General features: G+C 65.9%; 51 protein-coding genes and 1 tRNA gene (2 of these 52 running past the window's edge). 19 read left to right on the top strand and 33 right to left on the bottom strand.

The features are described 5' to 3' along the window. Together DCM79_RS26755 and DCM79_RS26750 are read left to right on the top strand one after the other, a co-directional pair. Positions 1–4,753, top strand: the 3' portion of a protein-coding gene (locus tag DCM79_RS26755; protein WP_257177089.1) for a HAMP domain-containing protein. 1,544 nt of this gene lie to the left of the window's left edge; 4,753 of the gene's 6,297 nt are visible here — the last part of the coding sequence; its start codon lies beyond the left edge, outside the window; the stop codon is at positions 4,751–4,753. A 13-nt stretch (positions 4,754–4,766) separates the two neighbouring features. Beyond that, a complete protein-coding gene (locus DCM79_RS26750) occupies positions 4,767–6,257 on the top strand; it encodes an HWE histidine kinase domain-containing protein (RefSeq protein ID WP_257177088.1) in 1,491 nt (496 codons plus the stop codon). A gap of 85 nt (positions 6,258–6,342) precedes the next feature. On the opposite strand, the gene DCM79_RS26745 is transcribed toward DCM79_RS26750, so the two are convergent. Beyond that, positions 6,343–6,564: a hypothetical protein gene (locus DCM79_RS26745; RefSeq protein WP_257177087.1), complete on the bottom strand. Its 222-nt coding sequence runs from the start codon at positions 6,562–6,564 to the stop codon at positions 6,343–6,345. Positions 6,565–6,705: 141 nt separating this feature from the next. Here DCM79_RS26745 and DCM79_RS26740 point away from each other — a divergent pair, with 141 nt between their 5' ends. After that, complete coding sequence (locus tag DCM79_RS26740) at positions 6,706–6,963, top strand: hypothetical protein (protein ID WP_257177086.1); 258 nt, start codon at positions 6,706–6,708, stop codon at positions 6,961–6,963. A gap of 31 nt (positions 6,964–6,994) precedes the next feature. Here the strand turns inward: DCM79_RS26740 and DCM79_RS26735 are convergent, their stop codons facing one another. Beyond that, complete coding sequence (locus DCM79_RS26735; protein ID WP_257177085.1) at positions 6,995–7,216, bottom strand: hypothetical protein; 222 nt, start codon at positions 7,214–7,216, stop codon at positions 6,995–6,997. 115 nt (positions 7,217–7,331) lie between these two features. Here DCM79_RS26735 and DCM79_RS26730 point away from each other — a divergent pair, with 115 nt between their 5' ends. Next, positions 7,332–7,526 (top strand): DUF3072 domain-containing protein, encoded by a 195-nt coding sequence (locus DCM79_RS26730; protein ID WP_028134967.1) that lies wholly within the window; start codon positions 7,332–7,334, stop codon positions 7,524–7,526. 95 nt (positions 7,527–7,621) lie between these two features. Beyond that, positions 7,622–7,924 (top strand): DUF6496 domain-containing protein, encoded by a 303-nt coding sequence (locus tag DCM79_RS26725; RefSeq protein ID WP_257177084.1) that lies wholly within the window; start codon positions 7,622–7,624, stop codon positions 7,922–7,924. Between the two features lie 12 nt (positions 7,925–7,936). On the opposite strand, the gene DCM79_RS26720 is transcribed toward DCM79_RS26725, so the two are convergent. Together DCM79_RS26720 and DCM79_RS26715 are read right to left on the bottom strand one after the other, a co-directional pair. Next, on the bottom strand, positions 7,937–8,299 hold the full coding sequence (locus DCM79_RS26720; protein ID WP_257177083.1) for a hypothetical protein: 363 nt from the start codon (positions 8,297–8,299) through the stop codon (positions 7,937–7,939). A gap of 263 nt (positions 8,300–8,562) precedes the next feature. Further along, on the bottom strand, positions 8,563–10,110 hold the full coding sequence (locus DCM79_RS26715) for a Do family serine endopeptidase (protein ID WP_257177082.1): 1,548 nt from the start codon (positions 10,108–10,110) through the stop codon (positions 8,563–8,565). Between the two features lie 200 nt (positions 10,111–10,310). Between DCM79_RS26715 and DCM79_RS26710 the strand changes: the two genes are divergently transcribed. Continuing rightward, positions 10,311–11,147: a universal stress protein gene (locus DCM79_RS26710; RefSeq protein WP_257177081.1), complete on the top strand. Its 837-nt coding sequence runs from the start codon at positions 10,311–10,313 to the stop codon at positions 11,145–11,147. Positions 11,148–11,162: 15 nt separating this feature from the next. Here DCM79_RS26710 and DCM79_RS26705 read toward each other — a convergent pair whose 3' ends face one another. The 11 genes from DCM79_RS26705 to DCM79_RS26655 all read right to left on the bottom strand — a co-directional run bounded on the left by DCM79_RS26705 (position 11,163) and on the right by DCM79_RS26655 (position 23,622). After that, entirely contained in the window at positions 11,163–11,375 is a 213-nt protein-coding gene (locus tag DCM79_RS26705; protein ID WP_257177080.1) for a hypothetical protein, read from the bottom strand. A 271-nt stretch (positions 11,376–11,646) separates the two neighbouring features. Further along, positions 11,647–13,524, bottom strand: coding sequence for a bifunctional diguanylate cyclase/phosphodiesterase (locus tag DCM79_RS26700; protein WP_257177079.1), 1,878 nt, complete (start codon positions 13,522–13,524; stop codon positions 11,647–11,649). Beyond that, a complete protein-coding gene (locus DCM79_RS26695) occupies positions 13,521–14,594 on the bottom strand; it encodes an FIST signal transduction protein (protein WP_257177078.1) in 1,074 nt (357 codons plus the stop codon). Before DCM79_RS26695 ends, DCM79_RS26700 begins: the two co-directional genes overlap by 4 nt. Before the next feature lie 276 nt (positions 14,595–14,870). Next, the gene (gene rpe / locus DCM79_RS26690; protein WP_257177077.1) at positions 14,871–15,608 is read right to left on the bottom strand and encodes a ribulose-phosphate 3-epimerase; all 738 of its coding nucleotides are present in this window, start codon (positions 15,606–15,608) and stop codon (positions 14,871–14,873) included. After that, positions 15,605–16,537, bottom strand: a complete 933-nt coding sequence (gene cbbX / locus DCM79_RS26685; RefSeq protein WP_257177076.1) for a CbbX protein — start codon at positions 16,535–16,537, stop codon at positions 15,605–15,607. Before cbbX ends, rpe begins: the two co-directional genes overlap by 4 nt. Positions 16,538–16,634: 97 nt before the next feature. Continuing rightward, positions 16,635–17,042: a ribulose bisphosphate carboxylase small subunit gene (locus tag DCM79_RS26680; RefSeq protein ID WP_257177075.1), complete on the bottom strand. Its 408-nt coding sequence runs from the start codon at positions 17,040–17,042 to the stop codon at positions 16,635–16,637. An 11-nt stretch (positions 17,043–17,053) separates the two neighbouring features. Beyond that, positions 17,054–18,514, bottom strand: coding sequence for a form I ribulose bisphosphate carboxylase large subunit (locus tag DCM79_RS26675; RefSeq protein ID WP_257177074.1), 1,461 nt, complete (start codon positions 18,512–18,514; stop codon positions 17,054–17,056). Positions 18,515–18,551: 37 nt separating this feature from the next. Further along, positions 18,552–19,637, bottom strand: coding sequence for a class II fructose-bisphosphate aldolase (gene fba / locus DCM79_RS26670; RefSeq protein ID WP_257177073.1), 1,086 nt, complete (start codon positions 19,635–19,637; stop codon positions 18,552–18,554). A gap of 12 nt (positions 19,638–19,649) precedes the next feature. After that, a complete protein-coding gene (tkt, locus tag DCM79_RS26665; RefSeq protein ID WP_257177072.1) occupies positions 19,650–21,668 on the bottom strand; it encodes a transketolase in 2,019 nt (672 codons plus the stop codon). A 28-nt stretch (positions 21,669–21,696) separates the two neighbouring features. Next, a complete protein-coding gene (locus tag DCM79_RS26660; RefSeq protein WP_135167820.1) occupies positions 21,697–22,572 on the bottom strand; it encodes a phosphoribulokinase in 876 nt (291 codons plus the stop codon). A gap of 12 nt (positions 22,573–22,584) precedes the next feature. Next, entirely contained in the window at positions 22,585–23,622 is a 1,038-nt protein-coding gene (locus tag DCM79_RS26655; protein ID WP_257177071.1) for a class 1 fructose-bisphosphatase, read from the bottom strand. A 119-nt stretch (positions 23,623–23,741) separates the two neighbouring features. Between DCM79_RS26655 and DCM79_RS26650 the strand changes: the two genes are divergently transcribed. After that, complete coding sequence (locus DCM79_RS26650) at positions 23,742–24,719, top strand: LysR family transcriptional regulator (protein ID WP_257177070.1); 978 nt, start codon at positions 23,742–23,744, stop codon at positions 24,717–24,719. 242 nt (positions 24,720–24,961) lie between these two features. On the opposite strand, the gene DCM79_RS26645 is transcribed toward DCM79_RS26650, so the two are convergent. The 3 genes from DCM79_RS26645 to DCM79_RS26635 form a co-directional block, all read right to left on the bottom strand. Further along, positions 24,962–25,159: a hypothetical protein gene (locus DCM79_RS26645; RefSeq protein ID WP_257177069.1), complete on the bottom strand. Its 198-nt coding sequence runs from the start codon at positions 25,157–25,159 to the stop codon at positions 24,962–24,964. 150 nt (positions 25,160–25,309) lie between these two features. After that, positions 25,310–25,729 (bottom strand): DUF4118 domain-containing protein, encoded by a 420-nt coding sequence (locus DCM79_RS26640; RefSeq protein WP_257177068.1) that lies wholly within the window; start codon positions 25,727–25,729, stop codon positions 25,310–25,312. 1,262 nt (positions 25,730–26,991) lie between these two features. Further along, a complete protein-coding gene (locus DCM79_RS26635) occupies positions 26,992–27,948 on the bottom strand; it encodes an N-carbamoyl-D-amino-acid hydrolase (protein WP_257177067.1) in 957 nt (318 codons plus the stop codon). A gap of 88 nt (positions 27,949–28,036) precedes the next feature. On the opposite strand from DCM79_RS26635, the gene DCM79_RS26630 reads away from it, so the two are divergent. Both DCM79_RS26630 and DCM79_RS26625 read left to right on the top strand, forming a co-directional pair. Beyond that, positions 28,037–28,450, top strand: a complete 414-nt coding sequence (locus tag DCM79_RS26630; protein WP_257177066.1) for a hypothetical protein — start codon at positions 28,037–28,039, stop codon at positions 28,448–28,450. A gap of 210 nt (positions 28,451–28,660) precedes the next feature. Beyond that, on the top strand, positions 28,661–28,987 hold the full coding sequence (locus DCM79_RS26625) for a hypothetical protein (RefSeq protein ID WP_257177065.1): 327 nt from the start codon (positions 28,661–28,663) through the stop codon (positions 28,985–28,987). Positions 28,988–29,078: 91 nt separating this feature from the next. On the opposite strand, the gene DCM79_RS26620 is transcribed toward DCM79_RS26625, so the two are convergent. Then, a complete protein-coding gene (locus tag DCM79_RS26620) occupies positions 29,079–29,582 on the bottom strand; it encodes a fasciclin domain-containing protein (protein ID WP_257177064.1) in 504 nt (167 codons plus the stop codon). Positions 29,583–29,766: 184 nt separating this feature from the next. Then, complete coding sequence (locus tag DCM79_RS26615; protein ID WP_257177063.1) at positions 29,767–30,618, bottom strand: LysR family transcriptional regulator; 852 nt, start codon at positions 30,616–30,618, stop codon at positions 29,767–29,769. Positions 30,619–30,721: 103 nt separating this feature from the next. On the opposite strand from DCM79_RS26615, the gene DCM79_RS26610 reads away from it, so the two are divergent. Together DCM79_RS26610 and DCM79_RS26605 are read left to right on the top strand one after the other, a co-directional pair. Next, positions 30,722–31,693, top strand: coding sequence for a sodium-dependent bicarbonate transport family permease (locus DCM79_RS26610; protein ID WP_257177062.1), 972 nt, complete (start codon positions 30,722–30,724; stop codon positions 31,691–31,693). A 7-nt stretch (positions 31,694–31,700) separates the two neighbouring features. Next, the gene (locus DCM79_RS26605) at positions 31,701–32,012 is read left to right on the top strand and encodes a P-II family nitrogen regulator (RefSeq protein ID WP_257177061.1); all 312 of its coding nucleotides are present in this window, start codon (positions 31,701–31,703) and stop codon (positions 32,010–32,012) included. A 200-nt stretch (positions 32,013–32,212) separates the two neighbouring features. Here the strand turns inward: DCM79_RS26605 and DCM79_RS26600 are convergent. Then, positions 32,213–32,289: transfer RNA gene (locus DCM79_RS26600), tRNA-Pro, on the bottom strand. Positions 32,290–32,357: 68 nt separating this feature from the next. Between DCM79_RS26600 and DCM79_RS26595 the strand changes: the two genes are divergently transcribed. The 6 genes from DCM79_RS26595 to DCM79_RS26570 all read left to right on the top strand — a co-directional run bounded on the left by DCM79_RS26595 (position 32,358) and on the right by DCM79_RS26570 (position 38,443). Then, the gene (locus tag DCM79_RS26595) at positions 32,358–33,347 is read left to right on the top strand and encodes an L-threonylcarbamoyladenylate synthase (RefSeq protein WP_257177060.1); all 990 of its coding nucleotides are present in this window, start codon (positions 32,358–32,360) and stop codon (positions 33,345–33,347) included. 100 nt (positions 33,348–33,447) lie between these two features. Further along, a complete protein-coding gene (locus DCM79_RS26590; protein WP_257177059.1) occupies positions 33,448–34,875 on the top strand; it encodes an FAD-binding oxidoreductase in 1,428 nt (475 codons plus the stop codon). Then, positions 34,872–35,315, top strand: a complete 444-nt coding sequence (locus tag DCM79_RS26585) for a GNAT family acetyltransferase (RefSeq protein ID WP_257177058.1) — start codon at positions 34,872–34,874, stop codon at positions 35,313–35,315. Before DCM79_RS26590 ends, DCM79_RS26585 begins: the two co-directional genes overlap by 4 nt. Before the next feature lie 9 nt (positions 35,316–35,324). Further along, complete coding sequence (locus DCM79_RS26580) at positions 35,325–35,906, top strand: NUDIX domain-containing protein (protein WP_257177057.1); 582 nt, start codon at positions 35,325–35,327, stop codon at positions 35,904–35,906. Positions 35,907–36,187: 281 nt separating this feature from the next. Further along, positions 36,188–37,117 carry a glycine/sarcosine/betaine reductase selenoprotein B family protein gene (locus DCM79_RS26575; protein WP_257177056.1) on the top strand — a complete coding sequence of 310 codons (930 nt, stop codon included), beginning with the start codon at positions 36,188–36,190 and terminating at the stop codon, positions 37,115–37,117. 132 nt (positions 37,118–37,249) lie between these two features. Next, positions 37,250–38,443 (top strand): CaiB/BaiF CoA-transferase family protein, encoded by a 1,194-nt coding sequence (locus DCM79_RS26570; RefSeq protein WP_257177055.1) that lies wholly within the window; start codon positions 37,250–37,252, stop codon positions 38,441–38,443. 360 nt (positions 38,444–38,803) lie between these two features. Here the strand turns inward: DCM79_RS26570 and DCM79_RS26565 are convergent, their stop codons facing one another. After that, positions 38,804–38,983: a hypothetical protein gene (locus DCM79_RS26565; protein WP_257177054.1), complete on the bottom strand. Its 180-nt coding sequence runs from the start codon at positions 38,981–38,983 to the stop codon at positions 38,804–38,806. A 187-nt stretch (positions 38,984–39,170) separates the two neighbouring features. On the opposite strand from DCM79_RS26565, the gene DCM79_RS26560 reads away from it, so the two are divergent. Together DCM79_RS26560 and DCM79_RS26555 are read left to right on the top strand one after the other, a co-directional pair. Then, the gene (locus DCM79_RS26560; RefSeq protein WP_257177053.1) at positions 39,171–41,000 is read left to right on the top strand and encodes an aminopeptidase P family protein; all 1,830 of its coding nucleotides are present in this window, start codon (positions 39,171–39,173) and stop codon (positions 40,998–41,000) included. Between the two features lie 293 nt (positions 41,001–41,293). Continuing rightward, positions 41,294–42,568: a multidrug effflux MFS transporter gene (locus tag DCM79_RS26555; RefSeq protein WP_257177052.1), complete on the top strand. Its 1,275-nt coding sequence runs from the start codon at positions 41,294–41,296 to the stop codon at positions 42,566–42,568. A 174-nt stretch (positions 42,569–42,742) separates the two neighbouring features. Here the strand turns inward: DCM79_RS26555 and ligA are convergent, their stop codons facing one another. The 11 genes from ligA to murG form a co-directional block, all read right to left on the bottom strand. Further along, positions 42,743–44,887 carry an NAD-dependent DNA ligase LigA gene (gene ligA / locus DCM79_RS26550; RefSeq protein WP_257177051.1) on the bottom strand — a complete coding sequence of 715 codons (2,145 nt, stop codon included), beginning with the start codon at positions 44,885–44,887 and terminating at the stop codon, positions 42,743–42,745. A gap of 160 nt (positions 44,888–45,047) precedes the next feature. Then, positions 45,048–46,733, bottom strand: coding sequence for a DNA repair protein RecN (recN, locus tag DCM79_RS26545; protein WP_257177050.1), 1,686 nt, complete (start codon positions 46,731–46,733; stop codon positions 45,048–45,050). A gap of 13 nt (positions 46,734–46,746) precedes the next feature. Then, positions 46,747–47,637, bottom strand: a complete 891-nt coding sequence (locus tag DCM79_RS26540) for an outer membrane protein assembly factor BamD (protein WP_257177049.1) — start codon at positions 47,635–47,637, stop codon at positions 46,747–46,749. Positions 47,638–47,884: 247 nt separating this feature from the next. After that, on the bottom strand, positions 47,885–48,847 hold the full coding sequence (gene lpxC, locus DCM79_RS26535; RefSeq protein ID WP_028138065.1) for a UDP-3-O-acyl-N-acetylglucosamine deacetylase: 963 nt from the start codon (positions 48,845–48,847) through the stop codon (positions 47,885–47,887). A 361-nt stretch (positions 48,848–49,208) separates the two neighbouring features. Further along, on the bottom strand, positions 49,209–51,011 hold the full coding sequence (ftsZ, locus tag DCM79_RS26530; RefSeq protein WP_028138066.1) for a cell division protein FtsZ: 1,803 nt from the start codon (positions 51,009–51,011) through the stop codon (positions 49,209–49,211). Between the two features lie 87 nt (positions 51,012–51,098). Continuing rightward, positions 51,099–52,421 (bottom strand): cell division protein FtsA, encoded by a 1,323-nt coding sequence (gene ftsA / locus DCM79_RS26525; protein WP_257177048.1) that lies wholly within the window; start codon positions 52,419–52,421, stop codon positions 51,099–51,101. Then, entirely contained in the window at positions 52,418–53,452 is a 1,035-nt protein-coding gene (locus DCM79_RS26520; RefSeq protein WP_257177047.1) for a cell division protein FtsQ/DivIB, read from the bottom strand. The genes ftsA and DCM79_RS26520 overlap by 4 nt, the downstream gene beginning before the upstream one ends. 350 nt (positions 53,453–53,802) lie before the next feature. Next, positions 53,803–54,789: a D-alanine--D-alanine ligase gene (locus DCM79_RS26515; protein ID WP_257180852.1), complete on the bottom strand. Its 987-nt coding sequence runs from the start codon at positions 54,787–54,789 to the stop codon at positions 53,803–53,805. A 131-nt stretch (positions 54,790–54,920) separates the two neighbouring features. Then, the gene (gene murB, locus DCM79_RS26510; RefSeq protein ID WP_257177046.1) at positions 54,921–55,841 is read right to left on the bottom strand and encodes a UDP-N-acetylmuramate dehydrogenase; all 921 of its coding nucleotides are present in this window, start codon (positions 55,839–55,841) and stop codon (positions 54,921–54,923) included. Between the two features lie 4 nt (positions 55,842–55,845). Further along, a complete protein-coding gene (murC, locus tag DCM79_RS26505) occupies positions 55,846–57,249 on the bottom strand; it encodes a UDP-N-acetylmuramate--L-alanine ligase (RefSeq protein ID WP_257177045.1) in 1,404 nt (467 codons plus the stop codon). A 148-nt stretch (positions 57,250–57,397) separates the two neighbouring features. Next, positions 57,398–57,491, bottom strand: partial view of an undecaprenyldiphospho-muramoylpentapeptide beta-N-acetylglucosaminyltransferase gene (gene murG / locus DCM79_RS26500; protein WP_373568116.1) — the end only. 1,007 nt of this gene lie beyond the right edge of the window; 94 of the gene's 1,101 nt are visible here — the last part of the coding sequence; the start codon falls outside the window, past its right edge; the stop codon is at positions 57,398–57,400.

The raw sequence follows: 57,491 nt of genomic DNA, 5'->3' as shown, positions 1-57,491 counted from the left end.
GGTGGACGTGCGCGGCGAGATCCTGGAGCTGAAGGACACCATCAACACCATGGTGGACCAGCTCAACGCCTTCGCAGGCGAAGTGACGCGCGTCGCCCGCGAGGTCGGCACCGAAGGCAAGCTCGGCGGTCAGGCGGTGGTGCGCGGCGTCGGCGGAACGTGGAAGGATCTCACCGACAGCGTCAACTCGATGGCCTCGAACCTGACCGGCCAGGTCCGCAACATCGCCGAGGTCGCGACCGCGGTCGCCAAGGGCGATTTGTCGAAGAAGATCACGGTGAACGTGTCGGGCGAAATCCTTCAGCTGAAGGAAACCCTGAACACGATGGTGGACCAGCTCAACGCCTTCGCCGGCGAAGTGACGCGCGTCGCCCGCGAGGTCGGCACCGACGGCAAGCTCGGCGGCCAGGCCGGCGTGCCTGGCGTCGCCGGCACCTGGAAGGACCTGACCGATTCCGTGAACTCGATGGCGGGCAATCTCACCGCCCAGGTCCGCAATATCGCCGAAGTCGCGACCGCGATCGCGGGCGGCGACCTGTCGCGCAAGATCACCGTGGACGTGCGCGGCGAGATCCTTCAGCTCAAGGACACGCTGAACACGATGGTCGACCAGCTCAACCGCTTCGCGGGCGAGGTGACGCGCGTGGCGCGCGAGGTCGGCACCGAAGGCCGCCTCGGCGGTCAGGCCAACGTGCCCGGCGTCGCCGGCACCTGGAAAGACCTCACCGACAGCGTCAACTCGATGGCGGGCAACCTCACCGCCCAGGTCCGCAACATCGCCGAGGTGACCACGGCCGTGGCGCGCGGCGACTTGTCGCGCAAGATCACCGTCGACGTGAAGGGCGAGATCCTCGAGCTGAAGAACACCATCAACACCATGGTGGACCAGCTCAACGGCTTTGCCGGCGAAGTGACGCGCGTGGCGCGCGAGGTCGGCACCGAAGGCAAGCTCGGCGGCCAGGCCGAGGTGCCCGGCGTCGCCGGCACCTGGAAGGACCTCACCGACAACGTCAACTTCATGGCCTCGAACCTCACCGCCCAGGTCCGCAACATCGCCGAGGTCGCGACCGCGATCGCCGGCGGCGACCTGTCGAAGAAGATCACGGTGGACGTGCGCGGCGAGATCCTGCTGCTCAAGGACACCTTGAACACGATGGTCGAGCAGCTCCGCTCTTTCGCGGCCGAAGTGACGCGCGTCGCGCGCGAGGTCGGCACCGAGGGCCGGCTCGGCGGCCAGGCCGTCGTCCCCGGCGTCGGCGGCACCTGGAAGGACCTCACCGACAACGTCAACCTGCTGGCCGCGAACCTCACCACCCAGGTCCGCAACATCGCCGAAGTGACCACGGCGGTGGCGCGCGGCGACCTCTCCCGCAAGATCACCGTCGACGTCAAGGGCGAAATCCTCGAGCTGAAGAACACCATCAACACCATGGTGGACCAGCTCAACGCCTTCGCCGGCGAAGTGACGCGCGTGGCGCGCGAGGTCGGCACCGAAGGCAAGCTCGGCGGCCAGGCCCAGGTGCCCGGCGTCGCCGGCACCTGGAAGGACCTCACCGACACCGTGAACTTCATGGCGGCCAACCTCACCGAGCAGGTGCGCGGCATCGTCAAGGTCGTCACGGCCGTCGCCAACGGCGATCTGAAGCAGAACCTCACCGTCAAATCGAAGGGCGAGGTCGCGGCCCTCGCCGACACCATCAACAACATGACCGAGACGCTCGCGACCTTCGCCGACCAGGTGACATCGGTGGCACGCGAGGTCGGCGTCGAAGGCCGGCTCGGCGGTCAGGCCAACGTGCCGGGCGCCGCCGGCACCTGGAAGGACCTCACCGGTAACGTCAACCTGCTCGCCGCCAACCTCACCTCGCAGGTGCGCGCGATCGCCGAGGTCGCGACCGCCGTCACCAAGGGCGACCTGACGCGGTCGATCCAGGTCGACGCCCGCGGCGAGGTGGCCGAGCTGAAAGACAACATCAACACGATGATCACGAACCTCCGTCTCACGACGGACGTGAACACCGAGCAGGACTGGCTGAAGACCAATCTGGCGAAATTCACCAACATGCTGCAGGGCCAGCGCGACCTCACCACCGTCGGCCGGCTGCTGCTCACCGAGCTGTCGCCGCTGGTGAACGCGCATACCGGCGTGATCTACCAGGTCGAGAGCGAGGACAATCCGCAGCTGTTGCTGCTGGCTTCCTACGCCAGCGACGGCATCTATCCGTATCCGCGCGTGCTGCAGTTCGGCGAAGGCCTGATCGGCCAGTGCGCGCTCGACAAGCGGCCGCGCGTCGTCGGCGAGATTCCATCCGACGTGGTGCCGATCAACTCGGCGCTGTTCCGCGTCGCGCCGAAGAACCTCGTCGTGCTGCCGGTGCTGTTCGAGGGCCAGGTCAAGGCCGTGATCGAGCTCGCCTCGCTCGTCTCCTTTACGACCTCGCAGATGACGTTCCTGGAGCAGCTCACCGACTCCATCGGCATCGTGCTCAATTCGATCGAAGCGACGATGCAGACCGAAGGCCTGCTCAAGCAGTCGCAGCAGCTCGCCGGCGAGCTGCAGACCCAGCAGCGCGAATTGCAGCAGACCAACGACCAGCTCGAGCAGAAGGCGCAGCAGCTTGCCGAGCGCAACGTCGAGGTCGAACGCAAGAACCAGGAGATCGAGCAGGCCCGCCGCGCGCTGGAGGAGAAGGCGACCGAGCTTGCGCTGACGTCGAAGTACAAGTCCGAATTCCTCGCCAATATGAGCCACGAGCTGCGCACGCCGCTGAACTCGATCCTCATTCTGGGCCAGCAGCTCACCGACAATCCGGACGGCAACCTCTCGGCCAAGCAGGTCGAATTCGCCCGCACCATCCACGGCGCCGGCACCGACCTGCTCAACCTCATCAGCGACATTCTGGATCTGTCCAAGATCGAATCCGGCACGGTGACGGTCGACGCCGAGGAAATCCTGACCGCGAACCTGCTCGAGACGGTCGGCCGTCCGTTCCGGCACGAGGCGGACAACCGCAACCTGTCGTTCAAGATCGACGTCGATCCGAACCTGCCGCGCAGCATCGTCACTGACTCCAAGCGTTTGCAACAGGTTCTGAAGAACCTGCTCTCCAACGCCTTCAAGTTCACCGCCGAGGGCGAAGTGCGCCTGAAGGTCGCCGGCGCGATCGGCGGCTGGGGCACGGATCACCCGGTGCTGAACTCCGCACCGGCCGTGATCGCGTTCGAAGTGTCCGATACCGGCATCGGCATTCCCGTGGAGAAGCAGAAGCTGATCTTCGAGGCGTTCCAGCAGGCCGACGCAGGCACCAGCCGCAAATACGGCGGCACCGGCCTCGGACTCGCGATCAGCCGCGAACTTGCGAGCCTGCTCGGTGGAGAAATCCATCTGCGCAGCTCGCCGGGCAAGGGCTCCTCGTTCACACTCTATCTGCCGCTCAAATATTCCGGCCCGACGCTGGCGCCGCGCACGGCACCTGCGCCACAGCAACACAGCCAGCCGCCGGCGCTACAGACGGCCGCACCCGACCAGCCGCGCGTCATCGAGCAGCTTCCCGACGACCGGCTCAACATCGAGCCCGGTGACACCATTCTCCTGATCGTCGAGGACGATCCGCACTACGCCCGCGTACTGGTCGATCTGGCCCGCGACAAGGGCTTCAAGGTGCTTGTCGCCGCCCGCGGCGCGGAGGCGCTCGAGCTCGCCAAGCAATACCAGCCGAGAGCCGTCTCGCTCGACGTGTTCCTGCCCGACATGCTCGGCTGGACCGTGCTGAGCCAGCTCAAGCACAATCCGCTGACCCGCCACATCCCCGTGCAGATCATCACGCTGGACGAGGACCGCCAGCATGCGCTGGCGCGTGGCGCGTTCTCCTTCGTCAACAAGCCGACGACGACCGAAGGCGTTTCCGCGGCGCTGACGCAGATCAAGGAATATGCCCGTCCCAGGCGCAAGCGGCTGTTGATCGTCGAGGACAACGAGGCCGAGCAGCTCTCGATCCGCGAGCTGCTGCATCACGACGACATCGAGATCGTCACGACGGACACCGGCGCCGGTGCGCTCTCGACGCTGCGCAAGACGCCCTGCGACTGCGTGGTGCTCGACCTTCGCCTGCCCGACATGAGCGGCTTCGAGGTGCTGGACGAGATCCGCAACGACGAGACGCTGTCGAACGTTCCGGTCGTCGTCTTCACCGGCCGGGAGCTTTCGGCCGAGGAGGACGCGGAACTCCACACCATGGCGCGCAGCATCGTGGTCAAGGGCGTGGAATCGCCGGAACGGCTGCTCGACGAGACCGCACTGTTCCTGCACCGCGTCATCACCGAACTTCCGGTCGAGAAGCAGCGCATGCTGGAGAAACTGAACAGTTCCGACGAGGACCTGATCGGCAAGACCGCCCTGCTCGTCGACGACGACGCCCGCAACATCTTCGCGCTGTCGAGCGTGCTGGAACGGCGCGGCATGAAGGTGCTGACGGCCACGACCGGCAGCGAGGCTGTGACGCTGGTCGAATCCAATCCGGAAATCGCCATCGTGCTGATGGACATCATGATGCCGCAGATGGATGGCTATCAGACCATCGGCGTCATTCGCGAAAATCCGGCTTTCGCCCGCCTTCCGATCATCGCGCTGACCGCCAAGGCGATGAAGGGTGACCGCGAGAAGTGCCTGGAGGCCGGCGCGTCCGACTACCTCGCCAAACCCGTCAACACCGATCAATTGCTACTTGCGATCCGCATGTGGCTGCACCGCTGAGTTGGATGCGCGTATGGACCACGAAAAGGTCAATATCCTCCTCGTCGACGACCAGCCCGCCAAGCTGCTCGCCTATGAGGTGATCTTGAAGGATCTCGGCGAGAACCTCGTGATCGCCTCGTCGGGGCGCGAGGCGCTGGAAGTCCTGCTCAAGACCGAGATCGCGGTGATCCTCGTCGACGTCTGCATGCCCGAACTCGACGGCTTCGAGCTCGCCGCGATGATCCGCGAGCATCCACGCTTCCAGAAGACCGCGATGATCTTCATCTCCGCCATCCAGGTCAGCGACATCGACCGGTTGCGCGGCTACGAAATGGGCGCGGTCGACTACGTACCGGTCCCGGTCGTGCCGGAAGTCCTGCGCGCCAAGATCAAGGTGTTTGCCGAACTCTACCGCAAGACCCGCGAGCTCGAACGACTGAACCAGGAGCTCGAGGATCGCGTCCGCGCCCGCACGGCGGAACTGGAAAACTCCACGGCGAAGCTGCGCGAGAGCGAACAACGGCGCAGCATGGCGATCGCGGCCGGCAAGATGGGATCCTGGGATTGGGACTGGATCAGCGGCGATTGGATGTGGGACGAAGGCCAGTATCGCATCTTCGGCGTCAGCCCCGAGAGCTTCGAGGTCAACCCCGCCAACGTTCAAGCGCTGTTGCATCCCGACGACGTCGACCAGCTGCGCAAGGCGATCGCCGAGTTCAACAGGGGCACGCGGGCCTACGAGACCGAGTTCCGCATCATGCGGCCCGACGGAGAGGTGCGCTGGTGCGTCGGCACGGCGGCGGCAACGGTGGACGATAGCGGTCGCGTCGTCCGCGTCAGCGGCGTCACCGTTGATATCACCGAACGCAAGCGTGCCGAGGAACGGCAGAACCTGCTGGCGCGGGAAGTCGATCATCGCGCCAAGAACGCGCTGGCCCTGGCGCAGTCGATCGTGCGTCTGACCCGGGCCGACGAGGTCAAGGCCTATGTCAGCGCCGTCGAGGGCCGCATCAATGCGCTGGCGCGCGTGCACACCATCCTGTCGCTGTCGAGCTGGCAGGGCGCCGAGCTCTCCAGGCTGATCGACGAGGAGCTGGCGCCCTACTCGCTCGGCGGCCAGATCGTATTGGCAGGTCCGGAGGTCCAGTTGCTGCCGACCACGGCCCAGACGCTGGCGCTCGCTCTGCACGAGCTCTTCACCAACTCGGCCAAGTACGGCGCCCTCTCGACCAGATCGGGACGGCTCACAATCGGCTGGCAGGTCGAGGAGCAATTGCTGACGCTGAGCTGGGAGGAATCGGGCGGCCCACTCGTCATGCCTCCGAAATCGCGCGGCTTCGGCACGCGGAGCCTGCTGGCGAGCGTCGAGTCCCAGCTCGGTGGACAAGCGCGGTTCGATTGGCGCGCCGAGGGCCTGTTGTGCCGCCTGGAGGTGCCGCTGACCCGCAAGACGGGGGCGACGGCCCGATCCGGGAAGTTCGAAGACGCCGGCTCCGCCGAATTGCAGCGCGCATCCGGTTAGCGGAATGGCGACCGGTTCGCATCGAGTGGATACGTCAGGGCGATAAGCCAGTGCGTCCGTTCCGTTTCAGACGGAGCGGAAACCATCAGCCAAACGCGGCGCTCGTCATGCGTCGCGCCATTCGCGGGTCGCGTGCAACCCGCCCCTCGAGCCAGGCTTCCGTCTGGGCGAGATCGCGCAATGCCCTGGCATAGCGGCGCGCCGCGCTTCGCTCCGCCCCGCGCGGCAGCTTGCGGGCCTTGTGAAGGATGTCCGCGGCCGCGTTGCGATAGGCCAGCGAGCGATAGAGAAAGACCACCTTACCCATATCGATGTTCCCGTTTTGCTGGGCCTCATCCTCGCAAGACCAGCATGAACGTCGGATGAAGCGGTCGATGACAATTCCTTCATTCCTCAGGAACAGTGGTTTGCCGCCCGCGTTGGCATGCCAAATGGGGATGCAGTTCCCATGCGCACAAAAAAGTCGTCAGACCTGATTTCTGCGACCGGCCTCATCAAGCTGATGACGCATGCATTGATGGGCGCCGCTCTCGGCCTCGTCTTCAGTCTCGCGCTGATCCTGTGCAATCCGGCCGTCGCCAGCCTGCTCAACAACGGCGGAAGCCAGACCGTGATCGTCTTCGCCCTCACATTGGTGACGACCTTCGCGATCGGCGCGACACTCACCGGCGTCGTGTTCATCATCGCCGAGGACAAGCAATCTTGAGACCGGCGTGAGGCGTCGCCCCCCAACGATTTCAGCGCCGGGTGGCCGCGCGGTCGGGCTTGCCGATTGTCTTCACGAGACGCAGGCGCACCCGGTCGTGGACGTCGGGCAGCACATCGCCGCCGCCGGCCGCCTTCCATTCGGCGATCAGCAAGGTGATCTGTCGGCGCAGCTCCAGCTGCGCCAGCGCCTGTTCGGTGCAATCGCGATCCCCGTTGATGCGATCCCGCACGGACGCCTCGACATCGGCCATCTCCAGCCTCAAGGCGCTGATTTTACGTCGAATTTCATTAATTCTGTTGTCCATGGCTTGTTAGAACAAAATAAGAACATATAGTCAAGCCAGGATTTGAAGACGGAGACGCCGGATGCAGGTTCAAGGTAAATACGACGCCAGGATCTTTCTCGCCGAGCAGATGACCCGGGCGCAGGGGCTGAGGCTGAAACGGTTGAGCGAAGAGGCCTATCAACCCGCACAATATGCGCGCGATCTGTCCTTCACCGAGGCCGCGCGGCGCATCCAGGTGCTGGAAGCGGAGATCGAGCTGGCGAACTCCTTCTAGGCGTGCACCTGGCTAGGCGTACACTTGGCCTTGGCCTGCTGTTTCGGAACCATGGTGGGTCCGGATGGTTTTCCTGAGCCAATGGAGAATCATGCATGGCACGCAAGGCAAAGAAACGTCGCTACTCACCCAGCTCCGGCAGCGAGGTCGAAAGCGAGATGCGGCGCTACAAGAAGGGCACCGCCAAGAGCGGTCGCAAAGGCCGCGGCGGACGCGTGAAGAGCCGCAAGCAGGCGATCGCGATCGGCCTGTCGAAGGCGCGCAAGAAGGGCAAGAAGGTCCCGAAGAAAGCTGCCAAGAAGACGTCGTCCAAGAAGCGGACGACCAAGAAGACAGCCAAGAAAACGTCCAAGAAATCATCGAAGAAATCGTCGAAGCGCAAATCCAGCAAGCGTTGACGCTGTCCCGTCTCAGATCATGCTGCCCGGCATGAAGCAGCGGATCGAGACCCCGAACGCGGTCTTCACCGGCCATACCATGGTGCGGCCGGCGCGGTTCGGCTCGGTGATGACGGCTTCATCCGGCACGTCGATCCACTCGCCGTCGAGACGCACGCGATAACGCCCGTTGTGCGATTCCCAATCGGGATCAGCGACGGCAAATCCGTCGGCGTCCGAGCAGCATGGACCGAGGTGGCTGCGCAGGCTGTCGAACCACGGCTTCAGCGGCGAGTTCGCGTAGCGGCCGTCGTCACGACCGAGCGCTGCTCCATCCCAGACCACGAACGGCGCCGCAAGCAGCGCACCCCTCAGCGAGAGCTTCAATCGATCCATGTCGGCACCGATCAAATCCGAACACCGGCAGTTCCACAAAGCGGCCGGAGGTGCGAAGTTCCACGCTTGCAACCCGTTCGCGGCGTCATTGCCGCGGCGGGCAAGTTCGAAGTGTGATGGGCGAACACGGCTTTTTCGTATGAACCGCGTCACCATTCCTGCCGTTAACGAGAATGTTATCGATTGGCGTTGCAAGTCCTGACGGCGAACGGAGAAGGCGGCCCGAGGGCCGCCTTCTTGATGTCTGCCGATAGCTGTTCGCCTCAGGCAAGCGGCACCGCGACGAACCTCGTCGCCTCGGCGCTTCTGACCTGCAACAGCACGCTGCGCTTGCCGGACGATTTGGCCTCCGCCAGCTCGGAGCGGACGTCGCCGACATTGGCCACGGCCTTGCCGCCGACGTTGAGGATGACGTCACCGGTCTGGATGCCGCGCTGCGCCGCCGGCCCTTGCGGATCGACCTCGGTGACGACAACGCCCTTCTGACCGGCGCCCTGGACCTCGGCGGCGGGAGCAAGGCCAAGCCCGAGACGCGGCGTGCCGGCGCTCGGCTGCTCCCTACCCTGGTCGGCACCGCCATTTGCCTTGGCCTGCCGCTCGTTCGGCAACTCGCCGAGGGCGAGCGTCAACGTCTTGGTCGTGCCGTTGTGGAAGACGTCGAGCTTCACCGAGCTGCCCGGGGCCAGGGTGGCGATGGTGCGGGCGAGATCGCGGGAGTCCTTGATCGCGGTGCCGTTGACGGCGGTGATGACGTCACCAGCGGCGATGCCGGCCTTCGCCGCCGGGCTGCCGTCCTGCGGATTGTCGACGATGGCGCCGCGCGCCTCCTTCAGGCCGAGGCTGTCGGCGATGTCGGCGGTCACCGGCTGCACCTGCACGCCGAGCCAGCCGCGGGTCACCGCGCCCTTGTCCTTGAGCTGCGCGACGACGAGCTTTGCGGTCGAGGCCGGAATGTCGAAGCCGATGCCGACCGAGCCGCCGGAGGGCGAGAAGATCGCGGTGTTCACGCCGATCACGTTGCCGTTCATGTCGAAGGCCGGGCCCCCGGAATTGCCCTTGTTGATGGGCGCGTCGATCTGGATGAAGTCGTCATAGGGACCGTTGCCGATGTCGCGGCCGCTGGCCGAGACGATGCCGGCGGTCACGGTGCCGCCGAGACCGAAGGGATTGCCGACCGCGACCACCCAGTCGCCGATGCGCGGCTTCTGGTCGGAGAATGTGACGAACGGAAAGTCCCTTTTGCCGTCGACCTTGATCAGCGCGAGATCCGTCTTCGGGTCGGTGCCGACGACCTTCGCGGTGTAGCTGGTGCCGTCATCCATCGTCACCTGCACCGAGGCGGCGTGGTCGACGACGTGGTTGTTGGTCACGGCATAGCCGTCGGCGGAGATGAAGAAGCCGGAGCCTTCGCCGGTGATCATCTGATGGCGCTGGCGCGGCATGCCGTTCGGCTCGCCCGGGAAGCGGAAGCCGAACTGCCGCGAGAACTGGTCGAACGGCGTCTCCCCGTCGGAATCCATCCGGTTCTGTTGCAGCATGGCGCTCTTGTCGTTGTCCTGGTCGATCCTGACCCGCACCGAGATGACGGCCGGCTTGACCTTGCTGACGAGGTCGCCAAAGCCCGGCGGCGTCGCGGCGGTCTCGGCGGCCTGGGCCGGCGCGACGAAGGAGATCGGGCCGAACTTTGAGGCGCCGGGTGAAGCCGCCAGCACGGCCACGCCGAGCGCGGCCACGGTGCCGAGCAGCGCAAGCCGGCGCGGCCTCAAAATCTTGCGGGAAGTCGGGGTGTCGGAATTGGCGCGATCGTTCATGTCGGAATGTCCATGTTGGATGAGTGTCGCCTTGCGTCCAACATGGACATCGTCACCTTACGGCGTCCCGTCCATCCGATTAAATCTTGGCAAAGAACGAGCGATGGCCGCGGCAAGCCCGCGCATTTGATGCAGCTCAACGCGGGTCCGCGGGGCAGTGAAAGACTGCGGCCACCGGATGATGTCCATCGGAGGCGCCCATGTACAAAGACATTCTCGTCCACATTCCCACCGAACGCCCCATGCGTGCCGCGATCGATGGCTCGGTTTCGCTCGCGGCGCAGTTCAACGCCCATCTCGACGCGGTCGCGGTCGGCTATGTCGCGACAAGTGCGGCTTACGTGATGGAGGGCGGCGCCGCGGTGGCGGCCGTGTTCGAGCTGGAACGCGAGCGCGCCGTGGAGCGGGCCGAGGCCGCGCTCTCAGTCTTCGAGATCGAAGCGGGGAACGCCGGCGTCTCCTACGCCTGCCGCCCGCTCGGCGCGATCCCGGCGGACGCAGCCGGCGCGATCGGCGAGATGGCGCGGCTGCACGACCTCAGCGTCGTGCTACAGCCCGATCCGGCGCAAGGCTCGTTCGACAACGACGTGCCGAGCGAGATCCTGTTCCAGTCGGGCGGCCCGGTGCTGTTCCTGCCTTACACGTTCCATGGAGCGTTCAAGGCGGGGCGGATCGGCATCTGCTGGGACGGCAGCCGCGTCGCCGCCCGCGCCGTGCACGACGCAGCACCGTTCCTGGCGCGCGCCGATGAGATCGTGATCATCACCATCAACGAGCAGAACGCGGTCTCCGACGAAGCTTCGGCGAGCAACCTGGCAAGGCATCTCGGCCGCCGTGGACTGTCGACCCGCACGGTCGGCCTGTCGGCGACGCGCGCCGACATCCAGCCGACCATCCTGTCGCTGGCGGCCGACGAGGGGCTCGATCTCCTGGTGATGGGCGGCTACGGCCATTCCCGACTGCAGGAGCGCGTTCTGGGCGGCGTCACCCGCGCCATGCTGGAAGCCATGACGGTCCCGACGCTGATGTCGCACTGAGACGACAGGCCGCCGTCACGCCGCGACCGGGGTCTCCCACGTCGGGGGCGTTGGGGCGTGCTCGTCGCGTTGCACATTGCAGGCGTCGAAATGCGCCTTGAGCTCGACCTCGGCGAGATGTTCGAAATGCTCGGCCTGGCCGAGGAGTTGCCAGTTCTGAAGCGGCCGGTAGGCTGCCTGCTGACGACAGAGGGACGCCAGCGCCCGGTAGCGACGTACGTTCTCCATGAGACCCTCCCTCGCATTTGCAGAGCTTATTGCCCTCATTTGCGTCAGGCCGATGGCGGTTGTGCAAAAGATTTGCTGCGCGCACCGCACGCCCCGGCCTCGGCTCGCTGAGAGGAAATATATATCCGGGGCAAAGTTCCAAACCGTGCCGGCTGACGCCCGGAGCCGCACCGCGGACCTAACGGCCCAGAGCATGATCCGGAAAAGTGCGAGGCGGGTTTCCGAGGAAATCATCCTTAGATAGCGATCTGAAGCGCGATGACGTCGCGCTCTAGGCATAGTGCCGGCGCTCCACGGTCATTCCGACCAGGACGAGATAGCGTTCGATCAGGTCGGGTCGGCCGACCAGATAGCCCTGCATCTCCTCGCAGGCCTCGCGCGCCAGGAAGGCACGCTGCGCTTCCGTCTCCACCCCCTCTGCAATGACCGGCATGTTCAGGGCGTGCGCGAGGCTCAGGACCGCGCGGACGATCTCGGCCGATTGCGGCGAGGCGTCCAGATCGGAGATGAAACCGCGATCGATCTTGATCTTGTCGAACGGGAACGACTGGAGATAGGACAGCGAGGAATAGCCGGTGCCGAAATCGTCCATCGCGATGCGGATGCCGAGCGCCTTCAGCCGCCGCAGCAGGTGGAGCGCGCCGGTGAAATCGCCGATCAGCACCCCCTCGGTGATCTCGACTTCGAGCCGCGTCGGCGTCAGCCCCGTCTCCAGCAGGATCTGGTGAATCGAACGCTCGAGATCGCCGGCCTGAAACTGGACTGGCGACAGATTGACCGCGACCTGCAGCGGCCGCGGCCAGGACGCCGCCTCGCGGCACGCTTCGCGCAAGACCCATTCGCCGATCTCGACGATCAGCCCGTTCTCCTCGGCAAGCGGAATGAAGCGGTCCGGCGGCACGAAGCCGCGCGTCGGATGATTCCAGCGCAGCAGGGCCTCGAAGCCGATGACCTCGCCATCGATCCGCGCCTGCGGCTGGAAGTAGACCAGGAACTGGTTCTGCTCAAGCGCCTGCCGCAGATCGTGCTGCAACAGCCTGCGGTCGCGCAGCTCCTGATCCATCTCGGATTCGAAGAAGCGGACCCGCCCCCTGCCCTCGCGCTTGGCACGATGGAGGGCTGAATCGGCGTTGGCGAGCAGCGTGGCGGCATTGACGCCGTCGTCCGGATAAAACGCAATGCCGACGCTGAGACCGACGGGGAGGAGATAATCGTCGACCTCGAGCTCCTTGCCGATCGTCTCGACCAGCCGTTCGGCGAGTGCCTGAACGTCCTCTCGGCTGACGTGGTCGGGCATCAGGATCATGAACTCGTCGCCGCCGATACGGGCGACGAAGGCGCCGTCGGCTTCCGCGGCGAGCCGGTCCGCCGCCGCCCGCATCAGCATGTCGCCGACGGGATGGCCGAACACGTCGTTGACCTCCTTGAAGCGGTCGAGGTCGAGGCTGAGCACGGCAAAGCTGGTCGCCGCCTCCTGGGCCAGCTCCAGCCGCTCGCCGAGCGCGGCGTTGAAGGCGCTGCGGTTCGGCAGGTCGGTCAACGCGTCATGGTGCGCAAGATGGCTGATCCGCGCCTCGTTCGTGATCCTCTCGGTGACGTCTTCGATCACGCCGACCAGATATTGCGGCGCGCCTCCACCGTCCCTGATCAGCAGCTTGCGCGAATTGACGAGACGATCGCGGCCTTTGACGCCGACATCGAGCAGATGTCCCTCCAGGATCATCGGTGTGCCGCTATCGACGACGCGGCGATCCTGCTCGTTGACGACGCGGGCGACATTCTCCGGAAAGATCTCGGCCGGAGTCTTGCCCAGCATCTCCTCGCGCGGCATTCCGTAATATTCTTCGCCGGCGCGGTTGAGCAGAATGTAGCGGGAGTCCTTCGCATCCTTGGCGAATACCGCGATCGGGATGTTCTCGATGATGCTGTCGAGGAATTCGCGCGCCCGCAGCAGATCCTGTTCGGCGCGTTTATGCGTCTGCTCGAGTTCCTCGATCATCAGCTTGATCGCCCGGTCGGTGCGGCGGCGATCGCGGTCGCTTTCCTCATAGGCCGCGCTGACGAGTTCACCGAGCCTGGTCAGATCGACCTGTCCGGATTCGTCCGTCGCCTGGCGGATCTGTCTTGCGAGCAACCGATGCGTGGTCAAGCTGCCGCCTCCCCGATGACGGTGACCGTCATGGTCTGGTTATGCAGTTCGCAGCGTCCGGACGCGGCCGGCGGGGCGAACTCACCGTAGGAGTAGAATCCGATCCGGACGACGTCCTCGCCGAGCTCGGCGGCAACGGCATCCAGCTCGTCCTGCGTGCGCTGCCCCATCACCCTGCGGCGGCCGGTGCAGCTCACCAGAATGGCGAGCTTGTCGCCGTCGACCCCGTCCGACAATGCGCTGCGCGCCTGCCTGCCCGCCTCGCCCGCACCGGCGGCGAGACTGTCGAAATTGGCGCGCATCAATTGCGCGGTGCATCCTTCCGGTATGTCGGCGGCGAAAGTCAGGGTGCGGGCATCGCGGTCCACCGCGAACACCGAGCGCACGATTTGCCGGTTCGGCTCGGCCTCGTCGTGAATGCGCAAGGGGAATGCCAGACCCGAACCCGGCATCGCCTCGGCCTCCTCCTCGCCGAGATAGCGGGCGTAGAGGTCCAGCGACGGCTCGCCGTCGAGCTCCACGACCACCGATCCCAGCGCCTTCGTGACCTTGCGGCGGGGACCGAACACATCCCAGCCGCCGGCGCAACCATGCGCGAAGCGGAACGCGGCGCCGTAGAATGCGATTGCGGCGACGCGGTTCGTCGACGGCTCCGCGTCGGCTCCGACGATCGTCTGTTCAAATCGGGCTCCATCGCCGGCGTGCCCGCCGGTGACGGGCAAATCCGGCCCCAGGACTTCAGTGAGTCCGGCAAGCAGCTCGCCCCCGTTCACCGCCAGTCCGTCCGACAGGACGAACAAGCCCGCCAAATCCGCCGCCAGGACTTGGCGGGCAAGGCGCGCGCCGCAGGTCCGCGACGCATCGCGAGCTTCGACGACGTCCTGCACCAGCCGGACCTGCGTGTGCGCGAAGCGCAAGGCGACCGCGACCACTTCATCATCGCAGATGTCGTCGCTATGGATTTGTCCGCCGGTGCTGCAGCCGACGATATGGCTATCGGGATAGAGATCGCGCAGCTCGCGATAACGTTCGCCGTCCAGCAACTGCTCACGGCTGCCGAAATAAAGCACGAGCTGGGGCGGCTCGCGCAGGGCCTCCGCTCCGCGCCAGCCATGGGCAGCATTCCAGTGACGATATTGAATCTGCATCCCACGCCCTCTGCAGTCCTTGAACCACAGATTGTGAGGCGGCGCATTGTGCCGCCGTTAATCGCATGCGGACTTCGACACCGGTGGTTACTCCGGCATGAAAGTGTTGCAGACTCGTGCCAAATTCTCCGTAAGACTCCGGGAAGTTCCGAGACCGAGCCGTCGACGCCTCGACGCAATGGTGAGGTGGCCCGTAATCTACCGGGGGCGCACGCTTTCGCCGAGACGCGTCGGCTGCACGGCATGATCCCGCAGTTTCGGAACCCTTCCCGTCTCGGCGGCGATGCGAATGGCTTGGATATTTGCGGCATAGTCGGCAACGCTCTTGCCGCGAAACACCGCGGAACCCGCCACCAGCGTATCGGCGCCCGCCGCCGCCACGGCAGCGGCATTGTCGCGCGTGATACCGCCGTCGACCTCGAGCCGGATCGGCCGGTCGCCGATCATGGCCTTGATCCGCTCGATCTTCCCGAGCTGGGATTGCAGGAACGACTGGCCGCCAAATCCCGGATTGACCGTCATCACCAGCACGAGATCGACCCGATCGAGCACGTAGGCGATGGCGCTCTCGGGCGTCGCGGGACACAGGCTGACGCCGGCCTTCTTGCCAAGCGCACGGATCGCCTGGAGTGAGCGATCGAGATGCGGGCCGGCCTCGGCGTGCACCGTGATGACATCCGCTCCGGCCTTGGCGAACGCTTCGAGATATGGATCGACAGGCGCGATCATGAGATGCACGTCGAAGATCTTTTTCGTCGCCGGCCGGATCGCCTTGATGACATCGGCGCCAAAGCTGATGTTCGGCACGAAGTGTCCATCCATGACGTCGCAATGGATCCAGTCGGCCCCGGCCGTGTCGATTGCCGCGACCTCCTCGCCGAGACACGCGAAATCCGCAGCCAGGATTGAAGGAGCGATGACGATCTCTGCCGTCATGGCTTTGCACTCCGCGCTTCAGTGCCGCCGCTGAAGACGCGGCTCGCCAGGACATCCAGGGGATCGATGGTTTCGAGATCAGCGACATCGAGCATGCGGTCGAGATCGGACACCAGGCGATCGGCCTGGCGCAGCCGGATGCGGTCGACGGCGTTGCGGATCGAGCGGGCATTGGAGAAGAACGGCTGGGTCCGGCGCAGCGCGATGTATCTTTCGAACGCCTCGCGCGCCGCCGCCGAGAAGCGATAGCCCCGCTCCTTCAGCATCAGCTCGGCGATGACGAGCAGCTCGGCCTCGGCATAGTCGGGGAATTCGATGTGGTGGGCGATGCGGGAGCGGAAGCCGGGATTGGAGGCGAAGAAGCTCGTCATGCGCTCGCCATAGCCGGCGAGGATCACGACGAGGTCCTCGCGTTGGTTCTCCATCACCTGAAGCAGGATCTCGATGGCTTCCTGACCGTAGTCGCGCTCGTTGTCGGGCCGATGCAGGTAATAGGCTTCATCGATGAACAGCACGCCGCCCATCGCCTTCTTCAGGATCTCCTTGGTCTTTGGCGCGGTGTGGCCGATATATTGGCCGACGAGATCGTCGCGCGTCACGGAGATCACCTGCCCGCGCCGCACGAAGCCGAGACCGTGCAGGATCTTGGCCATGCGCAGCGCCACCGTGGTCTTGCCGGTGCCGGGATTGCCGGTGAACGACATGTGCAGCGTTGGTGGTGCGGACGCCAGCCCCGCACGCTGCCGGATCCGCTCGATCAGCAGCAGAGACGCGATCTGGCGCACGCGACTCTTGACGGGCTTCAATCCGATCAGCTCCCGATCGAGCTGTTGCAGCGTCTCGGTGATGCCGGCAGCTTCAGCCTCCTTGCGGAGATCGAAATGGGTCTCGCCGGGCTCGGTCGTGACTGCGTGGGGAACATCCAGCATGGCTGCCTCGAAGAAAGGAGCTTCGCCGCGGGGGAGCGGCGAAGCAGTGGTCCGCCAAGGATACGGAGCAGGGAGAGCTCCGCGCGGAGGAGAACGGTTATTGAGCGGCGTGGGCGGCCGGCTTGCGCACCGTGGTGTAACGGATCGCGCGGCCACCGACTTCCTGCCGCACCAGCTCGAACTCCGCCTCTTGCGGCGGCCGGTTGACGAGGAAGGAAATCCGCACCGATTCCCAGCCATGGCTGGAATCGAAGCCGCTGATGCGGATGTAGCGGTCGCCGTACACCCTGCGGCATTCGGCGAGCTCCATCATCACGCCGGCGGCGTCCTGAAGGTCGAACATCGGCAATCCCCACATCTCCCAATAGGTGTTGCGGGGATGCGGATCGTCGGTGAACTCGATGTTCACCGCCCAACCCTTGGTCAGGCAATATTGCACCTGCTTGGTGATCTGATCGTCGGTGAGATCGGGCAGGAACGAGAAGCAGCCTTGAGTGAGCTTCATGTCAGATCTCCTTAGACGGTTTCGAGCGCGGTCGGCACGAAGTCCGGCGTGTCGGTGGATTGATAATTGAAGGTCACGTCCTTCCAGACTTCGAGCGCCGCCTTTAGCGGCGTGCAGGTTTCGGCCGCCCTGGCCAGGATCTCCGGGCCCTCGTGGACGTAATCGCGGCCCTCGTTGCGCGCGAGGATCATCGCTTCCAGCGCCACGCGGTTGGCAATCGCGCCGGCCGCAATGCCCATGGGGTGGCCGATGGTGCCGCCGCCGAACTGCAGCACGACGTCCTCGCCCAGGAGGTCGAGCAACTGGTGCATCTGGCCGGCATGGATGCCGCCGGAAGCAACCGGCATCATCTTGTTCAGGCTCGCCCAGGACTGGTCGAAGAACAGGCCGTGCTCGAGCTTGGCCGGATTGAAGTCCTCGCGGCAGACGTCGTAATAGCCGCGCGTGGTGTTGGGGTCGCCTTCGAGCTTGCCGACCACCGTGCCGGCATGGATATGGTCGACCCCGGCAAGCCGCATCCACTTCGCGATGACGCGGAACGACACGCCGTGGCTCTTCTGCCGCGTATAAGTCGAATGGCCGGCGCGATGCAGATGCAGGATCATGTCGTTGCGCCGCGCCCATTTCGCCATCGACTGGATCGCGGTGTAACCGATCACGAGGTCGATCATGACGATGCACGACCCCAGCTCCTTGGCGAACTCGGCGCGCTCGTACATGTCCTCCATCGTGCCCGCGGTGATGTTCAGGTAGGTGCCTTTCACCTCGCCGGAGGCGGCCTGCGCGCGGTTCACGGCCTCCATGCAATAGAGGAAACGATCGCGCCAATGCATGAAGGGCTGCGAGTTGATGTTCTCGTCGTCCTTGGTGAAGTCGAGACCGCCCTTCAGCGCCTCATAGACCACCCGGCCATAATTGCGGCCCGAAAGTCCGAGCTTCGGCTTCACCGTCGCGCCGAGCAGCGGCCGGCCGAACTTGTCGAGGCGTTCGCGCTCGACCACGATGCCGGTCGCCGGCCCCTGGAACGTCTTCACATAGGCGACGGGAAAGCGCATGTCCTCCAGCCGCAATGCCTTGAGCGGCTTGAAGCCGAACACGTTGCCGATGATCGAGGCCGAGAGGTTCGCGATCGAACCCGGCTCGAACAAGTCGAGATCATAGGCGATATAGGCGAAGTACGAACCCGGCGTGCCCGGCACCGGATCGACGCGGTAGCATTTCGCGCGATATTTCTCGGCAGCCGTGAGGCGATCGGTCCAGACCACGGTCCAGGTCGCAGTCGAGGATTCACCGGCCACCGCAGCAGACGCCTCGATCGGATCGACACCTTCCTGCGGCGTCACGCGGAACAGCGCGATGACGTCGGTGTCCTTCGGCGTGTAGTCGGGCTCCCAATAGCCCATGCGCTTGTATTCCATCACACCTGAGCGATAGCGCTCTTTGCCGCGGACCGTGCCTGCATGTGCGTTCATGTCTCTCTCCTACTCTTTTCTCTGCTCTTCTGATTGATCAGGCCGCAACCGGCTCTCGGGCGTCGACGCGCGGATCGAGCTCGCCGGCGCGGTAGCGCCGCGCCATCTCGCTCAAGGGAACGACCTTGATCTTGCTGGCATGGCCCGCGGTGCCGAACTGCTCGAACCGCTCGCGGCAGAGCTCGCGCATCGCGTCCATCGCGGGCTTGAGGAATTTGCGTGGATCGAACTCATTGCGGCTCTCGGCCGCAACCTTGCGGAATATCGCGGTCATCGCCAGCCGGCAGTCGGTGTCGATATTGACTTTGCGCACGCCGCTCTTGATGCCGCGGACGATCTCCTCGACAGGCACGCCCCAGGTCTGCGGCATCTCGCCGCCGAACTGGTTGAACATGTCCTGCAGCGGCTGGGGGACCGAGGAGGAGCCGTGCATCACCAGATGCGTGTTCGGCAGCCGGCGGTGGATCTCCTCGACCACGCGCATCGCCAGGATGTCGCCGTCCGGCTTGCGGCTGAACTTGTAGGCGCCGTGCGAGGTGCCCATCGCGATGGCGAGCGCATCGACCTTGGTGGCCCGGACGAAGTCGACCGCCTGGTCGGGATCGGTCAACAGCTGATCGTGGCTGACCTTGCCCTCGACGCCGTGGCCGTCTTCCTGCTCGCCGCCGCCGTGCTCCAGCGAGCCGAGCACGCCGAGTTCGCCTTCGACGGAGGCGCCGACCCAGTGGGCGAGATCGACGACGCGCCGGGTGATCGCGACATTGTAGTCGTAGTCGGCCGCCGTCTTGGCATCGGCCTTGAGCGAGCCGTCCATCATGACGGAGGTGAAGCCGTGGGCGATCGCGGACGCGCAGGTTGCCTCGTCATTGCCGTGGTCCTGGTGCATGCAGAGCGGGATGTCCGGATAGGTCCGCTCCAGCGCATCGATCATGTGCGAGAGCATGAGATCGCCGGCATAGCTGCGCGCGCCGCGCGAGGCCTGGATGATCACGGGCGCGTCGACCTCGGCCGCCGCCTGCATGATCGCGATGCCCTGCTCCATATTGTTGATGTTGAATGCCGGCACCGCGTAGCCGTGGCTGGCCGCGTGATCGAGCAATTGGCGAAGGGTGATACGAGCCACGATTGATCCTCCTTATTGACGCTTGCGGGCGATCGCCCGGCGGGCCGCTTCCGCGATGCTTTGCGGCGTGATGCCGAACTCCCGGTACAGGACCGGTGCCGGCGCCGAGGCGCCAAAGCCGCGCATGCCGACGAATTCGCCCTCCGGGCCGATCCAGCGATGCCAGTCGCCGGCGACGGCTGCCTCGACACCGACGCGCGGCGCGGTGCCGAGCACGGTGGCGCGGTAATCGTCCGGCTGCTCCTCGAACAGGGCGAAGCAGGGCGCGGAGACCACGGCTGCACGGACGTGCTCGGTCGCAAGCAGGCGGGCGGCTTCCAGGGCGATCGACACTTCCGATCCGGTTGCAATCAGCGTCACGTCGCGGCCGCCGTCCGGCGAGACGACGAGATAGGCGCCGCGTGAGACGCGGTTCTTGCCGCGCGCATCGCTGCGGAAGGTCGGCAGCGCCTGCCGCGACAAGCACAGCACCGACGGACGGTTCTCGGAGCCGAGTGCGCAGTCCCAGGCCTCCAGGGTCTCCACCGCGTCGGCGGGACGGAACACCAGCAGGTTCGGGATCACCCGCAGCGCGGCAAGGTGTTCGACGGGCTGGTGCGTCGGGCCATCCTCGCCGAGGCCGATGGAATCGTGCGTCATCACGTGGATGGCGCGCAGCCGCATCAGCGCCGCAAGGCGGATCGCCGGCCGGCTGTAATCGGAGAACGCCAGGAAGGTACCGCCATAGGGGATGAAGCCGCCATGCAGCGCGAGGCCGTTCATCGCGGCGGCCATGCCGTGCTCGCGAATGCCGTAATGGACGTAGTCGCCGGCGTACGACCCGCGCTTGACGGGAGCCTGCGCCTTGGCATGCGTGAGGTTCGAATGGGTGAGGTCCGCGGAGCCGCCGACCAGGCCGGGGATGGTCCCGGCGATGCCGTCGAGCACCTGTTGCGAGGCCTGCCGCGTCGCGAGCTTCGGACGCTCGGATGCGAAGCGCTCGCGCAATTTCGCCGCAGCCAGCGCGTACTCGGCCGGCAAGGCGACCGCCTTGCCCTCGACGAACAGATCGCGCTGCTCCGGCGTCGCGCGATCGTAGCGATCGAGCCAGGCGAGCCGATCGACCTGCCCGCGCTGCCCGATCATCCGCCATGCCTTGAGCACAGGCATCGGCACCACGAAGGGTTGGTAGTCCCAACCGAGAGCCCGCCGCGCCGCCGCCGTCTGCTCGGTGCCGAGCGGCGCGCCATGCGCCTTCTCCGTGCCTTGCCTGTCAGGCGCGCCGTAGCCGATGATGGTTCGGCAGGCGATCAGCGACGGCCTTGCGGTCTCCCGCTCCTCGGCGATGGCCTGCGCGATCGCTTCCGGATCGTGCCCGTCGATGCTGCGCACCGACCAACCGGAGGCGGCGAAACGCGCGAGCTGATCGTCGGACGTGGCCAGCGAGGTCGGTCCGTCGATCGAGATGCCGTTGTCGTCGAACAGCACGATCAATCGGCCGAGCCCGAGATGGCCGGCGAGCGAGATCGCCTCCTGACTGAGGCCTTCCATCAGGCAGCCATCGCCGGCGACCACGTAGGTGAAGTGATCGACGAGCCCGTCGCCATGCCGCGCATTGGCCATCCGCTCGGCGAGCGCCATGCCGACCGCGGTCGCGATCCCCTGCCCGAGCGGCCCCGTCGTGGTCTCCACGCCCGGCGTATGGCCGTATTCCGGATGGCCCGGCGTCTTCGAACCCCATTGCCGGAACGCCTTGATGTCGTCGAGGCTGACGTCGCCGCCGGTCAGATGCAGCAATGCATAGAGCAGCATCGAGCCATGGCCGGCCGACAGCACGAAGCGATCGCGGTCCGGCCAGTTGGGATGCGCCGAGTCGAATTTCAGGAAGCGCGAGAACAGCACGGTTGCGACGTCGGCCATGCCCATCGGCAGGCCGGGATGACCCGACTGCGACGTCTCGATGGCATCGACCGCGAGGAAGCGGACGGCGTTGGCGAGATCATTGTGCGAGACCGCATTGAGGTCGGCTTCGGCATGAACCGAGATGTTCATCGGATCCTCCCATTATCGTTGGTTTAGGTCACTTCAGGTTCCGCTTGCGCTCGATGAGCTGCATGATCAGCGGCGTCAGGATCAGCTGCATCGCAAGGTCGAGCTTCGCGCCGGGGCAGACGATGGAATTGGCGCGCGACATCCAGCTCTGCGGCAGCATCGACAGCAGATAGGGGAAGTCGATGCCGCGCGGGTTCTTGAAGCGGATCACCACCATCGATTCGTCCGGCGTCGGGATCCAGCGCGCGACGAACGGATTGGAGGTGTCCACCGTCGGCACGCGCTGGAAGTTGATGTCGGTCTCGGTGAATTGCGGGCAGATGTAGTGGATGTAGTCGGGCATCCGCCGCAGGATGGTGTCGGTGACCGCCTCGGTGGAGTAGCCGCGCGCGCTGCGATCGCGGTGCAGCTTCTGGATCCATTCGAGATTGATGACGGGCACGACCCCGATCTTGAGGTCGGCATAGCGCGCGACATTAACCTTGTCGGTGACCACGGCGCCGTGCAGGCCCTCGTAGAACAACAGGTCGGAGTTCTCCGGCAGCTTCTCCCAATCGGTGAAGGTGCCGGGCGCCGCGCCGTGCAGCGCCGATTCCTCGGCGTCGTGGACGTAGTGCCGCGTCACCGCCGTGCCGGTCTCGCCGTAGTCGCGGAAGGCGCGCTCCAGCTCCTCGAACAGGTTGGTCTCGGGGCTGAAATGACTGAAATGCTTGTTGCCGCGATCGGCCTCCTTCGCCATCTGCGCGCGCATCTCGGCGCGGTCGTAGCGATGAAACGCGTCGCCTTCGATATAGGCGGCGTTGACCTTCTCGCGGAAGAATATCTGCTCGAACGTCTTCTTCACCGAGGTGGTGCCGGCGCCGGAGGAGCCGGTGATGGAGATAATCGGATGCTTCCTGGACATGGGGCGCCTCGCTCAGAGCCGGAAGAAACCGCGCCGCGCGAACAGCGGTGCGGAGACGCTGGCGACCAGCAGCGGATCGCAATGCAGCTCCTCGACGCGGCGCACCTCGTTGCTCGAGCCCATGATCAGCGGCACGCGCTGATGCAGGCTCTGCGCCGAGAGGTCGAGGATGCGCTCGCGTCCCGTCGTGGCGGAGCCGCCGGCCTGCTCGACGATCATGGCCATCGGGTGCGCCTCGTAAACCAGGCGCAGGCGACCGTCGCCGTAACCGGGACGCGCGTCGGACGGGTAGAGGAAGACGCCGCCGCGGGTGAGGATGCGATAGGCCTCGGCGACCAGCGAGCCGACCCAGCGCATGTTGAAATCGTGGTTGGCTTGCCCTTCGACGCCGGCGAGGCATTCGTCGATGAAGGCGCGCACCGGCGGATCCCAATGCCGGCGGTTCGAGGCGTTGATCGCGAACTCCTCGCCGGCCTCGGCGATCTGCGCGCCGGCGCGCGCGAGGCGGAAGCAGCCGGCCTTGCGGTCGAGCGTGAAGATGTCGACGCCCTCGCCGAGCGTCAGCACCAGGGAGGTCTGCGGACCGTAGGTGACGAAGCCCGCCGCGAGCTGCGCCGAGCCGCGCTGATGGAAGGCGAGCGAGAGATCATCGGGCGCCGGCAGGATCGAGAAGATCGTGCCGACGGTCATGTTGATGTCGATGTTGGAGGAGCCGTCGAGGGGATCGATCGCGATGCAGATGCGCCCCTGCCGGTCGCCGATCTGAGCCTCGCGCATCTCTTCCGAGGCGAGCGCTGCGATCGGAAGCCGGCCGAGACAGCGGCGCAGGATCGCATCCGCCTGGACGTCGAGATTGCGCTGGAGGTCGCCGTCGCTGTTGCGGCCGGTGGTCAGGCCCGAGGCGTCGGCGAGATCGCCGGACGCGATGAGGTCGGCGATCTCGATGGCCGCCGCCGCGATGGCATCGACCGCGGCTGCCACGGCCAACGCGTGCGGCGCGGTCTCGGAATACCGTTGAAGGTGATCGTCCAGCCTGATTTGCCCGGTCATCTGCGTCCATCCCCTGTGCCGGCGCCGCCTCCGATTGCCTCCCCGGTGGAGGTCGTGCGGTCAGTCTCGGCATCAGGAGATTGACAGGGGCGGCTTAATAAGGAAAATTTCTATTCATAATGAGCCTCAAAGAATTTTCTTATAATGGCCCCAGCCATGCGGCGGCTCAGCTCCGGCATCTGACGATCCGGCAGCTGCGCTCGCTTGCGGCGCTCTCGGCCAAGGGCAGCGTGACGGCGGCGTCCGGCCATCTCGGGCTGACCCAGCCAGCCGTGACCCAGCAGCTCCGGCAGCTTCAGGACCTCGCCGGCCTGCCGCTGGTGCAGCGGACCGGCGACGGCATGCTGCTGACGGAGGCGGGCAAGGAGGTGCTGACGCTGGCCGAGCGGGTCGAGGCCGCCATCACGGACTGCCAGGGCGCGCTCGACCTGCTGGCGGGGCGGACAGGCGGCACCGTGCATCTCGGCGCCGTCTCGACCGCGAAATATTTCGTGCCGCACGCGATCGCGGCGTTCTCCAAGCGCTATCCCAAGATCGAGATCAAGCTGACCATCGGCAATCGCAAGGAGATCCGCGAGGCCATGCACGGCTACGAGCTCGATTTCGCGGTGATGGGTCGGCCACCGGCCGACGTCTCGGTCGATGTCCGCCAGCTCGGGCGCAATCCGCACATCATCGTCGCGCGCAAGGGGCACTGGCTCGAGCGGGATTCCGGCCTCAGCCTGACCGATCTCGTGCACGAGACCTTCCTCACCCGCGAGCCCGGCTCGGGCACGCGGACGCTGATGGAGGGCATGTTCCAGAAGTCCGACCTCGAGCCGATCATCGGCATGGAGATGAGCAGCAACGAGACCATCAAGCAGGCGGTGATCGCCGGGCTCGGCATCGCCTTCATCTCGGCCCACACCGTGGCGCATGAGCTCGCCGAGGGCCGGCTGGTCGTGCTCGACGTCGCGGGCCTGCCGATCGTGCGGCAATGGTACGTGATCCGCCGCAGCGACAAGGTGCTGCTGCCGCCGGCGCAGGCGATGTTCGATTTTCTCGGCTCGGAAGGGTCGAACTACCTGCCGGACCTGCCCGAGCTCGGCGAGCGCTGAGCCGCCGGCGCTCAGCTCATCAGCTTCATGGCAACGGTGGCCGCCAGGATCGCGATGATCTGGAGCAGGCGCTGCGTCGTGAAGATGCGGTTGAAGGTGGTCATTGCTTGCCCCGGCCGGCGTGGAGGAGATTTCGAGCGGCCCGTTGCTAGCACAGGCGGGCGGCGACACAACACCGTAATGGCCACGAGGGCGATCGCGCCTGCGGCGGACCGGTGCATGGCCGCGCCGGCCGCTGGCGATCAGGCCGCGCGCGGCGCGGCGTGGTCCAGGCGCGCCGCGAAATAGGCTTCCAGCTCCGACAGCGCCCGCGCCTCCCACTCCCTGGCCTGCTCCAGCAGCGACCAGCTCTGGCCCGGGCGGAATGCCGCGGTCTGGCGATAGAGCGATGCGATGCCGCGATAGCGCCGCACGTTCTCCAGGATGGCGTGACCGTTCATGTCCGAAAGCTTCCTCGTCGTTCCCGGGGGAGAAATTGCGGCCAAATCTTTTTCGAAAAGTTAGCGGCGCACGGCAAGCGCGCGGATGGTTGCCGGAATGTTGCGCGCACGCAACGCCCAACGGGGTGCCGGGACGATGTCGAGAGCGATTTATTGCGGATTCGTTGCCGCGCTCTCGCCCGGGGGCTTCAGCCCGCTGCGGCTGACGATCTTCATCGTCTCGCGGCAGAGATCGGCAAGGCCGATCAGCAGCACGGCCAGCAGGCAGAACAGGTTGATGGAATCGGCATTCGCGCTGGATAGCGCGTTGAACTCGAAGGCGGGCGGAATGAACGCCCACCACACCAGCGGAATGGTGAACAAGGCAGCGAACCCCGCCGCCGGCGCGCCCGCGACGAGGCCGAGCACGAACAGGCTGGGCAGGAACGCTGCAAAATAGTATTGCGCGCCGAGCGCGACGCAGATGGCCTGAAGCACAGCCGACATCGCGATCACGATGCAGGCGAGCAGCAACGCCTGCCACGACCACGGCCGCACCCAGGGTACGCCAAGCAGCCCCGCGCGCCTCATCAGCCTCCCCCTGCCGCCCGTTAACCGGCTTGGTTGAAACGAAAATACCACAGCCGCAGGCAGACCGCGAGATGGAAATGACAGCGCGGCGGGACCGGTCAACGAGCCGCAAAGCACCGCTCTGGAGGCTTGCCGGCTGAGGTGCGTGTGCCGGACAAGCTGCAACGCGCAAGCGTTGCGGCGCAGAGCCGGGACCCAGGGCGACACGGTCCAATGCCGCGACATGGGCCCCGGCTCTGCAGCGCACCGTACCGGACGATGCTTCGCATCGCCGGGGACGCTGCGCTGCGTCCGGGGCACGAGCGCGGAGTGGCGCACATGCTCTCTCCCCGTCGTTGCGGAGTATGAGGCGAGAGCTGCTTCTCCAATCACCACTGTCATTCCCCGCGAAGGCGGGGAATCCAGTACGCCGCGGCTTCTCGGATTGATCTCTGGCGTCTCTGGAATACTGGATCGCCCGCTTTCGCGGGCGATGACATCGCGTGTGTGGCGACGGACATGCCTTCGCATTCTCGCGGCGCAATTCACCCGAGCTTTGCTTGCGTCTCCACCCTCAAATCCAAGAGGGCGCAGGGAAGGCCGGGTGCTGACAACGCACCCGCGGTCTGCTGCGCAAAATGCACACGCAGGAAGAACCGCACAGCAGCATACAGGTGGTGCCGATCACTCGGCCTTCCCTGCGCGGTGGTCGGACGGCTTATGCCGTGCTCTCCCGGGAGCCGAACTTTCCTTCTGGCCTCCCTCGCCCCGCGAATTGGATGATGCAGTCTGCCCGGTTGGGCTCGCTCGCACCTCCGCGGAAGCTTGACCGTAGCAACGACGGCCAGGACCACACGGTTTTGCCGTACGCACGGCCCGCCCTTTCGCCGCAGTATTCCCGGGCCTCGTCGACGAAGCCGGAAACTTACAGGCGAGACGAGACCTAGCAGCGCCGTTCGTCCGCACGCGGCCACGGACTCACAGGGACTACCCGCCCTGCCCGCACCTCTCGTGCCGACGCTGCCGCGTCCACCGCAAGCCCGGCTCGCGATCAAGACGACCTCGAGATCGCCCCTCCTGGATGAGCCGGGATGGGCGACACATACGTCAAAACCGAATTTCGGTAAAGTGGAATATTTTTGACGAGCGGGATTGACAGAGGGCGACACAGGCATGGTGCCGTAGCCCGGATGGAGCGCAAGCGTAATCCGGGACGATGCGAGATGCCGGGCGAGCGGCCCCGGATTACGCTTCGCTCCATCCGGGCTACAAGAGGGCGCGCGTCACTTCGCCTGCACCGGCGCGCCATCCGCCATGGTCGTGACGCCCTTGCGCTCGACGATCATCCCATAGGCGTGCGGCTGGCGGTGGATGTCGAAATTGAAGGTGGTGCGCTTGTAGGAATTGCAGAGATCGAGATCGCAGCGCGCCAGCGCCAGCTCGTCGCCCTTGGTCGTGCATCGCGCGATGATCTCGCCGGAGGGCGCGATGATGCAGCTGCCGCCGATATGGTCGACGCCCTCCTCGATGCCGGCCTTGGCGACGCCGACCACGAAGGTGCCGTTCTGATAGGCGCCGGCCTGCATCACCAGATGATTGTGGAACAGCGAGAGATCGTCATGCTCGGGCGCGGGCGGGTTGTGCACCGGCGTGTTGTAGCCGATCATCACCATCTCGACGCCCTGCAGGCCCATCACCCGATAGGTCTCGCTCCAGCGGCGGTCGTTGCAGATCGCCATGCCCATCACGCCGCCGAAGGCGCTGGCGACGCCGAAGCCGCGGCCCGGCTCGAAATAGCGCTTCTCCAGATGCTGAAATTTCCGCCACGGCTCGTGCTCGGCATGACCGGGCAGATGGACCTTGCGGTATTTCGAGACGATCGCGCCGCTCTTGTCGACGAGAATGGACGTGTTGTAGCGCCTGACGACGCCGGCCTCGACCGTCAGCTCGGCATAGCCGAGGGCGAAGCCGATGCCGAGTTCGCGGCCGAGATCGAACAGGCCTCGCGTCTCCGGGCCGGGCATCTCGCGCTCGAAGAATTGGTCGATCTCGGCCTGATCCTCGAAATACCAGCGCGGGAAGAACGTCGTCAGCGCGAGCTCGGGATAGACGATCAGGTCGCATCCGCACGCCTTCGCCTCGCGCATCAAGGCCATCAGCCGGGCTACGACTTCGGTCCTGCTCTCGGTCCGGGCAATCGGACCAAGCTGGCCGGCCGCAACAGTCACAAATCTCGCCACGCCTCATTCCTTCGTTGTCCGGAGTGCCCTTAAGCCCCGAGCCTATCGAGCGGCGCACCGCGCGGACAGGTCGGAGCGCCCGATTGTCGTGACGGGACACAATCAAATTCCATGCCCTGCGGGTATCATCGTGCGGGCCGCCCGATCATTCCCCAAAAATCCGGAACTTCGTTGCGGATATGCAACGGTTCCCCGCGATCTGAAGCCGGACAAAACAAACTCCCATTCCGGCCACGAACCGCTCTCACAAGGCCGTGAGACGATCAGGGGAACGACGATGCGTGCACAACGCGTTTGGAAAGTGAATGGGGATGCCAGCATCGGGCACCTCCAATCCAGACTGGATGATCTGAACAAGCGGCTGGGCCAGCTTGAAAGCCAGCATCCGGACAGCTGGAAGATCGAGGAGCTGAAGGCGAGCGCGCTCAGCCTGTCGCGCGAGATCGACGACATCCGCTGCGCCGAGGCGACGGCGGCCTTGAGCGAATTGCTGCGGAAGTAATCAGGCTTTCGCGATTCGCGCCCTTCAAGGGAACCTAGCTCCACCGCCGCCATTTCCATGAGAGCATGGAGCACGGTCAAGGCCAGGCACCTGACGTGAGCCCATCTCGCGCGAGGTGGCCGGCGCGGTGTCCATGCTGGTCCTGCGCGCGACGGCGGCGTTCGCCGCGCGCGCCACTTTTTTGAGGTTTAGCGCCGTGAGGGATTTCGCATGACGTCCGAGCCCGAGGAGCAGGTGCGGCTGCAAGGCTTTGGCGAGATGACGTTGCGCACGGCTGTCGCGACGCTGATGCAGCTCGCACCGCGCGAGCGCGCGGAGGCCGCGATCTTCCGCGTCCGCGACGGCGTGCGACTGGCGGAAAGCGAAGTCGCCGAGCTCGCATCGCACTGGGGCATCGAACCGGCGCCGAACGTGCGGTCGCCGCGGCTGGTCCCCGAGCAGCACTGGCCGGAGGTCGTGCGCGGCATGGTGCGCGAGGCCCCGCTGCCGGCGCTGACGGTGGCGTTTCTGCTGGGGGTGCTGGTGGCGCGGCGATAAGGCTCTCGCGCCGACCGCGACCGCTCCCCAAGACCACCATCAAGACCACCATTCCTGGCCGCCGCAGCGGCCAGGCCGGTGACGGTCAAGCTCAGTGATGCATCTTCTTTGCGCGCGCGGGCGGCATGAGCACCGTGTCGATGACGTGAATGACGCCGTTCGACGCTTCGATATCGGGCTGGATGACGTGCGCGTCATTGACGCGGACACCGAAACGTCCATCGACGCTGACGGGCTGGCCCTGAACGGTGGCGACTTGCAGCGATTTACCGGCGATGTCGGCGGCCTTCACGCGGCCCGGAACGACATGATACTTCAGGATGGCCGCCAGCTTGGCCTTGTTCTTCAACAGCGATTCGACCGTGCCGGGCGGCAGCTTGGCGAACGCCGCGTCACTGGGCGCGAACACGGTGAAGGGGCCCTTGCTCTTGAGCGTCTTCACGAGGCCGGCCGCTTTGACGGCCGTCACCAATGTGGTGAACGAACCGGCGGATACCGCGGTGTCCACGATGTCGGCGGCACGCGCCACGGATGGACCAAGCAGGCCAGCGACCAAGGCCGCTCCGGCCACGAACGAACGAATTGCGGGCGTCATCAAATTTTCCAGATGTGAGTGAGGCCGTGACGAAGCAATGAATGCGCGCGATGCCGCACATCCATCGTCCGATCAGTTGCGATCGACCCGTAGGAAACGAAACGTCGCGACGGCTGGATCACCGCTCCTTCTGAAATCCACGAACAGCGACGAGACGCCGCAGCAGAGTCTTACCACCATACATTCAGTTCAGAGTCTTGATCACGAAATCCTTGAGCCGCTGCGCCGGCAGCGGAAGACGGTCGCGTTCAAGGATCGCGATCTCCGTGTCCTTGAGATCAGGCATTGGCTTTCCGTCCACCACGTGGAGATCGGGCGGGACCATGTCCTTGGGAAGTACCGTCACACCGAGCCGCGCGCGGACGGCCGCAAGCGTCCCGGCCAGAGAGCCGCATGTATAGGCAACCCGCCACGATCGCTTGGCGCGATCAAGCGCTTCGGTTGCGCGTTTCCGATAGACACAGGGTTTTGGCGAGACCGCGAGCGGAAGCACGCCTTGCCTGAGATCGACGCCGCCGGTCACCCAGACCAGCGGCTCGCGCCACACCCTTGTGCCGGGGATTTCGATCGAGCGCTCGCGCTTGATCAGCGCGAGATCAAAAGCGCCTTTGCGGAAGCGCTCGATCAGGTTCATGGTCAGGTCGCAGGTCACTTCGAGATCGACCTGGGGATAGGCGTGGGCGAACCGGGCGAGCACGTCAGGCAGATGGCGGGTCGCGAAGTCCTCGGGCGCCCCCAACCGGACCAGTCCGCGCACCGCGGGCTCCTGAATGCGCGCCACCATTTCGTCGTTCAGGTCGAGCATGCGCCGGGCATAGTCAAAGAAGGTCTCGCCTTCCGGGGTCAATGCGACCGCTTGCGGTGATCGCTCGAGCAATTTGTGGCCGACCATTTGCTCGAGCCGGCGGATCTGCAGCGAGATCGTCGACTGTTGCAAGCCAAGCGTTTGCGCGGCGCGCGTGAAGTTGCCGAGCGAAACGATGGTGACGAACGACCTGATGAGGTCGATGTCGAGATTTTGGCGCGAGCGGGGCATCACCATTGCCTTTTGCAATGATGATCCTTGATACAATCAATTTTGGCAAACACCAACGAAAAGTTATGCAGCCCTCCATTCGCCCCAATCCGCAGGAGGTCCCTTGCTCGCGCTCGCCGTCCAGAATCTCGTCTCACCCTCGGTGCTGTTCTTCGGCATGGGCCTCGGCGCCTCGCTTGGCCGCTCCGATCTCTCCGTCCCGGAGGCCATTGCACGTTTCCTTTCGCTCTATCTCCTGATCTCGATCGGCTTCCGCGGCGGCGCCGAGGTTGCCCATCAGGGCCTGTCACTGACGCTCGCGCTAACAATCATGGCGGGCATCGTGTTGTCGGCCGGCTTGCCCTTCATCGCCTACGCCTTGCTGCGCTACGGTGCCGGCCTCGACCACATCAATGCTGCGTCCGTCGCCGGCCACTACGGCTCGATCTCCGCGGTGACGTTCGTTGCCGTGACGGGCGCGCTTGCCCAACTCGCGCTACCCTATGACGGCTACATGATTGCGGTTGCGGCCGCGATGGAGACGCCGGCCATCTTCTCGGCGCTGCTGATCGCGCGCAGCGGGCGAGGACGAACCAAAGGCGAGTCTTCACCGGACTTCCTGCGCGAGATTGCGCTCAACGGCTCGATCGTCGCCTTGCTCGGCGCTTTTGCGGTCGGCTGCATCACCGGCGAACGCGGCATGACCTCGCTCAAGCCCTTCCTGCTTGATGCATTTCCCGGCTTCCTCTGCGTCTTCCTGCTGGATATGGGCCTGATCGCCGGACGCGGCCTGCGGGAGGGCTGGAAATCGCTGTCTGCCGCGATCGCAGGCTTTGCCTGGGTGATGCCGCTGATCGGCGCCGCCTTCGCTGCCGCCTGCGCCTGGCTCATCGGATTGTCGCCAGGCAGCACCGCGATCCTGATGACGCTGGGTGCATCCGCCTCCTACATCGCCGTCCCCGCCGCGATGCGGTTGGCTCTGCCCGCGGCAAACCCTGCGATCGCTTTGACGCTTTCGCTCGGCCTGACCTTTCCATTCAACCTGATTGTCGGCATCCCGCTCTATATCGCCGCCGCCCAGATGATCGCACGGTGAGGACAGCATGCAGATGTTTGCCAAGAAGCGGATCGAAATCCTGATCGAACGAGCGCTGCTGAAGCGGCTGACCGAGGAACTCGAGCGCACGGGCGTGAGCGGATACTCCTTCGCTCCCCTCGCCGGCGGACGTGGCCAAGCCGGGCGGTGGGAAGCGGACGGCCAGATCGGGGACGCCGCCGGAATGTTCGCCCTATGGTGCATCGTGGACGCGGCTCGCCTGGACGAGCTGTTGCAAGCCGTCTTCGCCATCGTCGCCCGGCAGGTGGGCCTGGTCTCCGTCAGCGACGTGCAGGTGGTGCGGCCGGAACGGTTTTGACGGGCAGCAAACGGCCGATCAGGCGGCGTTTGGAGCGAAGATCCTGATCAAGGGCAGAGCCGATGGTCGGCCACCGGAACAAGCTGCCCTGCCCCGGCAAATCCGCCGTGGACCCGATCCCGAAATCGTTGCAGAAAGGCGTTCCGAGGCGCCGGCGGCCGGTCTGCCAAGCCTCTGGAAAACGTCGACTTTTGGAAGAATGGTCGGAGTGGCAGGATTCGAACCTGCGACCCCTGCGTCCCGAACGCAGTGCTCTACCGGGCTGAGCCACACTCCGACAAGAAGGCGGCTTATAGCGTCGGGTTTGACGCACCGCAAGCGGCCGAGATGAGGAATTTTGTCCCTGTGAAAACGGGCCTTGAAACGCTGATTTTACCGGCCGGTGCGGCCGGCGCGGAGGCGGCCGCCAGGACCTTGGCCGCCGGCGGGCTGGTCGCGTTTCCGACCGAGACGGTCTACGGGCTCGGGGCGGACGCCGCCAACGCAGGCGCGATCGCCCATCTCTACGCCGCCAAGGGGCGGCCGGCGTTCAATCCGCTGATCGCGCATGTCGCCGATATCCCGGCGGCGCGGCGGATCGGGCGGTTCGACGCGCGCGCGCTAGAGCTGGCGGAAGCGTTCTGGCCGGGGCCGCTGACGCTGGTGGTGCCGAAGGCCGAGGGCTGCCCGGTGGCGGATCTCGCCACTGCCGGGCTCGACACCGTCGCGATCCGCATTCCCGCCCATCCCGTCGCGCAGGCGATCCTGCGCGCCTTCGGCGGGGCCGTGGTGGCGCCGTCGGCCAACATCTCCGGCCACGTCTCGCCGACGCTGGCCGCCCATGTCGAGAGCGACCTTTCGGGGCGGATCGACCTGATCATCGACGGCGGGCCGGTTGCGGTCGGCGTGGAATCGACCATCGTCGGCTGCTTCGAGACGCCCATGCTGCTGCGGCCCGGCGGCCTATCGCGCGAGCGGATCGAGGCGGTGCTCGGAGAGACCCTAGCGCGGCCGCCTGCGGAGACGGGCAGCGACGACAGCCAGCCGCTGGCGCCTGGCATGTTGGCCTCGCATTACGCGCCGCGCGCGTCCGTGCGGCTCGATGCACGCGAGGTGGCACCGGGCGAAGCGCTGCTGGCGTTCGGCTCCGCACGCCTGCCTGGCGTCGATACCGCGTCGGCCGTCATGAATTTGTCGCCCAGCGGTGATCTCGATGAGGCCGCCGCCAATTTGTTCGGCTATCTTCGCGAGCTCGATGCGAAGGGCCCCCGGGCGATCGCGGTGATGACAATTCCCGAAGAGGACCTTGGCGAGGCGATCAACGACCGGCTGCGCCGGGCGGCGGTGGCGCGATAGCGCATGATCCGGACCCGAAGGGCCGCGTTAGCGCAAAGTGTGCAGCGGTTTTCCGATAAGATCATGCGCAAGGGATAAAAGTGGAAGAAGAGACACGAGAATGAACGTCAATACACCCGCCGTCCCGCCGCTTGCGCCCGAGCTGATCGAGCAATTCCGCAACATCGTCGGCGAGCGCCACGCCATTACCGATGCCAACGACATCCAGCCTTACGTCACCGAGGAGCGCAATCTGTTCCACGGCCGCTCGCCGCTGGTGCTGCGCCCGGGCTCGACGGCGGAGGTCTCGGCGATCTGCAAGCTCGCCTCCGCGCACAAAATCGCGCTGGTGCCGCAGGGCGGCAACACCGGGCTCGTCGGCGGCCAGACGCCGCACAACGGCGAGGTCGTGGTGTCGCTGCGGCGGCTGGACAAGATCCGCGAGGTCGACACCGCCTCCAACACCATGACGGTCGAGGCCGGCGTGGTGCTGCAAGTGGCGCAGCAGAAGGCATCCGACGTCGACCGGCTGTTTCCGCTGTCACTGGGCGCCGAAGGCAGCTGCACCATCGGCGGCAACCTCTCCACCAATGCCGGCGGCACCGCCGCGCTCGCCTATGGCGTCGCGCGCGAGATGGCGCTGGGGCTCGAGGTCGTGCTCGCCGACGGACGTGTGCTCAACACGCTGTCGAAGCTGAAGAAGGACAACACCGGCTACAACCTGCACAACCTCTTCATCGGCGCCGAAGGCACGCTCGGCATCATCACGGCGGCGACCCTGAAGCTGTTTCCGAAGCCGCGGGCGGTCGAGACCGCCTATGTCGGCCTGAAATCGCCGGACGCGGCCTTGAAGCTGCTGACGATCGCGCAAGGCGAAGCCGCCAATGCGCTGACGAGTTTCGAATTGCTCTCGGAGATGGCGGTGGACTTCTCGGTCCGTCACGGCATCGACGTGCGCGATCCGCTCGCAGAAAAGCATCCCTGGTACGTGCTGATGGAATTGTCGTCTCCCGGCGACGACGCCCGCACGCCGCTGGAGACGATCCTTGGCCGCGCCATGGAGGAGGAGATCGTCGACGACGCCGTGATCGCGTCGAGCCTCGCCCAGCGCAACAATTTCTGGAAGCTGCGCGAGGAGATGTCGGCGGCGCAGAAGCCGGAGGGCGGCTCGATCAAGCACGACATCTCCGTTCCCGTCGCGGCCGTGCCCGACTTCATCGCCGAGGCCGACGCCGCGGTGGTGAAGCTGATCCCAGGTGCGCGGCCGGTGCCGTTCGGCCATCTCGGCGACGGCAATCTGCACTACAATGTCAGCCAGCCGATCGGCGCCGACACGGCCGATTACCTCGCGCGCTGGCACGAGGTGAACGCGGTGGTGTTCGAGATCGTGCTGCGCATGGGCGGCTCGATCTCCGCCGAGCACGGCATCGGCGTGCTCAAGCGCGACGAGCTCCCCGACGTCAAGGACAAGACCGCGATCGAGCTGATGCGCGCGATCAAGGCGATGCTCGACCCGCACGGCATCATGAACCCGGGCAAGGTGCTGTGAGCGCGCTCGCGATCGACGCCATCACCGATGCCGATGTCGAGGAGGTCGTCGCGCTGTGGCGGCGCTGCGACCTGACGCGGCCCTGGAACGATCCCCATGCCGACATCGCGCTGGCGCGGCGGCGCGACAATTCCACCGTGCTGATCGGCCGCGACGATGGCGCAATCGCGGCGACAATCATGGTCGGCCATGACGGCCATCGCGGCTGGGTCTATTACGTCGCGGTCGACCCCGATAGCCAGAAGCGCGGCTTCGGCCGCCTCATCATGGCGGCGGCCGAGGACTGGCTGCGCGCGGCCGGCATTTCGAAGCTGCAGCTCCTGGTCCGGCGCGAGAATGACAGGGCTCATGCGTTCTATGGCTCGCTGGGCTTCGAGCTCTCGACCTCCGTGATGTTCCAGAAGTGGCTCGACGGCCGCGCCACGACCTCAATCACCTGAGATCCCGCCATGACCATTTCCGACCGCGTCCGCATCAAGGACGTCCGCGTGCTCTCGGACGGCTGGACCACGCTGAAGACCACCACGTTCGAGTACCGGCGCGCCAGTGGCGAATGGCAGACGCAGCATCGCGAGACCTATGAGCGCGACAACGCCGCCGCCGTGCTGCCGTACAATCGCGCGCGGCGGACGGTGATCCTGGTGAAGCAATTCCGCCTGCCCGCCTTCATCCGCGGCTACGACGACCTCCTGATCGAGGCGGCCGCCGGCGTGCTGGACAATGCCGAGCCCGAGGAGCGCATCCGCGCCGAGGCCGAGGAGGAAACCGGCTATCGGCTGCACCACGTCCACAAGGTGTTCGAGGCCTTCATGAGCCCGGGCGCCATCACCGAGAAGCTGCATTTCTTCGTCGCCGAGTACGAGCCCGAGATGCGGGTGAGCGACGGCGGCGGCCTCGAGCACGAGGGCGAGGACATCGAGGTGCTGGAGCTTTCCATCGACGAGGCGCTGGCGATGATCACCGATGGCCGCATCATCGACGCCAAGGCGATCATGCTGCTGCAATATGCGGCGCTGCATGTTTTCAGGTAGGTGTGCTTTCTTCCTTCTCCCCTTGTGGGAGAAGGTGGCGCGAAGCGCCGGATGAGGGGTCTGCCCCCGCGAATTCAAAAGTGCGCGGACTCGTGGAGAGATACCCCTCACCCGTCTCGCCGCCATGCGGCGAGCCACCCTCTCCCACAAGGGGAGAGGGATAGCAGCACCGACGCCGCACCATCTTCATCTGCAATCCTGTCCTGCATCCTCCCTCCCCCCGTTGAGCAACCGCAAAACTCCCTCTAGTCTGTCGCCAACAAGAACCAGGAGACGCGCCCATGTCCGCTCCGCGCGACGACGAATTCGGCTTTGCGCCCGATTATGATGCTCCCGTCCCCTACATGCAGCGCACGCGGGACTATTACGCGGCGATCGGCTACACCACTCCGTATCGCTGGGCGCATTACACCGCAGCGCCGTTCCAGCCGCTGAAGAAGCCGCTGGCGAAGTCGCGCGTGACCATCGTCACGACCGCCGCGCCCTACGATCCCGCCAAGGGCGACCAGGGACCGGGCGCGGCGTATAACGGAGCTGCGAAATTCTACCAGGTCTATGACGGCGACACCTCGAAACAGCACGATTTGCGCATCTCGCACATCGGCTACGACCGCAAGCACACCTCGGCGACCGACAACGGCACCTGGTTTCCGCTGCCGCAGCTGTTGAAGGCGAGTGCTGCGGGCCGCATCGGCGAGGTGAGCCAGCGCTTCTTCGGCGCGCCGACCAATCGCAGCCACCGCGTCACGCTCGACACCGACGCGCCGGAGATTTTGGCGCGCTGCCTTGCCGACGAGGTGGACGTCGCGGTGCTGGTGCCGAACTGCCCGGTCTGCCACCAGACCACGGCGCTGGTGGCGCGGCATCTCGAAGCAGCCGGCATTCCGACCGTGATCATGGGCTGCGCCAAGGACATCATCGAGCACGCGGCGGTGCCGCGCTTTTTGTTCTCGGATTTCCCGCTCGGCAATTCCGCCGGCAAGCCGCACGACGTGGCCTCGCAGGCGCAGACGCTGGAGCTTGCGCTCAAGCTGCTGGAGACCGCGAGCGGCCCGCAGACGACGATGCAGTCGCCGCTGCGCTGGAGCGAGGACGCCTCCTGGAAGCTCGACTACAACAACGTCGCCCAGCTTTCGCCGGAGGAGCTGGCGCGCCGCCGCGCCGAATTCGACAAGCAGAAGGAGATCGCGCGCGGCAACCGCGCCGCCTAAAGCGCGATGAGATTCGGTTGGATCGTCATCGCACTTTAGATTGTCTTTGCGCATGATCTTTCCGGAAAACCGCTTCGCACTTTTCCGGATCATGCCTGACGTCGTCCGATAACAATAAGATGGGAGAGCGACGTGACGCGACCGTTCGAGGGCGTGAAGATCCTGGATTTCACGCAAGTGCTGGCCGGCCCCTATGCCAGCTACCAGCTCGCGCTGCTCGGCGCCGACATCATCAAGGTCGAGCGGCGCGAGGGCGAGGACATGCGCCGCACGCCACTCTCCCGGGAATGGGCCGAGCGCGGGCTGGCGCCGGCGTTCCAGGCCGTCAACGGCAACAAGCGCAGCCTGACGCTCGATCTGCAGAAGCCGGAGGCGATCGCGATCGTGAAGAAGCTCGCCGCGAGCGTCGACGTCGTCATGGAGAATTTCCGCCCCGGCGTGATGGACAAGCTCGGCATCGGCTATGAAGCGCTGTCAGCCGTCAATCCCAAACTGATCTATTGCGCGGTGTCGGGCTTCGGCCAGACCGGCCCGGATCGGCTGCGGCCCGGCTATGACGGCAAGATGCAGGCGCTCTCGGGCATCATGGCGATATCAGGCCATCCCGAGACCGGGCCGACCCGCGCGGGCTTTGCGGTCTGCGACGTGCTGTCGGGCGCCACGGCTGCGTTTGGCGTCTCGAGCGCGCTGTACCAGCGCGACCGCACCGGCAAGGGGCAGCTGATCGACGTCTCCATGCTGGAGGCGACGCTGGCGTTCCTGTCGGGCCAGATCGCGGACTGGTCGGTCGCCGGCCATCGCCAGACACTCTCCGGCAACCAGGCGGTGAGCCGCAGGACCACGGCCAACCTGTTCAAGTGCGGCGACGGCCACATCCTGCTCGCCGTCAACAACGAGAAGCAGTATCGCGCGCTGATGGCTGCGCTCGGCCGCGAGGACACGCTGTCTGATCCGCGCTTCGCCGATTGGTTTGCGCGCAACGAGAACGAAGCGGCGCTGCGCGCCATCATCGAGACGGCGCTGGCGGCAAAGCCGGCGCGCGAATGGGAGAGCATTCTGGAGGACGCCGGCGCGCCCTGCGCCAGCATCTGGAAGGTCGAGGACGTGATCGACCATCCGCAAATCAAGGCGCGCGGCGCGATCCAGGAGCTGGACACGCCCTACGGCCGGCTGCGCTTTGCCGGCAGCGGCTTCAAGCTCGCCCACGGCGGCGGCCGGCTGGACCGGATGGCGCCGGAGCTCGGCGCGGATACGGACGCGGTGCTGGGCGAGCTCGGATTCGCTGCGGCGGAGATCGCGGCGTTGAGGGCGAAGGAGGTCGTTTAAGACTCCGCTCTCGTAAGGTGGGCAAAGCGAAGCGTGCCCACCATTCCGCCCCCGAAAAAAGCGAAGATGGTGGGCACGGCGCTTCGCGCCTTTGCCCACCCTGTACCCTTCTGGCGTTCGGAGGCCAGTCAGTTGGTGTAGGCTGGTCGGCCGGGCCGATCCGCCGGGAGCCGCCTTGCCCACCTGTGCCTTGAGCACCGACGTAGGACCCGCGCCCCAGCCGCTGTCCAGGATGCCATCGGCACCGGCGTAGCCGGCGCGAAGCGTCCTGGACTGCGGTGAGCACCGCGCTACCCTGGTTCACCAAGGCACGAAAGCTCTTGACCAAGGCTAGGAGGTCCTACGGCATCATCAAAGCCGCTACTCCGCCGGCTTTTCGTCTTGGCGAATTGCCCGCTCGACCTGCAAGGTGCGCTTGGCGCGACGCTCGGCGATGCGATCGATCATCTGGCTGATCACGCTGCGCGGCTTCTGCGGTGCCGCCGCAGTCGGGGCCCGGCGCGCCGGCGGGGAAATCTTCTCAAACGAGAATGCTGGCATCGTGTGTCCCCTCGCCGTTGAGATGAACCACCTGCTCGAATATCGCTGTCATCCGGACGAAGCGCGGCTGCCGCATCCTTTACTCCACTCAATTCAAGTGGAACCATTCAAGCACAGTCCATGCCAGATGCGACGCAAATTGCGTCCAGATTGCGGACTCGTCCCCATGATCCTAAAGTGATCCACCATGTTCGAAGCACACTTCCAGACATTCGAGGAGCCGGAGGCTGGCGTCGCATTGACGGCACGGCTGGCCGCGTTTCGCGAAGAACTCGCCCGTCGCAAGCTCGCCGGCTTCGTCGTTCCGCGCGCCGATCAGCAGCAGAACGAATATGTGCCGCCGTCGGAAGAACGGCTGGCCTGGCTGACCGGCTTCACGGGCTCGGCGGGATTCGCGGTGGTTCTGGCGCAGGAGGCCGCATTGTTCGTCGACGGCCGCTATACGCTTCAGGCCGCCAAGCAGGTCGATGCAAAGGCCTGGGTGGTGGAATCGCTGATCGACCCGCCGCCGGAGAGCTGGGTGTCGGCGCATCTGAAAGCCGGTGACCGCCTCGGATTCGATCCATGGCTGCACACTTTTGCGGCAGCCGAGCGCCTGTCCGCCGCCTGCGCCAAGGCCGGCGCCGAGCTGGTTGCCGTCGACAGCAATCCGATCGACGCGATCTGGCAGGACCGTCCGCAGCCGCCGCTCGCCCCCGTCGCGGTGCACGGGCTCCAGCATGCCGGCGTCACCGAAGCCGAGAAGCTGGCGCAGATCAGAGGCGAGATCGGCAAGCTCGGCGTCGACGCGCTGGTGCTGTCCGACAGCCACGCAGTCGCCTGGACCTTCAACATCCGCGGCGCCGACGTCGCCCATACGCCGCTGCCGCTGTCCTATGCGCTGGTGCCGAAAGACGGACGTCCCACCATTTTCATCGATCACCGCAAGCTCTCCAATCTGACGCGCGACCATCTCGAGCAGTCCGCCGATGTGCGCGAGCCCGACGCGATGGCGCCGACGCTGATGGCGCTGGCCAAGGGCGGCGGATCGATCGCACTGGACGGTGCCACCGCAGCCGACGCGCTCAGCCGGCTGATCGCGAGCGCCGGCGGCAAGCCGGTGCGCGGCAGCGATCCGATTGCACTGCTCAAGGCGGTCAAGAACGCGACCGAGATCAAGGGGACGCAGACCGCGCATCGGCGCGACGCGCTGGCGCTGGCGCGCTTCTTGGCGTGGATCGACCGCGAGGCACCAAGCGGCAAGCTGACCGAGATCGACGCGGTCGAGGCGTTGGAGACGTTTCGCCGCGACACCGGCGCGCTGAAGGACGTCTCGTTTCCGACCATCTCCGGCACCGGCCCCAACGGCGCCATCGTGCACTACCGTGTCACGCGCAAGAGCAACCGGCGCATCGCGCCCGGCGACCTCCTGCTGATCGATTCCGGCGCGCAGTACGAAGACGGCACCACCGACGTCACCCGGACCATGGCCGTGGGCGAGCCGACCGCCGAGATGCGCGACCGCTTCACGCGCGTGCTGCGCGGCCATATCGCGATCGCGCGCGCGGTCTTCCCCGACGGCACCACCGGCGCGCAGCTCGACACGCTGGCACGGCAATATCTCTGGGCCGCCGGCGTCGATTTCGAGCACGGCACCGGCCACGGCGTCGGCAGCTATCTCTCGGTGCACGAAGGGCCGGCGCGGATTTCGAAGCTCGGCACCACGCCGCTGAAGCGCGGCATGATCCTCTCCAACGAGCCCGGCTATTACAAGACCGACGGTTTCGGCATCCGCATCGAGAACCTCGAGCTGGTGGTCGAAGCCAGCATCGAGGGCGCCGAGAAGCCGATGAACGCGTTCGAGACGCTGACGCTCGCACCGATCGACCGCCGGCTGATCGATGCCGCGATGCTGAGCAAGGATGAGCTCGACTGGCTCAACGCCTACCACGCGCGCGTGCGATCCGAGGTCGGGCCGGCGCTCGACGAGGCGACCCGGGCCTGGCTCGATCGGGCGACGGCGGAGCTGAAGGCGTAGGGCCTCACTGCCGCAGCGCATGGCGCCACGCCCCCTGCGCAAAGCTCTTCCCCAACACAACTGCCATGCTCCGCGAAAGCGGGGCATCCAGTATTCCAGAGGCAGCAAACTTAGATTGAGACGCCGCGGCGTACTGGATTCCCCGCCTGCGCGGGGAATGACAGCAGAGGCTGACGCCAACATCGTGCTTCCATCATCACCCTCCCGAAATCCGTATAGCCGCATTCCGAAACGCCGATATCCGTCTTGCGCCGGCGCGCTACAGTCGATTCGAACGCAGAAGATGGACACGCATGCACGGCATCATCAGCAAGCCGCCGGAAGGGACGCGCAACCTCGCGACCTCGCGCGGGGTGCTGCTGCTGCTGGTCGTGATGACCGGGATCGCGCCGATCTCGCTCTACATCCTTGTTCCGGCGCTGCCGGTGCTGGCGACGAATTTCGACAGCGACATCTCGATCGCGCAGATGACGGTGTCGCTCTACATGGTCGGCATCGCGTTGTCGCAGCTGATCATGGGCCCGCTGTCCGACCGGTTCGGACGGCGCCCGGTGCTGCTCGGAGGGTTGGCGCTGATGGTGGCGGCCAGCATCGCCTGCATCTTCGCCGAAACCCTGCCGCAGCTGATCGCGGCCCGCTTCTTTCAAGCCCTGGGCGGCGCCGCCGGCATGGTGGTGAGCCGCGCCATCATCCGCGACATCTACGAGCGCGACCGCGTCGCCTCGATGATCAGCCTGGTGGTCGCGGCGCTGATGATCGGACAGATGGTTTCTCCGCTCACCGGCGGCCTGATCGAGACGGCGTTCGGCTGGCGCGCGATCTTCTACGCCATCACCATCGCTGCAATCATCGTCGCCGTCGGCATCGCGGTGGCGCTGCCGGAAACGCGTCGCAGCCGCACCGCCGGCGGCGGCTTCCGCGGCGACGTCGCCGTCCTGATCAAGAGCCGCGCCTTCGTCGGCTATGTGATGTGCCAGGTGCTGGCCTCGCAGATCATCTTCACCTTCGCGGGCGGCGGCCCGTACATCGTGGTGACGCAGATGGGCCGGACCAGCGCCGAATACGGCGCCTGGTTCGCGACAACGGGATTTGCATTTCTCGTCGGCAACCTGCTCTGCGTGCGCTTTGCGCCCAGGCATTCGCTGGAGAGGCTGATCTGGTTCGGGCTCGCGCTCCAGATCTGCGGAAGCCTGCTGAACCTGCTGTGGAGCTTCACGGGGTGGAACGAGGCCCCAAGCTGGCTGTTCGGCACGCAGATGATCGTCATGGTCGGCAATGCCTTCGTGATGGCGAATTCCGCTGCCGGCGCGATCAGCATCCGTCCCGAAGCCGCCGGTGCCGCCTCGGGCGCCATGGGCTTTCTGCAACAGGGCATCGGCGCGCTGATGTCGCAATTCGGCGCCTATCTCGGCGGCCATTCCTCGACCACGTTGCCGCTCACCTCCGCGGTTCTCGCGGTCTCGCTGCTCTGCGCCTGCATGATGATTTTCGTCGTTCCCCGCCGTGAGCTCGTGGTGAGCGAGAAGCTGATCGAGCAGGCGGAGGAGGAAGAGAGCGGGATGATGTGAGGGGGCGGCACGCGGGTGAGCAACGGCTGCTGCTTTGCTCTTGGTGTCATCCCCCGCGAAGGCGGGGGATCCAGTACACCGCGGCTTCTCCGCATCCTCGTCCTGTCTCTGGAATACTGGATTCCCCGCCTTCGCGGGGAATGACGGCGGAACGTGACGCGCTGGCGCGCCTCCTCACTCGATCAGCTTCAGCCACTCGTCCTCGGTCAGCACCTTGACGCCGTGCTTGTTGGCCTCCGCCAGCTTCGAGCCCGCACCGGGACCGGCGACGACCAGATCGGTCTTCTTCGACACCGAGCCCGAGACCTTCGCCCCCAAGCGCTCTGCCGTGGCCTTGGCCTCGTCGCGCGTCATCTTCTCCAGCGATCCGGTGAACACCACCGTCTTGCCGGCGACGGCCGAATTGCTCTTCGGCTTCTCGGCGTCGACGATCTCGACCTCCTTGGTCAGCCGCTCGACGATGCCGCGATTGTGGCTCTCGCCGAAATAATCGGCGATGCTCTTGATCACGGTGTCACCGATCTGGTCGAGCGCGTCCATGTCCGCGATCGCCTCCTCGTCGCCCTTGGCGACCTTGAGGCAGGCATCGTGGAAGGCATCCCAGGAGCCGTAGCCGCGCGCCAGCGCCAGCGCCGTGGTCTCGCCGACATGGCGCATGCCGAGCGCATAGACGAAGCGCTCCAACGCGATCCTGCGCCGGCTCTCGATGGCGCCGAACAGATTGCGCACCGAGGTCTCGCCATAGCCCTCGATCTCCTCGAGCTTGAGCTTGGAATTGCGCTTCTCCAGCGTGAAGATGTCGGTGGGCTCCTTGACCCATCCCTCGTCGAAGAAATACTGGAGCTGCTTCTCGCCGAGACCGTCGATGTCGAAGGCGCGGCGCGAGACGAACAGCTTGAGGTGCTCGATCTTCTGATAGGGGCAGGCGAACTCGCCAGTGCAGCGGGCGCGCGAGCCCTCCTCGCCCGCCGCCGTCTCCTCGCGCACCACGTCGGTGTGGAGCGGACATGGGCACTTCTTCGGGAAGTGGAATTCCCGGGCAGACTTCGGCCGCTTGTCGAGCACGACGTCGACCACCTGCGGGATGACGTCGCCGGCGCGCTGGATCACGACGGTGTCGCCGATCCTGATGTCGCGCCCCTCGCGCAGCACCTCGCCCTTGTTGCCGATGCCCTTGATGTAGTCCTCGTTGTGCAGCGTGACGTTCTGCACGATCACGCCGCCGACACCGACCGGCTCGAGCTTGCCGACCGGCGTGAACGAGCCGGTGCGTCCGACCTGGATCTCGATGTCGCGCAGCACCGTCATGGCGCGCTCGGCCGGGAATTTGTGCGCGATGCCCCAGCGCGGCGTGCGCGAAACGAAGCCGAGCCGCTCCTGCCAGTCGATGCGGTCGACCTTGTAGACGACGCCGTCGATGTCATAGTCGAGCCTTGCGCGCTGCTCCTCGATCGCATGATGGAAGGCGAGCAGTCCCTCGATGGAATGGCATAGCTTGGTGAGCGGGTTGGTCTTGAAGCCGCAGCGCTCGAACCAGCCGATCATGCCGCTCTGCGTTTCCTCCGGCATAGCGCTCATCTCGCCCCAGGCATAGGCGAAGAAGCCGAGGGGGCGCGAGGCGGTGATGGTCGGATCCTTCTGCCGGAGCGAGCCCGCGGCCGAGTTGCGCGGATTGGCGAAGATGATGCCGCCTTCGGCCTTCTGCCGTTCGTTGAGCGCGAGGAACGCCTTCTTGGTCATGTAGACCTCGCCGCGCACCTCGCAGATCTCCGGGACGTTGCGGCCTTTCAGCTTCTGCGGCACGTCTTCGAGCGTGCGGATGTTGGCGGTGACGTCCTCGCCCACCGCGCCATCGCCACGCGTCGCCGCAGTGACGAGCTCGCCGCCTTCGTAGCGTAGCGACATCGAGAGGCCGTCGATCTTCGGCTCGGCGGAGAAATCGACCTTGCCGTCGTCGAGCTTGAGGAAGCGAACGATGCGGCCGACGAAGTCGCGCACGTCCTCTTCGGCAAAGGCATTGTCGAGCGACAGCATCGGAACGGAATGCCGCACCTTCCTGAAGCGCCCCGACGGCGCGGCGCCGACCTTCTGCGAGGGCGAATCCGCGCTGACGAGCTCCGGGAAACGCTTCTCGATGGCGTTGAGGCGCTGGCGCAACGCATCGTATTCGGCATCGGTGACGGTGGGCGCGTCCTCTTGATAATAGCGCTCGTTGTGCCCCTCGATCTCGAGCGACAACCGCATATGCTCGACCTTGGCCTGGGCCTTGGTGAGATCGGCGACGTCGCGAAGCGGTTTCGATTTTGCTGCTCTGGCCATGGGTGCTTGGATACGACGGAGCGGGCGGGAGGGTAAAGTCGGAAGAGCTCTCGCGCCCCGGACGCAGCGCAGCGCTTCTTCAGCGGTGCGCTGCAGAGGCGGGGCCCACGGGGCGGCATTCTGGTCCCGGCTCGCGCTACGCGCGTCCGGGACACGAAGCCTAACTCGCCGCCTTCAGCAACCGCTCCGCAGCCGCCCTCGCCTCCGCTGTGATCTCGGCGCCGGCCAGCATGCGGGCGATTTCCTCGCGGCGGTGGTCGGCGGCGAGCGCATTGACGCGGGTGGCGACGCGCTTGCCCTTGTCGAGGGCGTCCTTGGAGATCAGCAGATGCTGGTCGGCGCGGGCGGCGACCTGCGGGGCATGGGTCACGGCCATCACCTGGACCTTGCCGGCAAGGCGCGCGAGGCGCCCGCCGATGGCGTCGGCGACCGCACCGCCGACGCCGGTGTCGATCTCGTCGAACACCAGCGTCGGCGCCGAACCGCGGTCCGACAGCACGACCTTGAGCGCGAGCAGGAAGCGCGACAGCTCGCCGCCCGAGGCGACCTTCATCAGCGGCCCCGGCTTGGTGCCCGGATTGGTCTGCACCCAGAACTCGACACGGTCGAAGCCTTGCGGCCCCGGCGCGGCCTCGTCGGTCTCGACCTGGGTCATGAACCTGGCGCGCTCGAGCTTGAGCGGCGCGAGCTCGGCGTTGACGGCCTTGTTGAGCTTCTCGGCCGATTTCTGCCGCGCCGCCGACAGCTTCTTGGCGGCGGCGGCATAGCGGCCATCCGCCTCGATCGCGGCTTGCTCCAGCTTCTTCAATTGCGAGGCGCCGGCGTCGATCAGCACGACGTCGGCGGCATATTTGGCGGCGAGCGCGGCGAGCCCGTCGACCGGCGTCGAATATTTGCGCGAGGCGGCGCGCAACGCGAACAGCCGTTCCTCGATACGCTCGAGCTCGGCCGGATCGAAATCGGTTGCGGCCAAGGCGGCTTGGAGATGCTGGTCGGCCTCCTCCAGCGCGTTGATGGCGGCGTCGATCGCCTTCACGGCCGGCTCGACCAGGGCCGGCGAATTGACGCCGCGGCGCTCCAGCCGGCGTACCGCGGCCGAGAGGGCGGCGACCGGCGAATGATTGCCGCCGACCGCCTCCTGCGCCTCGCGCAGGTCGGAAGCGATCTTCTCGCCCTGCATCATGGTGCTCCGGCGATGGGCAAGCGAGGTCTCCTCGCCGTCCTTGGGCGCGAGCTGTTTCAGCTCGGCGGAGGCGTGGCGCAGATAATCGGCCTCGCGCGCGGCGCGCTCCATGCCGGCGCGATGCTCCTCCAGCGCGGTGGTGGCGGTCCGGCGTGCGTCCCAGAGCGCTTCGACCGCGGCGACGTCCTTCTCCAGGCCGGCGAAGGCGTCGAGCAGGCGGCGATGGGTGGCGGCGTCCACCAGGGCGCGCTCGTCGTGCTGGCCGTGAATCTCGACCAGGGCGGCGCCGACCGCCTTCAGCGTCTGCACGCTGATCGACTGGTCGTTGATGAAGGCGCGGGTGCGGCCGTCGGCGAGCTGCACACGGCGCAGGATCATCTCGCAGGATTCTTCAACGCTGGTGTCGTCGAGGCCGTTCTCGGCGAGGATCTTCGCCGCAGGGTGATTCTTGGGGACGTCGAACACGGCGGTGACCTGCCCCTGCTCCGCGCCGTGGCGCACGAGGCCGGCGTCGCCGCGGCCGCCGAGCGCCAGCGCAAAGGCATCGAGCAGGATGGATTTGCCCGCACCGGTCTCGCCGGTCAAAACCGCAAGGCCCGTTGCGAATTCGATATCGAGCCGTTCGATCAGGACGATGTCGCGGATCGATAGACGCGCCAGCATGGAACCAAATTTCCTAGCCGAGGCCCATCTTCTTGAAGGTCTTGCTGATCCAGGACCCCTGATTCTCGCTCGGCTCGAGACCGCCGGATTTTACAAGATTATAGGCGTCCTTGTACCAGCGGCTGTCAGGAAAATTGTGGCCAAGCACGGCCGCCGCGGTCTGCGCCTCGCCGACGATGCCGATCGCCATATAGGCTTCGGTCAGCCGGTACAGCGCCTCCTCGACATGGCGGGTGGTCTGGTACTGGGTGACGACGGTCTTGTAACGGTTGATCGCCGCCGTGTAGTCGCGCTTCTGCGCATAGTAGCGGCCGACGTTCATTTCCTTGCCGGCGAGCTGATCGCGCGCACCTTCGATCTTGGCCTTGGCGGACGTCGCGTATTCCGAGTTCGGATATTTGCGCACCACCTCTTCCAGCGCCGCGATCGCCTTCTCGGTACGGGTCTGGTCGCGGCTGATGTCCGGGATCTGGTCGTAATGGGAGGCCGCGATCAGATATTGCGCATAGGCCGCATCCGGGCTGCCGGGATGCAGCGTGACGTAGCGGGTGGCCGCGCCGATGCAGCCGTCATAGTCGCCGCCCTGATAGGACGCATAAGCGGACATCAGCAGCGATTTGCGGGCCCAGTCGGAATAAGGATGCTGGCGGTCGACCTCTTCGAACTTCTTGTTCGCCGCCTTCATGTCCTTCTTCTCGTTCATGAGGTACAGGCCCTCATTGTAGATCTTGTCGGCGGGCTCCTCGACGAAGGTGTCATCCTTGGCGGTGAACTTGTCCCAGAGCGAGCCGGTGCCGCAGCCGGCCAGCGGCAGCGCGAGCAGGATGAAGGTGACGGCCTGAAGCAGCCCACGAGCTCGCAAGGAGATCGAGAAATATCCGCGCGTCATACGCTGTGCCGACATGAGTTTAAGCCCTGACGCCCTGTGATGCGGTGCCCGCCAGCCCATGACCCCGTCACGGGCGCGAAATGGTGCCGTGGTGCCTGTCATGCGACCACGCCGATGGATCCGAAAAGCGATCTTTAACCAACCGGATAGGCAGGCAATTCGCCCGGATTAAGGCGAACTTGCCGCAATGCTAGCCGATCATGGTTACCAGGAGTTTCCCGGGGGGGTGCGCCGCGGCCGGAGGCCCGCGGAACTGCTCTGTTCAGGACACGTCCGGCCCGTAGGCCGCCGCAACCCGGCCACCGACGATCCCGCGGCCGACTTCGCCCACGGGACGCGTGGTGCGGCGGATCGCCTCGCCCTCGACCACCCGCCAGGCGGTCCGGTCGGCCAGCAACGCAGTCAGGACGGCGTGGTTGAGCTTGTGGCCGCCACGCACCGAGCGGTAGGCACCCAACAGCGGCAGGCCGGCCAGCGAGAGATCGCCGATCACGTCCAGCACCTTGTGACGGGCGCATTCATCGGCGTAGCGCAGACCCTCGGTGTTGAGCAGCCGCTCGTCGTCGAACACGACGGTGTTGTCGAAGGAAGCGCCGAGGGCATAACCCGCGCTCCAGAGCCGCGCGACATCGGACATCAGACCAAAGGTCCGGGCCCGGCCGACTTCGCGGCGGAAACGTTCCGGGTTGAGGTCGAAAGTATAAGCCTGCTGGCCGATGACGGGATTGGTGAAGTCGATCTCGACCTCGACACAGAACCCGTTGGCGTAGGGCCTGATTTCGCCGAAGGAATCGCCGATCTTGACCGAGATCGGCTTCAAGACCTGAATGAAGCGGCGCTGCGCCGGCTGGGTCACGATGCCGGCCTGGTCGATCGCCGCAATGAAGGCCGCGGCGCTGCCGTCCATGATCGGCACTTCCGGACCATCGATTTCGATGGTGGCGTTGTCGACACCCATGCCCCGCAGTGCAGCAAGAACATGCTCGGCGGTGGACACCAGCGGACCGCTGCGATCGCCGAGGACGGTGGCGAAGTCGGTCGCGATCACCTGATCGGCCGTCGCCTGAACTTCGCGATCACTTCCCTCGAGGCCTGTCCGGATAAAAACAAAACCCGCGTCGACAGGCGCGGGCCCAAGCGTGAGAGTGACGGGAAGACCGGAATGAACGCCCACGCCTGCCACGGAGGCTTGCGCACCAAGCGTTGTTTGCCGGCTAAATTTCATCAGGAACCCGCCCCACTACGACCCATTGCGACTTATACGAGACCAACTTGCCCGGCCAGTGCCGGCGCCGCGAATCCGTATCCCCAAGTCACGGCAAACCATAATCACTGCCCTAAACAGCGCCAACTCACGGTTTTTTACCGATTGTTACCCCAAACCCGCCGTATTCGCGCCAAGGCTTAACCAAATTGCGCCGAGCTTTTGGGCCGCTGCCGGCAATTCTACCGAACACCCAAACGCGTAATTAATCATTTAAAATCAGCTGCTTGATTGCACAATCCGGACATGCACGGGAGCAAAGGAAAGGTCCCGGCAAGCTGGTTGCCGGGACCTGTTTTCGTCCGTCTTATTGTAACAATCCTCAGGTCGCCTGCCGCCGCAGGAAGGCCGGGATATCAAGATGGTCGTCGCCCTGTGGCGCCGGCGCAACAGGGGCGGGTCGACCATGCATGTCCAAGCCCTGCGGGGCCGGGCGGCGAGCGTACTCGGATACCGGTTCGTTCGATGCGATCTGCTGGGCCACGGTCTTCTGCGGCCGGCGCTCGGGCAGCGGCGGCATCGCGGGGCCGGTGGTGCGGGCCGCGACCGGCGCCTCGCTTTCCTCGTCGCGACGGCCGAGGCCGACATTGGCGAGGCGCTGCAGCAACGACAGGCGGCTCTTCTGCGGCGCCTCCTCCTCGACCTCACCGCGCGCCTGGCGAAGCTCGGCCTGGGCCGGCATCGGCAGCTCGTCGATGCGCGGCATCCTGGGCGTACGGACCGGGCGTTCGGCCTGAGGCGGGATGAAGGTTTCGGGCGTCATCGGCTCCTGCATCACGGCCGGAGCCTGCTCGGGCTCCGGAAACAGGGTTGGCTTCTGCGCGATCGGACGCACGGTGACGTCGCCGTAGGTCTGCATCGGCGCCGGGGCCTGCGGAACATCGGCAACGGCAGCCGCGATGGCGGCGAGCGCGGCGCGCTCGACGTTCGGACGAGGCGCCATCGGCGCGGCAGCAACCGGAGCCTGGCTTGCGGCCGGGATCTGCGCTTCCAGCTTCTGGGCGCGCTCGGCCATGCGCTGGTTGTCGGCGCGGAGCCGCGCGGTCAGGTCGGCGAGACGGCTCTCGGCGGCCGCGGCCGGAGCGGCGGGCGCCTGCTGCGCCTGCGGGGCCGGGTTTGCGACGGGGGCGGAAGTGGCCTGGCTGTTGCGGGCGATCGCGGCCTGCTCGATGCCGGTGGCGACGACCGAGACGCGGATCAGGCCGTCGAGCGCTTCGTCGAAGGTCGCGCCGACGATGATGTTGGCGTCCTGGTCGACTTCCTCGCGGATGCGGGTCGCGGCTTCGTCGACCTCGAACAGAGTGAGGTCCTTGCCGCCCGTGATCGAGATCAGGAGGCCCTTGGCGCCCTTCATCGAGCTATCGTCGATCAGCGGGTTGGCGATCGCCGCTTCCGCGGCGGTCAGCGCGCGCTTGTCGCCGGAGGCTTCGCCGGTGCCCATCATCGCCTTGCCCATTTCGCGCATGACGGCGCGGACGTCGGCGAAGTCGAGATTGATCAGGCCTTCCTTGACCATCAGGTCGGTGATGCAGGCGACGCCCGAATAAAGCACCTGGTCGGCCATCGCGAAGGCGTCGGCGAAGGTGGTCTTCTCGTTGGCGACCCGGAACAGGTTCTGGTTCGGAATGATCAGCAGCGTGTCCACGACCTTGTGCAGCTCGGCGATGCCGGCTTCGGCGGTGCGCATGCGGCGGCCGCCCTCGAAGTGGAACGGCTTGGTCACGACGCCGACGGTGAGGATGCCCATGTCGCGCGCGGTCTTGGCGATCACGGGAGCTGCACCGGTGCCGGTGCCGCCGCCCATGCCGGCGGTGACGAACACCATGTTGGCGCCCGAGAGATGGTCGCGCAGTTCGTCGATCACCTCTTCCGCCGCCGCGGCGCCGACGTTCGGCTGCGAGCCGGCGCCCAACCCTTGCGTGACCGCGGTGCCCATCTGCACGATGCGCTGCGCCTTCGACATCGTCAGCGCCTGCGCGTCGGTGTTGGCGACCACGAAGTCGACGCCCTGAAGGCCGGCCGTGATCATGTTGTTGACGGCGTTGCCACCGGCGCCGCCGACGCCGAACACGGTGATCCGGGGCTTCAGTTCGTGAATATCAGGAACATTGATGCTGATGGTCATGGTTGCCTCTCGATCACGCGCGCGTGGGTTCGCCCCGGCCGGCGGCCGCGGGTGTTGGTGAAAGTCGGGAATTGCGGAAATGAATCATCAGAAGCCCTCGCGTAGCCATCGTCCGACCTTTCCGAAATAACCGCCGGTCCCTGTCTTGACCTGGTGCCGCGTATGCCGCGGTTCGACATGTTCGAGGTGAACATATTGCGGGTAGACGAGGAGTCCGGCCGGCACCGCGAACGCGGCGTTCTTCGCCTCGTTGGGCAGCCGGCCGAAGCCGAGCGGACGTCCGACCCGCACGGGCCGGCCGAGAATCTGGGTACCGAGCTCGACCAGGCCGGTGAGCTGCGAGGCTCCGCCCGAGAGCACGACGCGGCCGTTGGGCTCTGAGGCGAAGGGCGAATCCTTCAGCTTGTCCCGAACCATTTCGAAGACTTCCTCGGCACGGTGCTTGACGATGTTGGCGATGGTGGCGCGGGAGACGATCTGCGGCAGATCCTGCTCGTCACCGGCTGTCGGCACAGACATCAGCTCACGCGAGTCCGATCCGCCGGTGATGACGGTGCCGTATAACGTCTTGATTCGCTCGGCGTCGGCAATGGTCGCGGAGAGTCCGCGCGCGAGATCCATCGTGATGTGTTGCCCGCCGACCGCAAAACCCGCCGCATGCACGAAACGGCCGCCTGAATAAACGGCAATCGTGGTGGTGCCGGCGCCCATCTCGACGACGGCAGCACCGAGATCGGCCTCGTCGTCGGTCAGCACCGACAGGCCGGCCACATAAGGGCTCGCCGCCATGGCTTCGACATTGATGTGGCAGCGTTCGACCGCCAGCATCAGGTTCCGCGCCACGGTGGCGTCGCAGGTGACGACGTTCATGTCGACGCCGAACTGATGGGCAACCATGCCGCGAGGGTCGCGGATGCCCTTGACGCCATCGAGCGTGTAGCCGACCGGCAGCGCGTGCAGCACGGTGCGGCCGTCGCCGGTGGCGTGACGCATGCCGGTGGAGGTGACGCGGCTGACGTCGGCCTGCGTCACCGCACCACCCCGGATGTCGGCGGCGGCTTCGACCAGCTGGCCGGACAGCCGGCCGCCGGAGACCGAGAGCAGCACGGACTCGACCCGCACCTTGGCCATCTTCTCCGCAAGCGCGACGGCCTGGCGCACCGCCTGCTCGCATTCGCCGAGATCGATCACCGCGCCGGCCTTCATGCCGCGCGACTGGATCTGGCTGTATCCGATCAATTCCACCGCATGGGTGCGGCCGCGCAGCGCTTCGCTCGGCGGCGACGGCTTCAGCCGCGCGATCATGCAAGCGATCTTGCTGGTGCCGATGTCGAGGCAGGCGACGAGGCCGCCCCGCTTGTGCGGCATCGGGCGCGTCTTCGGCGTCTGGGTGCGATCGAGACCGGTCATGCGGAATCCCCGGCCTTCTTTTTCTTCTTGTCCTTGAACAGATCCTCGCGCGCCTTGGCGGCGTCCTCGGACAGCTGCACCACCAGCCGATCGGGCAGGCGCATGTCGACGGCGACGATGTCGCGGGAGAACAGCCTATCCTCCTTGTCGAGCCTGGACAGCATCGCGAGCGCGTTGCCGACGTCCTGCTCGGGCAGACGGATGTCGAGGCCGTCCTTCAGCCTCAGATTCCAGCGCCGCTCGCCGACGTAGATCGCGGCTTTCGTCACCGCATTGACCTGCGGATAGCGCGCCAGCAGCGCCAGGAAATCGCGCGCCTGGGTCTCGGCGCCCTTGCCGACCACGAGCGGCAGCGTCAGGAAGCGGCGCGAGACGTAGGGCTCGAGCACGGCGCCGTCATCGGCAATGACCGAGAGCCGGCCGGCCTCCTGCCACAGCGCGAACGCCTTGCGCTCGGTGAGCTCGATCATGAGCTGACCCGGATAGAGCTTCAGCACGGTCGCATCCGCGATCCAGGGATTGGCCTTGAGCTTGTCGCGCACCGCGTCGGCGTCGAGAAACAGCAGCGAGGAGCGGCCGCTGACGCCGCCGATCGCCAGGATCTCGTCCTGGGTCAGCTGCTTACGGCCGTTGATCACGACGGAGGTGATGCGGAATCCGGCGGAATTGGCCAGCGCGTTGCGGGCGTCGCTGACCGCGGTGATGAAATCCTGGAGATGGCCGCCCTTGACGATGCCGAAGCCGCAGCTGCCGATCAGCAGCAGCACGGTCATGCTGATTCCGACCCGGCGCGGCAAATAGCGCTCGACCAGCGCGACCACGCGCGGCGGCGGCTCTCGCTCGACGACGGCCTTGGCCCTGGCCTTGATCTTGTCCTTGGCGGCGGCGCGCGCCGCCTCAAGTCTTTCCTGGCGCTTGTCCTGCACCCACTCGCGCAGAAGCACGACCGCTCCGACAGCGGCCGCCTTCAGGTCGGCTTGGGGCCTCAGCGATCTGAAAAGAGACCGGGTGAGGCTTCCTGCTCCATCCATTGCACGAGCTCGTCAACAGTTTGCCCGCGACATCGCGCGGATCCTGGCGAACATGACGTCCTGGACGTGCCGGGCCGGGTGCTGGTCTTCAGCAGAAGAAAACCTCTCCCCTTCAAAGCGTTCGCTGGAGGTGACATCACCCGCGACAGCTCACGCGCCGGCAGCCAAAGCGCCATATGCGCCGCCAGCGTTAACCTTCGGACGTCCTGGTAAACAAAAGGTAAAATTCGTTAACGTCCCGCGCATTTTGCCCCGTTATGTGAGGCATTTATGCCGCGATGTCCGGCATTTTACCGGTTTTGGACGCCAAACCGGCCCGTTTCGTCGATCCGGCCGTTAACCAGTCCTAATTATTTCCGCACGCCCCGCTGCGCGAGCTCCACCAGGTCGCGCAGAAAGTCGACGAATGCGATGCCCTCGGCTTTCAGCGCCTTGGGGTAGAGCGAGGACTTGGTCAGCCCGGGCAGCGTGTTGGTCTCGAGATAGACGAGGCCCTTGTCCGAGACGATGAAATCCGACCGGGAATAGCCGGTGCATGACATCGCGCGGTGCGCCAGCATCGCCTGCGCCTTCAGCGCGGCGGTGATCTCGGGCGCGAAACGGCCGGGGCAGATCTCCTGGGTCGATTTCAGGAGATATTTCGCGGCGTAGTCGAAACTGCCCTCGCCCGGAATGATCTCGATCGGCGGCAGCGCGATGATCGAGCCATCGGTGCGCTCCAGCACACCGCAGGTCGCCTCGACGCCGGCGATGTAGGGCTCGATGACATACTCTTCGTGCTTGGCCGCGTTACGGACGGCGACGAGATCCTGCTTGGCGTTGACGAAGATCAGGCCGTAGCTCGAGCCGTCGCGCGCCGGCTTTGCGATCAGCCTGCCGTATTCGGCAAGAGCCTCGTCGATGTTGTCGAGCGCAACGTTTGCCGGCGGCGTCACGCCGCCGAGGGCGGCAAACCGCTTGGCCGCGACCTTGTCGAAAGCAAGATGCGAGGAGGCCGAGCCCGAGCCGGTGAAGGGCACGCCGCGCGCCTCGCACATCACCTGCAATTCGCCGTTCTCGGCACGCCCGCCGTGCAGACCGAGCACCAGTACGCGCCCCTCGGCCTTGGCCTGGTCGAGTGCCTGCTCCAAGGGAATGCCACGCGTGCCCGGCTTGAACTCGTCCTCGAAGGGGCGAGCATGTTCGAGCAGCTGCCTGGACTGCACGACATGCACCTTGTCCTCGATGTCCCACCACCAGAGATCAGCCTCGGGCAGCGCCTGATGCAGCGCCTGCGCCGAGGCGACCGAGACCAGACGTTCCCGGTTGGAGCCGCCGAAGAGGATGGTGATGCGCATGGTCATAGCCCGAAATCTCTCCATTCGTCATTCCGGGGCGCGACGAAGTCGCCAGCCCGGAATCCATTTTTCCATCGTCTCTGCGGCCCAATGGATTCCGGGTTCTCGCTTCGCGAGCCCCGGAACGACATTCACGCGGAAATCCCGATCCGCTTGATTTCCCAGTGTAACTCGATCCCGGAATTTGCCTTCACCCGTTCGCGCACGGTCTCGCCCAGCGTCTCGATGTCGTGCGCGGTGGCATCGCCGGTGTTGATCAGGAAATTGCAGTGCATCTCCGAGACCTGTGCGCCACCGACGCGCAAGCCGCGGCAGCCAGCAGCGTCGACCAGCTTCCAGGCGGAATGGCCCGGCGGATTCTTGAAGGTGGAGCCGCCGGTCTTCTCGCGGATCGGCTGCGCGGTTTCGCGATGGTTTTGCACCTCCGCCATGCGCGCGCGGATCGCATCCGCGTCCCTGATCTCACCACGAAAGCGCGCGGAGGTGAAGATGATGGAAGGATCGACGCCGCTGCTCCGGTAGACGAACTTCATGTCGGCATTGGAGAACACGTGCTTGGTGCCGTCGCGCCCGACGCCCCGCGCCTCGATCAGCACGTCCTTGGTCTCGCCGCCGTTGGCGCCCGCATTCATGCGCAGCGCGCCGCCGATCGTGCCGGGAATGCCGAAGTAGAATTCGAGCCCGCCGATATTGGCAGAGGCCGCTACTTCCGCCACCCGCTTGTCGAGCGCGGCCGCGCCGGCGGTGACGACATCGCCGCTCGCGGCGGCCTCGCCGAAGGCGCGCTGCGAAAGGCGAATCACCACGCCCGCGATGCCGCCGTCGCGCACGATGAGGTTGGAGCCGACGCCGACGACGTAAACCGGAATGTCGGCAGCAAGGTGCGCGAGGAAGTAAGCCAGATCGTCCTCGTCCGCCGGCGTGAACAGCACCTGCGCCGGACCGCCGACGCGAAACCAGGTGAGCTCGGCGAGCGACTGGTTGGCGAGCAGTCGGCCGCGCAGCTCCGGCATCGCGGCTTTGAGAGTGGGCGTGATGTCGGGGAAGCTCACCGCCCTACCCCAGCGCCTTCAATTCGCCGGGCAATGCATACGCCCATTGCGTGATGTTGCCGGCGCCAAGGCACACGACGAGATCGCCCGGCTTCGCGAGCCCCTTGACGATGCCCGCGAGCTCTGATGCCGCCGGCAGCGGGATCACCTCGCGATGGCCGTGGGCGCGCAAGCCCGCGACGAAATGATCGCGGTCGATGCCCTCGATCGGCGGTTCGCCGGCGGCATAGACGTCGGCAACGATCACCGCGTCGGCGTCGTTGAAGCAGGTGCAGAATTCCTCGAACAGCGATTGCAGGCGGGTGTAACGATGCGGCTGCACCACGGCGATCACCTTGCCGGTGTAGGAATCGCGCGCCGCTTTCAGCACGGCTGCGATCTCCACGGGGTGATGGCCGTAATCGTCGATGACGGTGACGCCGTTCCACTCGCCGGTCTTGGTGAAGCGGCGCTTGACGCCGCCAAAGCCGGCCATCGCCTTGCGGATCGCCTCGTCCGACACGCCGAGCGCATGCGCGACCGCAATCGCCGCCGTCGCGTTCGAGGCGTTGTGCCGGCCCGGCATCGGCAGCGCGAGGTCGGCGATCTCGTGCAGGGTGCCGGCCTTGCGGTCGCGGATCACGACCTTGAACTTCGAGCCGCCGCCGCCTGCGGTGAGGTCGACCAGCCGCGCATCGGCCTGCGGATTCTCGCCGTAAGTGATGATGCGGCGGTCCTCGATCTTGCCGACGAGGCTCTGCACCACGGGATGATCGATGCACATCACGGCAAAGCCGTAGAACGGCAGGTTCTCGACGAAATGACGGAAGGCGTCCTGCACGGCCTCGAAGGTCTTGAAGTGATCGAGATGCTCGGGGTCGACATTGGTGACGATGGCGACATCGGTCGGCAGCTTCAGGAACGTGCCGTCGCTCTCGTCGGCCTCGACCACCATCCAGTCGCCGGCCCCCAGCCGCGCGTTGGAGCCATAGGCATTGATGATGCCGCCGTTGATCACGGTGGGATCGAGCCCGCCGGCGTCGAGCAGCGTCGCGACCATCGTCGTCGTCGTGGTCTTGCCGTGCGTGCCGGCAATGGCGACGCAGCTCTTCAGCCGCATCAGCTCGGCCAGCATCTCGGCACGGCGCACCACGGGAATGCGACGTTCGCGCGCCGCCATCAGTTCCGGATTGTCGCGCTTGATCGCCGTGGAGACCACGACCACCTCGGCGCCGTCGACATTCTCCGCCTTGTGGCCGACCGAGACCTTCGCGCCCTTCTTGCGCAGCCGGTCGAGATTGTAATTGTCGGAGGCATCCGAGCCCTGCACGGCATAGCCGAGATTGACCAGCACCTCGGCGATCCCGCTCATGCCGATGCCGCCGATCCCGACGAAGTGGATGGGTCCGATCTCGCGCGGCAGTCTCATGTGGTTTCCTTGGGGTCATCGTCCGCGAAGGCGGACGATCCAGTACTCCGCGACGCCAGAGATTCAAATCAACTGCGTCGGATACTGGATGCCCCGCTTTCGCGGGGCATGACAAGTGGCTTTTTGGCCATTCGGGCCGGAACAGGCGTCAGATTCCCGCGACCTTGACCACGAGATCCGCCAACCGCTCGGCCGCATCGAGCCGCCCTGCCCCCTTCGCGGCCGCAGCCATCGCGGTGAGG

It is taken from the genome of Bradyrhizobium sp. WBOS07 (genome assembly GCF_024585165.1).
GTDB lineage: Bacteria > Pseudomonadota > Alphaproteobacteria > Rhizobiales > Xanthobacteraceae > Bradyrhizobium > Bradyrhizobium japonicum_B.
Note: the sequence above shows the minus strand (reverse complement) of the source record. Positions and strands in the feature narration are given on the sequence as shown.

Bases quoted from the DNA above. Each gene is read 5' to 3' on its own strand.
- DCM79_RS26750 (WP_257177088.1), top strand. From the start codon at position 4,767: ATGGACCACGAAAAGGTCAATATCCTCCTCGTCGACGACCAGCCCGCC.
- DCM79_RS26745 (WP_257177087.1), bottom strand. From the start codon at position 6,564: ATGGGTAAGGTGGTCTTTCTCTATCGCTCGCTGGCCTATCGCAACGCG.
- DCM79_RS26740 (WP_257177086.1), top strand. From the start codon at position 6,706: ATGCGCACAAAAAAGTCGTCAGACCTGATTTCTGCGACCGGCCTCATC.
- DCM79_RS26735 (WP_257177085.1), bottom strand. From the start codon at position 7,216: ATGGCCGATGTCGAGGCGTCCGTGCGGGATCGCATCAACGGGGATCGC.
- DCM79_RS26730 (WP_028134967.1), top strand. From the start codon at position 7,332: ATGCAGGTTCAAGGTAAATACGACGCCAGGATCTTTCTCGCCGAGCAG.
- DCM79_RS26725 (WP_257177084.1), top strand. From the start codon at position 7,622: ATGGCACGCAAGGCAAAGAAACGTCGCTACTCACCCAGCTCCGGCAGC.
- DCM79_RS26720 (WP_257177083.1), bottom strand. From the start codon at position 8,299: ATGGATCGATTGAAGCTCTCGCTGAGGGGTGCGCTGCTTGCGGCGCCG.
- DCM79_RS26715 (WP_257177082.1), bottom strand. From the start codon at position 10,110: ATGAACGATCGCGCCAATTCCGACACCCCGACTTCCCGCAAGATTTTG.
- DCM79_RS26710 (WP_257177081.1), top strand. From the start codon at position 10,311: ATGTACAAAGACATTCTCGTCCACATTCCCACCGAACGCCCCATGCGT.
- DCM79_RS26705 (WP_257177080.1), bottom strand. From the start codon at position 11,375: ATGGAGAACGTACGTCGCTACCGGGCGCTGGCGTCCCTCTGTCGTCAG.
- rpe (WP_257177077.1), bottom strand. From the start codon at position 15,608: ATGACGGCAGAGATCGTCATCGCTCCTTCAATCCTGGCTGCGGATTTC.
- cbbX (WP_257177076.1), bottom strand. From the start codon at position 16,537: ATGCTGGATGTTCCCCACGCAGTCACGACCGAGCCCGGCGAGACCCAT.
- DCM79_RS26680 (WP_257177075.1), bottom strand. From the start codon at position 17,042: ATGAAGCTCACTCAAGGCTGCTTCTCGTTCCTGCCCGATCTCACCGAC.
- DCM79_RS26675 (WP_257177074.1), bottom strand. From the start codon at position 18,514: ATGAACGCACATGCAGGCACGGTCCGCGGCAAAGAGCGCTATCGCTCA.
- tkt (WP_257177072.1), bottom strand. From the start codon at position 21,668: ATGAACATCTCGGTTCATGCCGAAGCCGACCTCAATGCGGTCTCGCAC.
- DCM79_RS26660 (WP_135167820.1), bottom strand. From the start codon at position 22,572: ATGTCCAGGAAGCATCCGATTATCTCCATCACCGGCTCCTCCGGCGCC.
- DCM79_RS26655 (WP_257177071.1), bottom strand. From the start codon at position 23,622: ATGACCGGGCAAATCAGGCTGGACGATCACCTTCAACGGTATTCCGAG.
- DCM79_RS26650 (WP_257177070.1), top strand. From the start codon at position 23,742: ATGAGCCTCAAAGAATTTTCTTATAATGGCCCCAGCCATGCGGCGGCT.
- DCM79_RS26645 (WP_257177069.1), bottom strand. From the start codon at position 25,159: ATGAACGGTCACGCCATCCTGGAGAACGTGCGGCGCTATCGCGGCATC.
- DCM79_RS26640 (WP_257177068.1), bottom strand. From the start codon at position 25,729: ATGAGGCGCGCGGGGCTGCTTGGCGTACCCTGGGTGCGGCCGTGGTCG.
- DCM79_RS26625 (WP_257177065.1), top strand. From the start codon at position 28,661: ATGACGTCCGAGCCCGAGGAGCAGGTGCGGCTGCAAGGCTTTGGCGAG.
- DCM79_RS26620 (WP_257177064.1), bottom strand. From the start codon at position 29,582: ATGACGCCCGCAATTCGTTCGTTCGTGGCCGGAGCGGCCTTGGTCGCT.
- DCM79_RS26615 (WP_257177063.1), bottom strand. From the start codon at position 30,618: ATGCCCCGCTCGCGCCAAAATCTCGACATCGACCTCATCAGGTCGTTC.
- DCM79_RS26605 (WP_257177061.1), top strand. From the start codon at position 31,701: ATGCAGATGTTTGCCAAGAAGCGGATCGAAATCCTGATCGAACGAGCG.
- DCM79_RS26590 (WP_257177059.1), top strand. From the start codon at position 33,448: ATGAACGTCAATACACCCGCCGTCCCGCCGCTTGCGCCCGAGCTGATC.
- DCM79_RS26580 (WP_257177057.1), top strand. From the start codon at position 35,325: ATGACCATTTCCGACCGCGTCCGCATCAAGGACGTCCGCGTGCTCTCG.
- DCM79_RS26575 (WP_257177056.1), top strand. From the start codon at position 36,188: ATGTCCGCTCCGCGCGACGACGAATTCGGCTTTGCGCCCGATTATGAT.
- DCM79_RS26565 (WP_257177054.1), bottom strand. From the start codon at position 38,983: ATGCCAGCATTCTCGTTTGAGAAGATTTCCCCGCCGGCGCGCCGGGCC.
- DCM79_RS26560 (WP_257177053.1), top strand. From the start codon at position 39,171: ATGTTCGAAGCACACTTCCAGACATTCGAGGAGCCGGAGGCTGGCGTC.
- DCM79_RS26555 (WP_257177052.1), top strand. From the start codon at position 41,294: ATGCACGGCATCATCAGCAAGCCGCCGGAAGGGACGCGCAACCTCGCG.
- ligA (WP_257177051.1), bottom strand. From the start codon at position 44,887: ATGGCCAGAGCAGCAAAATCGAAACCGCTTCGCGACGTCGCCGATCTC.
- recN (WP_257177050.1), bottom strand. From the start codon at position 46,733: ATGCTGGCGCGTCTATCGATCCGCGACATCGTCCTGATCGAACGGCTC.
- DCM79_RS26540 (WP_257177049.1), bottom strand. From the start codon at position 47,637: ATGTCGGCACAGCGTATGACGCGCGGATATTTCTCGATCTCCTTGCGA.
- lpxC (WP_028138065.1), bottom strand. From the start codon at position 48,847: ATGAAATTTAGCCGGCAAACAACGCTTGGTGCGCAAGCCTCCGTGGCA.
- ftsZ (WP_028138066.1), bottom strand. From the start codon at position 51,011: ATGACCATCAGCATCAATGTTCCTGATATTCACGAACTGAAGCCCCGG.
- ftsA (WP_257177048.1), bottom strand. From the start codon at position 52,421: ATGACCGGTCTCGATCGCACCCAGACGCCGAAGACGCGCCCGATGCCG.
- DCM79_RS26520 (WP_257177047.1), bottom strand. From the start codon at position 53,452: ATGGATGGAGCAGGAAGCCTCACCCGGTCTCTTTTCAGATCGCTGAGG.
- DCM79_RS26515 (WP_257180852.1), bottom strand. From the start codon at position 54,789: ATGCGCATCACCATCCTCTTCGGCGGCTCCAACCGGGAACGTCTGGTC.
- murC (WP_257177045.1), bottom strand. From the start codon at position 57,249: ATGAGACTGCCGCGCGAGATCGGACCCATCCACTTCGTCGGGATCGGC.